This window comes from Sphingomonas sp. Leaf17, from assembly GCF_001421505.1.
Taxonomy (GTDB): domain Bacteria; phylum Pseudomonadota; class Alphaproteobacteria; order Sphingomonadales; family Sphingomonadaceae; genus Sphingomonas.
Map to the genome: position 1 here is coordinate 1 of NZ_LMKL01000009.1, position 55184 is coordinate 55184.

The 55184-nt window shown below is 64.1% G+C and carries 63 protein-coding genes, 1 tRNA gene and 1 pseudogene (1 of these 65 running past the window's edge); 37 read left to right on the plus strand and 28 right to left on the minus strand.

All coding sequences use genetic code 11. The features are described 5' to 3' along the window. The 10 genes and pseudogenes from ASE75_RS15615 to ASE75_RS13830 all read left to right on the plus strand — a co-directional run. A pseudogene (locus tag ASE75_RS15615) lies at positions 1-90 on the plus strand (IS5 family transposase); the annotation flags it as partial. Between the two features lie 714 nt (positions 91-804). After that, positions 805-2076, plus strand: coding sequence for a tyrosine-type recombinase/integrase (locus ASE75_RS13795; protein ID WP_055934606.1), 1272 nt, complete (start codon positions 805-807; stop codon positions 2074-2076). Beyond that, positions 2069-2752: a hypothetical protein gene (locus tag ASE75_RS13800; RefSeq protein WP_156340506.1), complete on the plus strand. Its 684-nt coding sequence runs from the start codon at positions 2069-2071 to the stop codon at positions 2750-2752. The genes ASE75_RS13795 and ASE75_RS13800 overlap by 8 nt, the downstream gene beginning before the upstream one ends. A gap of 106 nt (positions 2753-2858) precedes the next feature. Then, a complete protein-coding gene (locus ASE75_RS13805) occupies positions 2859-3044 on the plus strand; it encodes a hypothetical protein (protein WP_055934610.1) in 186 nt (61 codons plus the stop codon). Between the two features lie 867 nt (positions 3045-3911). Further along, entirely contained in the window at positions 3912-4898 is a 987-nt protein-coding gene (locus tag ASE75_RS13815) for a CHC2 zinc finger domain-containing protein (protein ID WP_082464000.1), read from the plus strand. Continuing rightward, positions 4895-6358 (plus strand): AAA family ATPase, encoded by a 1464-nt coding sequence (locus ASE75_RS13820; RefSeq protein WP_162233745.1) that lies wholly within the window; start codon positions 4895-4897, stop codon positions 6356-6358. The genes ASE75_RS13815 and ASE75_RS13820 overlap by 4 nt, the downstream gene beginning before the upstream one ends. Then, positions 6355-6780 (plus strand): hypothetical protein, encoded by a 426-nt coding sequence (locus ASE75_RS13825; RefSeq protein WP_055934616.1) that lies wholly within the window; start codon positions 6355-6357, stop codon positions 6778-6780. Before ASE75_RS13820 ends, ASE75_RS13825 begins: the two co-directional genes overlap by 4 nt. Next, the gene (locus ASE75_RS15620; protein ID WP_162233746.1) at positions 6780-7037 is read left to right on the plus strand and encodes a hypothetical protein; all 258 of its coding nucleotides are present in this window, start codon (positions 6780-6782) and stop codon (positions 7035-7037) included. The genes ASE75_RS13825 and ASE75_RS15620 overlap by 1 nt, the downstream gene beginning before the upstream one ends. Continuing rightward, on the plus strand, positions 7034-7264 hold the full coding sequence (locus tag ASE75_RS15625; protein ID WP_156340510.1) for a hypothetical protein: 231 nt from the start codon (positions 7034-7036) through the stop codon (positions 7262-7264). Before ASE75_RS15620 ends, ASE75_RS15625 begins: the two co-directional genes overlap by 4 nt. Continuing rightward, on the plus strand, positions 7261-7449 hold the full coding sequence (locus ASE75_RS13830; RefSeq protein ID WP_055934619.1) for a hypothetical protein: 189 nt from the start codon (positions 7261-7263) through the stop codon (positions 7447-7449). The genes ASE75_RS15625 and ASE75_RS13830 overlap by 4 nt, the downstream gene beginning before the upstream one ends. Positions 7450-7479: 30 nt before the next feature. On the opposite strand, the gene ASE75_RS15630 is transcribed toward ASE75_RS13830, so the two are convergent. Continuing rightward, positions 7480-7896, minus strand: a complete 417-nt coding sequence (locus ASE75_RS15630; RefSeq protein ID WP_156340512.1) for a hypothetical protein — start codon at positions 7894-7896, stop codon at positions 7480-7482. A gap of 286 nt (positions 7897-8182) precedes the next feature. On the opposite strand from ASE75_RS15630, the gene ASE75_RS13835 reads away from it, so the two are divergent. The 4 genes from ASE75_RS13835 to ASE75_RS13850 are packed head-to-tail and all read left to right on the plus strand — an operon-like array spanning position 8183 to position 14151. After that, a complete protein-coding gene (locus ASE75_RS13835; RefSeq protein ID WP_055934621.1) occupies positions 8183-8449 on the plus strand; it encodes a hypothetical protein in 267 nt (88 codons plus the stop codon). A 10-nt stretch (positions 8450-8459) separates the two neighbouring features. After that, positions 8460-9161 (plus strand): hypothetical protein, encoded by a 702-nt coding sequence (locus ASE75_RS13840; RefSeq protein ID WP_055934623.1) that lies wholly within the window; start codon positions 8460-8462, stop codon positions 9159-9161. Beyond that, positions 9161-11161 (plus strand): hypothetical protein, encoded by a 2001-nt coding sequence (locus tag ASE75_RS13845; RefSeq protein WP_055934625.1) that lies wholly within the window; start codon positions 9161-9163, stop codon positions 11159-11161. Before ASE75_RS13840 ends, ASE75_RS13845 begins: the two co-directional genes overlap by 1 nt. Next, positions 11158-14151, plus strand: a complete 2994-nt coding sequence (locus tag ASE75_RS13850; RefSeq protein WP_055934628.1) for a hypothetical protein — start codon at positions 11158-11160, stop codon at positions 14149-14151. The genes ASE75_RS13845 and ASE75_RS13850 overlap by 4 nt, the downstream gene beginning before the upstream one ends. 161 nt (positions 14152-14312) lie before the next feature. On the opposite strand, the gene ASE75_RS15240 is transcribed toward ASE75_RS13850, so the two are convergent. Then, positions 14313-14642 (minus strand): excalibur calcium-binding domain-containing protein, encoded by a 330-nt coding sequence (locus ASE75_RS15240; RefSeq protein WP_200922375.1) that lies wholly within the window; start codon positions 14640-14642, stop codon positions 14313-14315. 1065 nt (positions 14643-15707) lie between these two features. Between ASE75_RS15240 and ASE75_RS16155 the strand changes: the two genes are divergently transcribed. Beyond that, complete coding sequence (locus ASE75_RS16155; protein ID WP_055934632.1) at positions 15708-15893, plus strand: DUF6961 family protein; 186 nt, start codon at positions 15708-15710, stop codon at positions 15891-15893. Between the two features lie 45 nt (positions 15894-15938). On the opposite strand, the gene ASE75_RS15640 is transcribed toward ASE75_RS16155, so the two are convergent. From ASE75_RS15640 to ASE75_RS13875, 4 genes are all read right to left on the minus strand, one after another. After that, entirely contained in the window at positions 15939-16214 is a 276-nt protein-coding gene (locus tag ASE75_RS15640) for a hypothetical protein (protein WP_156340518.1), read from the minus strand. A gap of 62 nt (positions 16215-16276) precedes the next feature. Beyond that, entirely contained in the window at positions 16277-16777 is a 501-nt protein-coding gene (locus ASE75_RS13865) for a hypothetical protein (protein ID WP_055934634.1), read from the minus strand. A gap of 42 nt (positions 16778-16819) precedes the next feature. Next, entirely contained in the window at positions 16820-17137 is a 318-nt protein-coding gene (locus ASE75_RS13870) for a hypothetical protein (protein ID WP_055934636.1), read from the minus strand. A gap of 83 nt (positions 17138-17220) precedes the next feature. Then, positions 17221-17691, minus strand: a complete 471-nt coding sequence (locus ASE75_RS13875) for a helix-turn-helix domain-containing protein (RefSeq protein ID WP_055934638.1) — start codon at positions 17689-17691, stop codon at positions 17221-17223. A 196-nt stretch (positions 17692-17887) separates the two neighbouring features. Between ASE75_RS13875 and ASE75_RS16080 the strand changes: the two genes are divergently transcribed. Further along, the gene (locus ASE75_RS16080) at positions 17888-18019 is read left to right on the plus strand and encodes a hypothetical protein (RefSeq protein WP_268796052.1); all 132 of its coding nucleotides are present in this window, start codon (positions 17888-17890) and stop codon (positions 18017-18019) included. Between the two features lie 114 nt (positions 18020-18133). Next, positions 18134-18781 (plus strand): SOS response-associated peptidase family protein, encoded by a 648-nt coding sequence (locus tag ASE75_RS13880; protein WP_055934640.1) that lies wholly within the window; start codon positions 18134-18136, stop codon positions 18779-18781. 55 nt (positions 18782-18836) lie between these two features. On the opposite strand, the gene ASE75_RS13885 is transcribed toward ASE75_RS13880, so the two are convergent. Beyond that, positions 18837-19466 carry a hypothetical protein gene (locus ASE75_RS13885; RefSeq protein WP_055934642.1) on the minus strand — a complete coding sequence of 210 codons (630 nt, stop codon included), beginning with the start codon at positions 19464-19466 and terminating at the stop codon, positions 18837-18839. A 197-nt stretch (positions 19467-19663) separates the two neighbouring features. Between ASE75_RS13885 and ASE75_RS13890 the strand changes: the two genes are divergently transcribed. Next, positions 19664-19894: a hypothetical protein gene (locus tag ASE75_RS13890; RefSeq protein WP_055934864.1), complete on the plus strand. Its 231-nt coding sequence runs from the start codon at positions 19664-19666 to the stop codon at positions 19892-19894. Here ASE75_RS13890 and ASE75_RS13895 read toward each other — a convergent pair. Genes ASE75_RS13895 through ASE75_RS13905 form a run of 3 tightly spaced genes read right to left on the minus strand, consistent with a single transcriptional unit; the run spans position 19891 to position 21827 of the window. Then, on the minus strand, positions 19891-21159 hold the full coding sequence (locus ASE75_RS13895) for a Y-family DNA polymerase (RefSeq protein ID WP_055934644.1): 1269 nt from the start codon (positions 21157-21159) through the stop codon (positions 19891-19893). The genes ASE75_RS13890 and ASE75_RS13895 overlap by 4 nt on opposite strands. Then, positions 21156-21623 (minus strand): LexA family protein, encoded by a 468-nt coding sequence (locus ASE75_RS13900; protein ID WP_055934646.1) that lies wholly within the window; start codon positions 21621-21623, stop codon positions 21156-21158. Before ASE75_RS13900 ends, ASE75_RS13895 begins: the two co-directional genes overlap by 4 nt. Further along, entirely contained in the window at positions 21624-21827 is a 204-nt protein-coding gene (locus ASE75_RS13905; RefSeq protein ID WP_055934648.1) for a hypothetical protein, read from the minus strand. Between the two features lie 64 nt (positions 21828-21891). On the opposite strand from ASE75_RS13905, the gene ASE75_RS13910 reads away from it, so the two are divergent. Together ASE75_RS13910 and ASE75_RS15250 are read left to right on the plus strand one after the other, a co-directional pair. Further along, the gene (locus tag ASE75_RS13910) at positions 21892-22197 is read left to right on the plus strand and encodes a hypothetical protein (RefSeq protein WP_235512794.1); all 306 of its coding nucleotides are present in this window, start codon (positions 21892-21894) and stop codon (positions 22195-22197) included. A gap of 3 nt (positions 22198-22200) precedes the next feature. Further along, positions 22201-22611 carry a thermonuclease family protein gene (locus ASE75_RS15250; RefSeq protein WP_082464002.1) on the plus strand — a complete coding sequence of 137 codons (411 nt, stop codon included), beginning with the start codon at positions 22201-22203 and terminating at the stop codon, positions 22609-22611. A 10-nt stretch (positions 22612-22621) separates the two neighbouring features. On the opposite strand, the gene ASE75_RS13915 is transcribed toward ASE75_RS15250, so the two are convergent. Both ASE75_RS13915 and ASE75_RS13920 read right to left on the minus strand, forming a co-directional pair. Then, positions 22622-22876, minus strand: coding sequence for a hypothetical protein (locus ASE75_RS13915; protein ID WP_055934650.1), 255 nt, complete (start codon positions 22874-22876; stop codon positions 22622-22624). A 3-nt stretch (positions 22877-22879) separates the two neighbouring features. Continuing rightward, positions 22880-23755 carry a hypothetical protein gene (locus ASE75_RS13920; protein ID WP_055934652.1) on the minus strand — a complete coding sequence of 292 codons (876 nt, stop codon included), beginning with the start codon at positions 23753-23755 and terminating at the stop codon, positions 22880-22882. A gap of 473 nt (positions 23756-24228) precedes the next feature. On the opposite strand from ASE75_RS13920, the gene ASE75_RS13925 reads away from it, so the two are divergent. Next, complete coding sequence (locus tag ASE75_RS13925) at positions 24229-24498, plus strand: HNH endonuclease (protein WP_156340522.1); 270 nt, start codon at positions 24229-24231, stop codon at positions 24496-24498. Here ASE75_RS13925 and ASE75_RS15255 read toward each other — a convergent pair. Then, positions 24488-24733, minus strand: a complete 246-nt coding sequence (locus tag ASE75_RS15255) for a helix-turn-helix domain-containing protein (RefSeq protein WP_082464003.1) — start codon at positions 24731-24733, stop codon at positions 24488-24490. The two genes, ASE75_RS13925 and ASE75_RS15255, sit on opposite strands and share 11 nt — an antisense overlap. 134 nt (positions 24734-24867) lie before the next feature. Between ASE75_RS15255 and ASE75_RS13935 the strand changes: the two genes are divergently transcribed. The 6 genes from ASE75_RS13935 (at position 24868) to ASE75_RS13960 (ending at position 27145) form a co-directional block, all read left to right on the plus strand. Continuing rightward, positions 24868-25143 (plus strand): hypothetical protein, encoded by a 276-nt coding sequence (locus ASE75_RS13935; RefSeq protein WP_156340524.1) that lies wholly within the window; start codon positions 24868-24870, stop codon positions 25141-25143. A gap of 43 nt (positions 25144-25186) precedes the next feature. Next, positions 25187-25567, plus strand: coding sequence for a hypothetical protein (locus ASE75_RS13940; RefSeq protein ID WP_162233747.1), 381 nt, complete (start codon positions 25187-25189; stop codon positions 25565-25567). Next, positions 25564-25959: a hypothetical protein gene (locus tag ASE75_RS13945; protein ID WP_055934663.1), complete on the plus strand. Its 396-nt coding sequence runs from the start codon at positions 25564-25566 to the stop codon at positions 25957-25959. The genes ASE75_RS13940 and ASE75_RS13945 overlap by 4 nt, the downstream gene beginning before the upstream one ends. 1 nt (position 25960) lies before the next feature. Then, on the plus strand, positions 25961-26209 hold the full coding sequence (locus ASE75_RS13950; RefSeq protein WP_055934665.1) for a hypothetical protein: 249 nt from the start codon (positions 25961-25963) through the stop codon (positions 26207-26209). Positions 26210-26319: 110 nt separating this feature from the next. Further along, the gene (locus ASE75_RS13955; RefSeq protein WP_055934667.1) at positions 26320-26565 is read left to right on the plus strand and encodes a hypothetical protein; all 246 of its coding nucleotides are present in this window, start codon (positions 26320-26322) and stop codon (positions 26563-26565) included. Between the two features lie 76 nt (positions 26566-26641). Next, positions 26642-27145, plus strand: coding sequence for a hypothetical protein (locus tag ASE75_RS13960; RefSeq protein ID WP_235512798.1), 504 nt, complete (start codon positions 26642-26644; stop codon positions 27143-27145). On the opposite strand, the gene ASE75_RS15260 is transcribed toward ASE75_RS13960, so the two are convergent. Together ASE75_RS15260 and ASE75_RS13970 are read right to left on the minus strand one after the other, a co-directional pair. After that, positions 27142-28983 carry an ATP-binding protein gene (locus ASE75_RS15260; RefSeq protein WP_082464004.1) on the minus strand — a complete coding sequence of 614 codons (1842 nt, stop codon included), beginning with the start codon at positions 28981-28983 and terminating at the stop codon, positions 27142-27144. The genes ASE75_RS13960 and ASE75_RS15260 overlap by 4 nt on opposite strands. A 287-nt stretch (positions 28984-29270) precedes the next feature. Further along, on the minus strand, positions 29271-29774 hold the full coding sequence (locus ASE75_RS13970; protein ID WP_055934671.1) for a TIGR02594 family protein: 504 nt from the start codon (positions 29772-29774) through the stop codon (positions 29271-29273). 302 nt (positions 29775-30076) lie between these two features. Between ASE75_RS13970 and ASE75_RS13975 the strand changes: the two genes are divergently transcribed. Next, positions 30077-30295, plus strand: coding sequence for a hypothetical protein (locus ASE75_RS13975; protein ID WP_156340526.1), 219 nt, complete (start codon positions 30077-30079; stop codon positions 30293-30295). 25 nt (positions 30296-30320) lie between these two features. On the opposite strand, the gene ASE75_RS13980 is transcribed toward ASE75_RS13975, so the two are convergent. From ASE75_RS13980 to ASE75_RS13990, 3 genes are all read right to left on the minus strand, one after another. Beyond that, complete coding sequence (locus ASE75_RS13980) at positions 30321-30971, minus strand: helix-turn-helix domain-containing protein (RefSeq protein WP_055934675.1); 651 nt, start codon at positions 30969-30971, stop codon at positions 30321-30323. A 12-nt stretch (positions 30972-30983) separates the two neighbouring features. Beyond that, the gene (locus ASE75_RS13985) at positions 30984-31427 is read right to left on the minus strand and encodes a hypothetical protein (protein ID WP_055934678.1); all 444 of its coding nucleotides are present in this window, start codon (positions 31425-31427) and stop codon (positions 30984-30986) included. Between the two features lie 279 nt (positions 31428-31706). Beyond that, positions 31707-31793: transfer RNA gene (locus ASE75_RS13990), tRNA-Leu, on the minus strand. A 121-nt stretch (positions 31794-31914) separates the two neighbouring features. Here ASE75_RS13990 and ASE75_RS13995 point away from each other — a divergent pair. The 5 genes from ASE75_RS13995 to gltB all read left to right on the plus strand — a co-directional run bounded on the left by ASE75_RS13995 (position 31915) and on the right by gltB (position 40412). Next, positions 31915-32856: a complex I NDUFA9 subunit family protein gene (locus ASE75_RS13995; RefSeq protein ID WP_055934680.1), complete on the plus strand. Its 942-nt coding sequence runs from the start codon at positions 31915-31917 to the stop codon at positions 32854-32856. A 45-nt stretch (positions 32857-32901) separates the two neighbouring features. Further along, positions 32902-33705 carry an undecaprenyl-diphosphate phosphatase gene (locus ASE75_RS14000; RefSeq protein ID WP_055934682.1) on the plus strand — a complete coding sequence of 268 codons (804 nt, stop codon included), beginning with the start codon at positions 32902-32904 and terminating at the stop codon, positions 33703-33705. Positions 33706-33859: 154 nt separating this feature from the next. Then, positions 33860-35302 (plus strand): NAD(P)-dependent oxidoreductase, encoded by a 1443-nt coding sequence (locus ASE75_RS14005; protein ID WP_055934873.1) that lies wholly within the window; start codon positions 33860-33862, stop codon positions 35300-35302. Further along, positions 35299-35889 carry a DUF2059 domain-containing protein gene (locus tag ASE75_RS14010; RefSeq protein WP_156340527.1) on the plus strand — a complete coding sequence of 197 codons (591 nt, stop codon included), beginning with the start codon at positions 35299-35301 and terminating at the stop codon, positions 35887-35889. The genes ASE75_RS14005 and ASE75_RS14010 overlap by 4 nt, the downstream gene beginning before the upstream one ends. A 17-nt stretch (positions 35890-35906) precedes the next feature. Then, on the plus strand, positions 35907-40412 hold the full coding sequence (gene gltB, locus ASE75_RS14015; RefSeq protein ID WP_156340529.1) for a glutamate synthase large subunit: 4506 nt from the start codon (positions 35907-35909) through the stop codon (positions 40410-40412). 41 nt (positions 40413-40453) lie between these two features. On the opposite strand, the gene ASE75_RS14020 is transcribed toward gltB, so the two are convergent. From ASE75_RS14020 to ASE75_RS14050, 7 genes are all read right to left on the minus strand, one after another. Beyond that, positions 40454-42100 (minus strand): ATP-binding protein, encoded by a 1647-nt coding sequence (locus ASE75_RS14020; RefSeq protein ID WP_055934685.1) that lies wholly within the window; start codon positions 42098-42100, stop codon positions 40454-40456. 70 nt (positions 42101-42170) lie between these two features. Further along, on the minus strand, positions 42171-42890 hold the full coding sequence (locus tag ASE75_RS14025; protein WP_443025354.1) for a TIGR02186 family protein: 720 nt from the start codon (positions 42888-42890) through the stop codon (positions 42171-42173). 35 nt (positions 42891-42925) lie between these two features. Continuing rightward, entirely contained in the window at positions 42926-43840 is a 915-nt protein-coding gene (locus ASE75_RS14030; RefSeq protein WP_055934689.1) for a sulfite exporter TauE/SafE family protein, read from the minus strand. Between the two features lie 40 nt (positions 43841-43880). Continuing rightward, the gene (locus ASE75_RS14035; protein ID WP_055934691.1) at positions 43881-44876 is read right to left on the minus strand and encodes a hypothetical protein; all 996 of its coding nucleotides are present in this window, start codon (positions 44874-44876) and stop codon (positions 43881-43883) included. Then, the gene (locus ASE75_RS14040) at positions 44873-46258 is read right to left on the minus strand and encodes a glycosyl transferase family protein (protein WP_082464007.1); all 1386 of its coding nucleotides are present in this window, start codon (positions 46256-46258) and stop codon (positions 44873-44875) included. Before ASE75_RS14040 ends, ASE75_RS14035 begins: the two co-directional genes overlap by 4 nt. Positions 46259-46548: 290 nt before the next feature. Next, positions 46549-47055: an RcnB family protein gene (locus tag ASE75_RS14045; protein ID WP_055934693.1), complete on the minus strand. Its 507-nt coding sequence runs from the start codon at positions 47053-47055 to the stop codon at positions 46549-46551. A gap of 148 nt (positions 47056-47203) precedes the next feature. Beyond that, the gene (locus ASE75_RS14050; protein WP_055934695.1) at positions 47204-47716 is read right to left on the minus strand and encodes an outer membrane protein assembly factor BamE; all 513 of its coding nucleotides are present in this window, start codon (positions 47714-47716) and stop codon (positions 47204-47206) included. Positions 47717-47842: 126 nt separating this feature from the next. On the opposite strand from ASE75_RS14050, the gene ASE75_RS14055 reads away from it, so the two are divergent. Together ASE75_RS14055 and ASE75_RS14060 are read left to right on the plus strand one after the other, a co-directional pair. Further along, positions 47843-48388 carry a ubiquinol-cytochrome C chaperone family protein gene (locus tag ASE75_RS14055; protein ID WP_055934697.1) on the plus strand — a complete coding sequence of 182 codons (546 nt, stop codon included), beginning with the start codon at positions 47843-47845 and terminating at the stop codon, positions 48386-48388. Beyond that, on the plus strand, positions 48385-48900 hold the full coding sequence (locus tag ASE75_RS14060; RefSeq protein WP_055934698.1) for a DUF177 domain-containing protein: 516 nt from the start codon (positions 48385-48387) through the stop codon (positions 48898-48900). The genes ASE75_RS14055 and ASE75_RS14060 overlap by 4 nt, the downstream gene beginning before the upstream one ends. 47 nt (positions 48901-48947) lie before the next feature. Here the strand turns inward: ASE75_RS14060 and ASE75_RS14065 are convergent, their stop codons facing one another. The 3 genes from ASE75_RS14065 to ASE75_RS14075 form a co-directional block, all read right to left on the minus strand. Next, the gene (locus tag ASE75_RS14065; protein ID WP_055934699.1) at positions 48948-49490 is read right to left on the minus strand and encodes a SixA phosphatase family protein; all 543 of its coding nucleotides are present in this window, start codon (positions 49488-49490) and stop codon (positions 48948-48950) included. After that, positions 49487-52204 (minus strand): ATP-dependent DNA helicase, encoded by a 2718-nt coding sequence (locus tag ASE75_RS14070; RefSeq protein WP_055934700.1) that lies wholly within the window; start codon positions 52202-52204, stop codon positions 49487-49489. Before ASE75_RS14070 ends, ASE75_RS14065 begins: the two co-directional genes overlap by 4 nt. Positions 52205-52376: 172 nt before the next feature. Next, positions 52377-53438, minus strand: coding sequence for an acyltransferase family protein (locus ASE75_RS14075; protein WP_162233748.1), 1062 nt, complete (start codon positions 53436-53438; stop codon positions 52377-52379). Positions 53439-53547: 109 nt separating this feature from the next. Between ASE75_RS14075 and ASE75_RS14080 the strand changes: the two genes are divergently transcribed. Together ASE75_RS14080 and ASE75_RS14085 are read left to right on the plus strand one after the other, a co-directional pair. Next, positions 53548-55143 (plus strand): lysine--tRNA ligase, encoded by a 1596-nt coding sequence (locus ASE75_RS14080; protein ID WP_055934704.1) that lies wholly within the window; start codon positions 53548-53550, stop codon positions 55141-55143. Further along, positions 55144-55184: the 5' end (the start) of a histone deacetylase family protein gene (locus ASE75_RS14085; protein ID WP_055934706.1), read on the plus strand. 979 nt of this gene lie beyond the right edge of the window; 41 of the gene's 1020 nt are visible here — the first part of the coding sequence; it begins with the start codon at positions 55144-55146; the stop codon falls past the right edge of the window. It begins immediately after the preceding gene.

Here is a 55184-nt window from a genome sequence, read left to right on the forward strand (position 1 = left end):
TGGCGCCGCGTCGCTACCCGCTACGATCGATGCCCGACCGTCTTCTTTTCCGCTATCGCGCTCGCCGCCACCGTCATCTTCTGGCTCTGATCAATGAGTCGTGACCCTAGTAAATCCACCACCCGCCCATGTGCCTGGTCTGCGGGCGGACAATTTGGGAGCCGCCCCGCGGTCGCTTTGTGACGCAGTCCGCGTCGGCTCCCCAGAAGTGACGCGCCTTGCCGGGCTTTGTGATTTCGCTCGGGGTGGGCGCGCCGGCTGATCCCACGATCCGGTCGCGCCACCACCGCCCCCCTTAACGCCACCACCGCCGGAGAGCCCATCGCCGCCCCAATCACCATAATTGCGTCCAGCACCGACGAACGTGAAACGCCCGGTTTCAGGATCATGCCATGGATTGAACTTCAGTTCGATCCCATCAGGTCCTCTTACCGAGGGCAACCTGCCGGTCCGCAACCATATTGAAAAGGCGCGTCGTCGTTCGTTTTCTGATATGTCGATCATGCCGCCCCGCTGCTCTAAGCGGTGAGAACATCTGAGCAACATTTTCCAACATGTCAAGTCGAAGCTCGGCTGGCACCGTGCTCGACACCTCGCTGAGGTGCCCACCTTAGTCCTCGATGAAGTACATTCTCACGAGAATGGTGCCCGGAAGAGGCATCTAACTAGTTATTCGCCAATGTTCGTCATCGTTCGGCAAGCCCTTGGCGTTCCCGATTGATTCACGTTGGGCGTTCCGCAATTGTTCGTTGACGTTCGCCATTAGTCGCGCGATTAATGGTGAGCGGAATGGGGAGCGAATGAATGGCTGAGGCGAGGCATGAGGCGAAGGCGGACAGGCGTAAGCGCTTCGGCCCCTTCGTGCCTGCGACCGTGAAGACGGCCCCGCCCGGAACTCATCTCGACAACGACGGCCTCTACCTGCTTGTCAGCCCCACCGGCGCGCGGTCGTGGTTCCTTAGAGTGCAGGTAGAGGGCAAGCGTCGCGACATAGGCCTCGGTGCTGCCGACACCCGCAACTTGGCTGACAGGCCCGGCGAACCAATTCCTATCCCAATCATGCAGCGCAAGCAGCTGACCCTAAAGGAAGCGCGCGAGAAGGCGCGTCTGCTCCGGGAAGCAGCCAAAGCCGGCCTCGACCCTGTTGCCGAGCGGGACCGGGAGCGGATCAAACTCCCGACGTTCAGCGAAGCGGCAAAGGCGACCCATGCCGCACTCCAGTCCGGATGGAAGGGTCGTGGTGCGGATACGTTCATTAACTCGCTCGAAAACCACGTCATCCCATTGCTGGGCAACAAGCGGGTGAGCGACATCACCGCCGCCGATGTAACCGCCGCGCTCGAACCAATATGGACGACGAAGCCCGACATGGCCCGCAAAGTTCGCCAGCGGATCGGCAAGGTGCTGAACTTTGCACATGCTAAGGGCTGGCGCGCCACCGAAGCACCTGGACGATCAGTCTCGGTCGGCCTTGTCCGCCAGCCCGCAGGCGCGAACTACAGGGCCATGCCCTACGCCGACGTGCCGACCCTCGTGGCGGAATTGCAGGGCAAGCCGCCGACGATCGGGCGGCGGGCATTGCTGTTCCAGATTCTGACGGCGGCCCGCCCCGGGGAAGTTCGCAACGCGCGGTGGGGCCAGATGGACTTAGCGAAGCAAGATTGGAAGCGGCCGGCGGCGATGATGAAGATGGGTAAAGAGCACACCATCACCTTGAGCAGCGCAGCCGTGCGGCTGCTGGAGCAAGTTAAAGGCGGCGGCACGCCAAAAGCTGAAGACTTGGTGTTCACGGCTCAACGCGGTGGGACGATCTCCGACATGACGATGACGAAGGCGTTGCGGGCGGCGGGGCATCCCTATGACGTGCATGGCTTCCGCAGTTCGTTTCGAACTTGGGCTGCGGAGAAGATGCCGACCATACCCGAGCCGGTTGCGGAGAAGGCGCTCGCTCACTTCGTGCCGGACGCGGTTGAACGCGCGTACCAGCGGGCCGAGTTCGTCGAGATGCGGCGGACGCTGCTCGATGCGTGGGGTCGGTCATTGTTTTCTGAATTAGGTGCTGAGAGCAATGGCTGATGAAGCAATCACCGCTGCCGAGCTTATAGCCACGGCCGCTACGGCGATCGCTCGGCGGCAACAGGTTCGGCCAACTCCAACCGCCACCCTGGATGCCGACTTGCGTCGTCTCATATCAAAGTTTGGCCCCGACATAGTGAGGTCCACAGCAATCGCACTGACTCGTAAAAAGCCTGGGCGAAAGGAGGAACGAGATCTGCCGCTTCTTAGTCATGTGTTCAAACAGGACGCGCTTGATTGGTTGGATGGCAAACAGTTTGACAAGATCCGTTCGAACTACGCGATCGCAGTGGCATTTGCGGCAGCGCACCCTGGTCATAACGCTGCAGCCACCCAACGCCGCATAATGGACAAGCTGGCAAAAAAGCGGGCCTCGTTTCTTCCGTACTCGGCTTTCGAAGTTATTTCGCACGAACGGCCATTTGCTGAATACTTCAGCGCTATCGAACGAATAAGTTCGGTCTCGACTGCGAGGTTTAGCGCGATACTGGCGAACGATGCCGATCTGTGCCGTGGCAAACTGCAGCGTTACCGTGAAAAGATTGGAGAGCCGGCAACCAACCTCACGATCCATCAGATCGAGGAGCGGCTGGACAGCTATGTCTCACCTCAGCAGGATCCAGGATCGATCCTCGAAGGTCTGCGTATCCTTAGTGAGAAATATCCGTTCTATTGATTCATGCGAAAATCTCAAAATAATTGTTCATCTTCAACCTCTTGTTGAATTAGCTCAATCCGTTGTTTCCCGCTGGTGACCGCCCGCGCACTTTGGAGGCAACGACATGGACGAGCCGTTCTTTTCCATCACCCAGGCCCGCGCCGAACTCGGCAACATTGGCCGCACCCTCACCTACGATCTGGTAGCACGAGGCGATCTTGAGCTAGTCAAGCTGGGCCGAAAGAGTCTGATCACCGGCCGCTCGATCAACCGGCTCAAGAGCAAGTTGCTCGAGCAGATCGCGGCATAATCGGCGATGCTCAACACTATGGGCGACGCTGCCCCTAAAATGCGAAAAGGCCGCACCTGCACAGTGCGGCCCTCCACGAATTTCATCGGTCTTGACGATCAACCGAATACCACTGACGCCCTTCGCCTGCAACGACTTCGTTTGATCGGCATCGTCGGGGCAAGCGCGGAACTGCTTGCTCGTTTGGCGTGGGGGGAGGCTGCATGACTTCCCTTCACAGATTCCCCGGCGTTGTTGTCCGAGCAATCGTCATCGAGCAATTGAACCCCGACCAGTGGCACGCCACGGTCCAGGGTAACGACGTGCCGTACGGATCGTTGGAAGCCTTAGATACGGGCGTAGGTTCGTTTGCCTCCGCCGCATCGCGCGCCGTCGATATTGCAGATTTGACCGGGTTGCCGGTCATGGTCGCACGGCACAACTGTGCGACAGAGCCGCTAGCAAACTTTGAGCCTGCGCGCGCATTCTGGCATCAGCGGTTCTGCGGCCGATCGGACCTCGACCATATCCTGTATGGGTCGTACCGGGGAGACCCAGCATGACCGGGCGTGTGTACCCAGCCGCCGAATGGTTTCGCGCTCGCGCAGCAAGAGCACGCGCCGGCAAAGCACCACGCCTCGCTGTCATCCGCATCATCCTGTTGCGGCAGAGGGCGGACGGTCGCTGGGGAGTCATGCTCTACGAACGGCGATACGGGAAATGGAGCAAGCCGGAGTGGCTCTGCCCCATGACATCCTATGGCGAGGCTCGGGCCGCAACGATGGAGGCGTGGCACAAGTATCGACTGCCTATCGCCTGGGCCGACCGCAATGACGCACTGCTTCACCCTTTCCGCTTCGGCGATAGCGAACCCCGCGAGGCGATCGTATGACCAGCCACAACGACAGGGCGGCCTTTGCGGTTGTCACCCAGCAGATCCGCGACCGCTTCCCCATTTCCGGCGTAGCGACCAAGGCGGGCGTAAAGCTCGTGCGCGCCGGTCGGGAGTGGAAAGGCTGCTGCCCATTCCACCCAGACAAGTCGCCGTCGCTGACGATCTATGCCGACGACCGCCGGTTTCAGTGCTTCGGCTGTGGCGCGCAAGGTGACGTAATCGACTTCGTCATGCGCACCTACAACGTGAAGATGCGCGAAGCGATCGGCATGCTGGACGGTGGCGCGTTGCGTGAACTGGAACAGCAGCGCCCCCCAGCGAAGCCCAAAACTGATATGCGGCATGTTGCGCAACACATTGTGGGCGGGTCTGTGCCGATCGAGGGGACGCCGGCCGCGATCTACCTTAGGTCGCGCGGCATCACGATCGACTTGCCGCACACCCTGCGGTTCGCTCGCCTCGCGCCCCCCAAGATCGAGGGCAACGGGGTGCTGGCGGCGAACGGCCCCGGGCTGTTGCCCGCGCTGCTCGCGATCGTCACCAATCCAGCGGGTGAACTTGTGGGACTGCAGCGCACCTATCTGACGGAGGATGGGCGCAAGGCGGCGGTGAAGGCGACCGACACCGATCGCAAACCGAAAGTGAAGTATAGTCTCGGCAGTGTAATCGGCGGCGCGATCCAGATCGGACCCCCGTCCGCCAGCATGCTGGTAACCGAGGGACTTGAGGACGGTTTGACGCTCGCTCAGGCGTTGGGTCGATCGGTGTGGGTTGCAGCTGGCACATCGATGATGCCACAGATGACCTTCGCCCCCGTGACGCGTGCAATTGTGATCGGCGCGGACGGCGACGAGGCTGGGGGAGTAGCTGCGACCAAGGCGGCTGAAGCCTTCAGCAAGGCGGGCTTGGCCACGCGGATCATGCGTCCGGGGCCAGGGTATAAGGACTTTAACGCCGAATTGATGGAGATCCGGTCGTGAATGCGACTGCGCTCCAGACGCGCTATGACAATGCCCGGCCGATCGGCCCTAAGCCGCGGCGGCAGGTTGTAATTGAGGCATCCCCGTTTCGTTGGCCGGATAACAGGACACTGCCACGTCGTCCTTGGGTCTGGGGCCGCTGGCTCCTTCTAAATACCGTAACCGCGATCGTCGCCCCTGGTGGCGTCGGTAAATCGTCGTTCGTGGCGTCGATGCTGTTGTCTCTGGCCACCGGACGGCAAGACTTACTCGGCCAGATCGTTTGGGCCGGTGCTAAACGTGTTTGGTATTGGAACCTTGAGGACGATCTCGCCGAATTGGAAATGCAGCTCGTCGCCGCCGCAATGTATCACGGCGTAGGTCAGGAGGCTTGCGGAGATCGCCTGTTCCTAGACAGTGGACCCGAAGGCAACGGCCTCTGTATCGCCCTCGATACGCAGGAGGGGACCATCATCGAGCCAGTGGTCGAGGCGCTGGTCGCCGAGCTAATCCGACGCAAGATCGACGTCTTAGTTGTGGATCCATTCGTCAGCTCGCACGGCGTTTCCGAAAACGACAATGGTGCCATCGACAGGGTCGTGAAGGCATGGGGCCGTATCGCCAAGCGGGCTGGCTGCTCGGTCGTTCTGGTCCACCACACCAAGAAACTCGGCGGCGATAAGGTGACGGCAGAGGCTTCACGTGGCGCTAGCTCGCTGGTGTCGGCGGCTCGCGTCACGCTCGTTCTCAACCGCATGGACAAGGACGAGGCGAAGCACTTCGGCATCGCCAAAGACCGCGAGCGCAAGCGGCTGTTCACGGTGCAGGACGACAAGGCCAACCGTGCGCCAGCAGAGGACGCTGAGTGGTTCCGCTTGGCGTCGCAAGACGTCGAGAACTCGACTGGTCCAGACGATCCCTACGGTAACGAGGGTGACAGCGTCGGCGTTGTCACCCGCTGGATCCCACCTGACCCCTTCGAGGGCATCTCAACGGATCACTTGCTGCGCGTCCAGCGCCAGATTGCTGACGGCTCGTGGAAAGAGAGCGTGCTCGCCAAGGACTGGGCCGGGCTTGCTGTTGCCAACGCGCTGGGTCTCGACGCCGGCAAGGGTGCAGACAACGATCGCGCTCGCATCAGCCAGTTGCTGCGTACCTGGATCGCCAACGGGGCACTCGTTGTGGTGTCCCGGCGCGACCCGGTGAAGCGTGAAAACAAACCCTATGTCGAGGTTGGCCAATGGGCTGATCAGGCCGCCGCCCCAGTACGTAGAACTGGGGCGGGGCAAGCCGGGGCAAGCGGTGCATCAGAAGCGCCCCGCCCCAGTTGCCCCCCTATGGGGCAACGGGGTGGGGCGGGTAATGCAGACGAGGAAAGTGAACTGGGGCGCTACCCCGCAGGCAACCCTGCTTTGCGGCCCATCCTCGCGCCCGGTGAGACAGGCCGCGAACCAATCTCAGGATACGAGGACTACGAATGACCGAGCCGCGAAACGACCGCGAATATACGCGAGGCAAGCCTTTCGAGGCTGGCAACCCTGGCAAGCCGAAGGGAGCGCGCAGCCGGGCAACGGTCGCTGCCGAGGCGTTGTTGAATGGCGAGGCCGAAAAGCTAACCCGCACGGCCATCGACAAGGCGTTAGAGGGCGACAGTGTCGCACTTCGCCTTTGCCTCGAACGGCTGGTGCCGCCCCGCAAGGACTCGCCCATCACGATCGACCTGCCCCCAATTACAACGGCCGGCGACGTCGTGAGCGCATCCGCCGCAGTTCTGACCGCGGTGGGCGCAGGTGAGATCAGCCCGGACGAGGCAGGCCGCGTCATGGCATTGCTGACCGCGCACAAGAACATCGTCGAGACCGGCGATCTGGAACGCCGCATCGCGGCATTGGAGGTAAAATGATGACCCGTTCTTTGGACCCCCGCGTGCGACGCCTGGAAGAACGCAACGGCGACCATGACCAGCGACGCCAGCAGGCGGAAGACGATGCGGCAGTGTTCAGGAATCGTCTCGATACGATTGCCGCCGGCTATGTCGACGCCGACAGAACACCGGATCCGGCCGCACAGGCAAAGTGGTCGCCTGCAATGCACCTCGCCTGGGCGATGAGGTTTGCGCCTGAACGCGCTGGATCGATCCTCACGGAGTATCGTGCATGACGACGACCGCACTCGAACGACGGCTCGGCGTACTAGAGCAAGCGAAGGCGGCCGGTGCGCAGATACCCCTCCATATCCAGCGATGGCTTGGCGCGGACCTGACCAAGGATCAGAACCGGGAGGCAGACCGCCAAGCCGAAACGGCATGCTCAGGGCCGCCTTTCGACCAATCGACCTTCGCCCCTGAAATGCGAAACTGGCTCATCGAACGTGGAGCGGAAGTATGACGATCAACAACCTGATCCGGCGGACTGAGCGGCTCGAGATTGAAGCACCCGAACAGGGGGATAAGGTGCGCGTGCTGTTCAGGAACAGTGGCGATCCGGATCCGGTTGCCGATCCGCCCCTGCTTCCGAACGAGCGGGCGATCATCGTCACTTTCGTCCGGCCGTCGCCGGTGACGCGGCTGTAGCGGCGGGATTTTGGAAGCCAAGCAGGTTGCCTAGTCCTGCTCGAACGTGCTTTCGCCATCTGCATATCGCTGGCGCGCATCTTCGACCCTCTCGTCTGCTGCCTCTTCGAAAGCCCGGCAACCCGCATCGAATGATGCTGAATCTCCGGAACCACGGCTATTGCCGTCTTTCGCCCATTGCCAACCGGCGTCGTGGCCAGAGCAGTCATCAGTGCAATCACCAGAGCCCTGCGCGCCCTCGTAAGTCTCATCCGACAGATAGCTCTGAGCAGCTTGCTTTGCCCTGTCATCATCGAAGTCCGACCGTATGGGGTTCGCCTCCGCAACAATCGCATCGTAGGATGTTGGGGCGGGTGCATCGCCGGTAATTGTCGCCTGGGTTTCTGCGTCCTGCGCTTCAGGAGAGGGGCTGGAGCAAGAATATATTGCAGCCGCGATTACTGCCAAGGTGATAAATCCACCGCATCCGCCGCAACCTTCCGACATCGGTTGCTCCTGTTCGAAATACGTTGGCGACACCCCAATGCTTGGTAAAATCTTTATTTCCCCGCACTGGCGATCTTACATCAATAAGCGTTGCAGACATCTTCGTGCTAGAGTAGAATATCCGTTATCGGCAGTTTGTCGTCCTGCGCCGGGGACACCATCTCCTAATTGGAGGGTGTGCCGTGGCGTCTACTAGCATCATCGAGAATACGAAGTTTATGGCCCTCGAACGCTCGGAGCGTTTTTGATGGGCCTCTTCACCGAATTTACTGCCGCCCGTGCTGCCGCCAAGCAAGTCGAGGACCGCCGCGAAGCCTTGGCCGATCGTCTTACTGTCCGCTGGCTCGCCACTGCTATCGCAGCGCGCACCGACGTTCCCTGCGACGACATCATCCAAATGCTGATCGGCATCGCCTCAGAGGGCGGCCCGGATCTTCGCACAGCCAAAAGCATGGCGTGCGCATCCCTTATTCTTGGCGTTCCGGGCAACCCGATCACGCCCACGCACCATTAAGGAGAGCAAAATGGGCCTTTTTTCAGCAATCGCAGGCATCTTCTCAGGCGGCGCGCAGAAGAAGGCCAGCCAGCAGGCGATGCAGGCGCAGACGGCGGCCTACAATCGCGGCATCGACCTTCAGCAGCAGCAGTATGACACCACCCGCGCGGACTATATGCCGTACACGCAGGCGGGCGTCGGCGCGCTGGGGCAGTACGGCAATCTGCTGGGGGCGAATGGATCGCCGGCACAGCTCACCGCGATCGAGGGTCTGAAAGCCACGCCTTTTTATCAGCAGTCGCTGGACGACGCGAATGAGAACCTCCTCCAGACCGCATCGGCATCGGGCGGCGTCCGGGGCGGGAACACGGCGGGCGCGATCGGGCAGATCTCGCCAGCCATCCTCGCGCAATATTACCAGCAGGCGCTCTCCGGCTATGGCAATCTCGCGCAGCTTGGGCTTGGCGCGACCGGGTCCGTGGCTGGTGCCGGGTTGGCGAACGCGAACGCGCAGACGCAGCTTCAGGGGCAGATTGGCAACGCACAGGCGTCCAATTTTCTGACCAAGGGCGGGATCAACGCGGCGACGATCAACAACATCGGCGGGTTTCTGGATCAGGCCGCGTCGTCGTTCCTGCCGGCTGGCTTCGGAGGCATATCGGCGGGCGGTACGGCCAGAACGCAGGGTGCAGCACAGAGCCTGATCGGCTCGATGCCGGCCATTTTCTGATGGGCTTGGACGACTACGCACAGGCGCTGGCGGCAGCGCAGCGGCTGGTCCCGAATATGCGCGACCTTCGCCAGCAGGACGCGCAAACGGCGATCCTCGAAGCGCAACCCGCGCTGATTGCGGCCCAGGAGCAGCGCCAGCAGGGGTTGGCGCGGTCGCAAGCCCAAGAGGCCGCCTATCAGAGCCAGCGGCGGGCGGCGTTCCAAGGTGCTGTATCTTCGCTTGGGACCAAGCCGGACGCAGACAAGCTCTATCAGGTCGGAGTGCAATTTCCCGAATTTGCAGAGCATATCAACGAGGCGGCCAAGGCGGTTCGCTTCGATCAGCGATCGGCGATGGTTCGCCAGTGGGCACCCGTGCAGGCGCTTATCCAGAACGGCAATCTGAAAGGCGCGATCAGCCAGTTGGACCGCGCCACTACGGCAGCACAGGCCGCTGGTTTGCCCGACGACGAGCATACAGCGGAACTGCGCGAGATGCTGGCATCTGGCGACCCAACGCAGGCCAAAACGGCTAGCGCGATCCTGTACGGGCTTATTTCAGCGGTGAACCCGGACACGGCTGCGGCGAACATCGGCAAGCGTATGGATTCGAATACGCACGTCGTGTCGCAGGGCGGCGCGCTGGTCGATGACACAGGGAAAGAGCTTTACCGTGCGGCACCGGCTGAGGCGAACGCCTTGGAGGTTCCGGTCTATGATGACCAAGGCCGACGCCTGGGTACGCAACTGGTTCCGAACGGCGGGCGTGGTGGTGTCAGTTCGTCGGACGCTTCTGCGGCTGGTCCGCGCGGCGACGTCAGCCGTCTCATCAACTCGGACGCCGGCGGCGGTTACGTGCCGGACAGCGTTCAGAACCTTGGTCAATTCGTCGCGTTCAGCAGGAACCTAAATCGGCGTGGGGCTAAGTCGGGTTCTGCCGGCACGTACCAGATCAACGGCACGACAATGGCCGAGTTCGCGCCAACGGTTTTGGGTCGCGACTGGCAGCGTGCGCCTTTCAACGCGACTACGCAGGAGAAAGTCGGCGAGGCGATTTTCAACTGGGCCAAGCGCCAGTCTAATCCTGCGGCGGCTTTGCGCGGGCGATGGGTTTCGCTCAGCCCCCGGGAAGCGGCGCAAGCCGTCGCGGGAAACTGGCAGCAGGCGCGGGGCGTGATCGCGGCCGGTGAGACTGGCGGCGCACCCGGTGCGAGCGCGTCGGCCGGCGCGGGTGAATCCAGCTATATCGGACCGGTGACAAGCCCCGGAACGGGCGGCGATCCGATGCTGACCGGCGATGCCTATCTGGCGAGTGTGCCGGCGCATGAGCGCGCGAAGATCAAGGCGATTGCTGAAGGTCGGGTTGCCGCCCCGCGCCCAGGTACGCGGTTTGGTGAGGCGATACTGAGCAAGGTAGCGCAGTACGATCCGACGTTCGACGCCGCCAATGCGCAGTCCCGCCTGAAAACTCGTGTCGACTTCACATCGGGTCGCTCGGCCCAGGCCGTCAACGCGCTGAACACAGCTATGGGTCACCTTCTGCACCTCGACACGCAGGCGCAGGGACTTGGCAATTTTAGCACCCTGCCGGGCATCATCAACCCCGCATACAACGCGGCCCGCCAGGTAGGCGGCAACACCAAGTTGCCGGCATTCCAGCAGACGAAACAGGCCGCATCTTCTGAAATGCGTAAGGTGTTCGCGGGTTCGGCCGGCGGCAACCTCACGGAGCTTCAGGAGTGGCAGGAATCGCTGGATAGCTCGCAGTCTTATGAGCAGCTTCACGCGGCCATCAGGAACGGCGTGCAGTTGATGGGTTCGCGCCTGAACGCGCTTCAGGACCAATACCAGACGGGCATGGGGCGGAGCGATCAGCCAGTGCAGCTAATCAAGCCCGGTGTTCGCGCCGCAACACGCAAGCGATTTGGCGTCGATCTAGGCGGGGGTGGGCCTGCCCCCGGTCCGGCTCCAAGCCCTGCGTCGAACAGCTTCCGCATTCTGAAGGTGCGCCCGAAATGACCAGTCCGCAGACGATGGTTTATACGGTCGAATACAACGGCCAGATTTACGACATCGAGGGGCCGGCGGGAGCCAAGCCCGAGGAGCTTCAGGCGTTTCTCGGGCAGTCAGCCGGCCCACCGCCAGATCCCGCAGCAACCGATGGGCTTGATAAGGCCGAGCCAATCCCGGCCGGGGGCGATGGCGAAGTCCAGTTCAATGACGATCCCGGCAGGGTCCTCACCCGCATGTCGCCGCAGGACGAGGATGCCTTTGTCCGACTTCAGCAGACCGGCACCGCTGAACAGATGCTGGTATTTTTGCATCAGCGGGGCCTGGCGAGCGACGCAACCGAGCTGAGCCGGTTCGTCGCTGCTCGCGACAAGGGGGAACGCTTCAACTATGGTGTGTCGTACGGTCGCGATCGTGCTCCCGATCAGGGGGCAGGCGCTGCATTTCTGAACGGTGCCAGCCAGGGCGCTTTCCTCGGCACGAGTGACGAATTGCATGGCCTCGTAAACGGGGTTAGTTCAGCGCTTCGCGGTGAGGGCTTTTCCGACGCCTACAACCGGACGGTTGATATAGACCGGGCGCAGCTCGGGGCGGACGAGGAAAACCACTGGCTTGCGTCGCTTTCTGGTAATCTCGTTGGTGGTCTTGCTCTCCCCTTGGGTCTTGAGCGTGCTGGCTTCACTCAGTCGACGCGCGCTATCGGCATCGCGGCGCGAGATGCAGCTTTGGCGGACGGTCTTTCGGCTACAGCCGCAGATAAAATCGCGGCTAGAGCGGTCGCAAAGAGACTCGCGGCAGAAGGCGCAGCTTATGGCGGCGCTTACGGCGCGGGGACGTCGGAAGGTGGACCCGGCCAACGACTGCTAGGCACGGGGGTCGGCGCTGCGGGGGGCGCTGTTGCTGGCGGCATCGTATTTCCGGCGTTGACCCGCGCTGCTGGCGGTGTGCGTCGGGGAGTGAATGCTACGGCGGGTTGGCTGTCGCGCGCGGTTGGCAGCGTCACGGAAAACGGCGCAAAGAACCGGGCGGGCGATCTGTTGCGGACTGCGACACTTCGCCCGATCGACGATGTGCTGGCCGACATTGCGGCTCGCGATGCCCAGGTAAGCGGCGCTCAGCCTACATTGGCGGAAGTGGCCAACGACCCGGGCCTAGCTGGTTTTCAGCGTGGTTTTGCCAACACCGATCCCCGCGCGGGGGCTGTTGTCGGGGAACGCAATGCAAACAACGCTTTGGCCCGTACGCGCTACGCATCAGATGCGCTTGGCGACGGCTCGCCGCAGGCGGTACAGGATTATGCCGCCCGCCAAGTTGCCGTTGGCGAGGCTGAAACCGCAGCTCAGCAAACTGCTAGACAGACCGCAGCGAATACCCGACTTGCGGATGGCCGAACCCAGGCGCAAGCTTCCCGATCCGAGGCGGAACAGGCAGCAATTGGCGGACAGAATTCCATCGGCCCGCTTGTTGACCGAACTGCGACGGGGGCTGCGCAGCGCGAGGCGTTCGAGGGGGCGTATGATGCGGCCAAGCGGCGGTCGCGCACCGCGTACGCCGCGCCCGCTTTGCAAGACCCACAGCCGATCGAGATCCCTGCCAGCGTGTTCGCAGGGGACATGCGGGCTGCGATGGCCGACCACTATGGCGACGGCGGCGGTGAAATTCCGGAAATAGTCCGTTCAATCATAGACGATGCTGCCGCCCCCGGCGCTACGACACGGACGCTCACGAACATCGACCGCCGCCTCGCCGACTTTGCAGGCAAATCAACGATGGCGGGCAGTCGGTCGGATGCGGCATTTGCGACGCGGTTGCGTGGGATTCTGGCGAACTTCGCCGATCAGGCCGCCCCTCAGGAATATCGTGCTGCGCTCCGGAACGCAAAAGCGGTTCGCGCCGAGCAGGGTCGCGTTTTCGAGACGGGCGACGCACCAAGGACCTTCGCACGGGATCGATACGGCAATCCGACCGTAGGAGACACGACGGTTCCGACCCGTATCGTTCGGCCGGGTGCGCCTGGCGGCGACACAGTGGACGGGCTGATCGCTGCGATTGGACCAGACGCTGCGGAAACCGCTGTGCGGCAGGAATTGCGCCGCGCGGTCGAGGAGGCTGGCCTTCAGACTGAAGCGCAGGCCCGTTCGCTAGCGACCCGGTTCGGTGAAGTCGCGAAGCGGTTTCCCGGCGTGGAGTCCGATCTTGCGGCCGTACAATCGAATGCACGACGGCTCGATGCTGCAAAGGCGGCTGAGGCCCGCGCCGCGCGAGCGTCGTTCACGCCGGAGGAAAACGCTTCAATCAAAGAGCGATCGGCATTCCATGATGTTGTCCTGGATTCGCCCCTCGGCAATGTTGCCGACGCAGCGGTTGACCCCTCGTCGTTCGTTGCTGGCCTGCTCCGTCGTTCCGACGATGGACGGCGGCTTCGTTACCTTGCCCAACAGATCGGCGATAACCCCGACGCGCTCGGGGGGATGCGCCGCGCCCTTGGCGACTATATCGAGACGGCCGGCGCGGGACCTAGTTTCACGCAGGCGGGAGAGCGTGTGCCGTCGATCACCAAAACGCGGCAGGCTATAACGGCGGTTGTCAAACGTTCGGGCAACGCTCTTACGAATCAACAAAAGGCCGTGTTGAGCACTATTGCGCGCGAGCTGACCAGCGCGAACTTCGCCGTGACGGCCGGTCGCCCCAGCGGCTCCGATACTGCGATGAACCGATCGTTGGCGCGGATGATCAACGCGGTTCCTGCTGGCGTCCACGGGGCGCCGGTCAAGACGATCCTGTCGAAGGTGGTTTCAGCCATGTCGAACGAGGACCACGTAAAGCAGCTTCTGACGCAAGCGATCCTGGAGCCTGACTTTGCGGCTGTTCTTCTGAAGCGCCCGACCGCGCGCAACATGCTCGACGTTCAGCGTCGGTACGCGGGCCGCAAGGGGACGATATTTGCCGGGCAGGCCACCACCGCTAGTTCTGAGCAATATCGGACAGGTACGAGGTGACGTTCAGCATAGTGGCGCTGATTACAGCTTTGGAGGCGGACGGTACGTCCGGATAACGCCAAAGGGTCTTCGCGGAAATTTATGCTCGCCCGTTTTGCCACCAAGGCGCGGAGAGTTCCGGTGAACGTTATCTGCTCGAATCCAGTCATTTACTGCCATGCTTATTCACATGCTACCCCGTCCCCGTCGCGATCGAGGCGACGGGAATACCCCGCCTGCCCCTCCCGTATCGGGGCAGCACCCGCCGCTCGCACTGCGGAGCAGTTGGCATAGGAGCCGCCGCCGCCGGAACCGAATAGGCTGCGCACTGGTGCTGCTGACCTCGGTGCCGTCGATTGACCCGTGCCACCGTGGCAATGGTACCCACCGTTCTTTCGGTCGTTGTGGCAGCCTGCGGCGTTAAGACCTCCACCGTGGGCATAGAGTCGATCAGGTGGAGCGGCGGCGGTGCCGAGGGCGATGGCTATCCACACAGCACCAAATCTCATCATCCGCTCCAACTGCACATGAACTGCGCCCGATCCAACAGACCGGACCCACGGGGTTACTTGATCGGCATCGCGCCGGGCGTGCCGCACTTTGCGAATTTGCCGTTAGCGCTCTTGCACCGGACAGGCTTATCAGCCGCCTTGGGGGGGCATTTGGTGAACTTGCCCTTCGCGTCTTTGCACGGCGCAGCCAGGGCGGGCGGGCCCACGAACAGGGATAGCGACGCGACGGCGAATAGCATCTTACGCATTTGGCGGCCTCCAGCTCAGGAATTGAGCGCAAGACTTTTGCGCGCCGTATTGGCGAAGCACAACCTGCTTTGAAACGGCTCTTCGCGGGGCCGAACGAGGCTATCGCGCTACACTCCGTAGCGCTTATTCCCGCCGCTGGTGATGCAGTAGCGCCCTCCGCGCGGACCTATGCATACTTGGCCGCCTGAACAGGGGCAACCGCTGCTGTCGTAACTTCCACCACCCCGGTCATACGACCGCCGGGCACGTGTCGTTGAGTGTGATCGGCTCAACGCGCGCAGCCGCCGTTTTTTTGCGGAGTGCACTTGAGTGCCATACGCCGCGCCAACGCCTGCTGCGGTAACAGCGGTGCCGGTCAGGCCCATGGCGCGCGATCGAGGCGCATCAGCGGTTGTCAGCGCGGCGGACACCCAGCAGCTAGCGCCGGCCGCCTCTACCTTAGTCCAGCCATCGCGGCTCTCGATCTGAGTGACAGGCGTATTCGGGCTAAGAAGCTGCGCGACCGGTGCAGTAACGCGACCATCGTTTCTGCAATTAGCAGCCTTGCCACCGATCCAGATGGTTGGTGAAACAGATGAGAGCGAAGAAGGCGTAGGGGTTGGACTCGTCACCGTTTTATCCGTGCACATACCCACCGCCGCCAACAATCCGATGATGCCGATAAGACAGCCGGCATTATTACTTGCCCGATTAGCCATTGTGATTCCCCCTGGCCTTTATGGGCCACTGCTTGACTAAGCGTCGATGGTCGCATGCAAACGATGTCGATCGGTTCGCAATATTGCCAAATGCCAAAAGCTCGAAGTACGATCAGGAATGACAAGCGAACACGAGCGTTGGGCCGAAGCGCTGGCGATCAGTCGGCGATACGGGGGCGACGCGAAACAGCACATCGCAGAACGCATGACGAACCTTGTCAAAGCTGGTGACTTGGCCGGAATCGCTCGTTGGCGAGAGATCGCAGCCCGGTATGACCTTTTGTTTTCCGGCACTCTGCAATGACGCGATCAGCCAACAAGCTGGCTGCCAACTGACGAGCGCGCGTCGTTACCATGGCCAACCTGCCACCGTGGCTTCGCACCTATCTCGTGCTTCGGAAAGGCCCTTCAAGCACTCGATCATTCGCATGCGCGTCGGGTTAGCCAACGTCATGCACGACCGTCGTTTGTCGGCCGGATCAGCCGAACGGACGATATATCCCAGCGACTCTAGCTTACCGATCCATCGCATCGCCGTCGAAGTCGGCACCGCCGCCGCAATGCAAAGGCTCGATACCCCAACGGAGATTTGGTCGGCATCTGCCACGAACAGGTCGAGCAGCATGTCCCAACAGGGATCAGCGAATAGGCCCGGCGCGAAAAGCTGCTCTCTCCGACGCCGCTGCTTCAGGATGCCGCGGGCGAGGATGACGCATCGTCTATAGGCTTCGTCTTTGCGGGCGGTGCCGTCCGCCGGCCATGCGCACTCCACCGCGCCGCGTTCACCGTGCCAATCAATATCGCCGCCCACATCGGATACGCCCACATGCCCTGCGCGATCAGATACGCGCGCGGCACGATCTGCGGACTTAGGAAGCTCGCCAGATGCGTAGCGACCGCGATCGAATGAAATGCTGTAGCCCATAATGGCCAAAACCTGTCAGTCCGAAGCGCCAGCGCTGTGAACGCGACTAGTATCAGCACATCGATGCCGAAGATCGTCGATTGCACAGCGCTTAGCCGGCCGCTGACTGGAATGTTGACCACCGCTATTAGCGACGCGAGCGAGCCGAGCATCAACAGCACGGCTCCACGTTTTTCATCTCGACCGCCGCGCCAGAACGCGAAGGCCATGACGCCAAGGGCGACTATCCAGTACACGATCGGCAGGAGCTTCTGTAAAAACATGGGGATGATCGGAGCGGCACATGCCGCCCCGGTCAAGCGACTTTAAGCGGCCAAGTCCTGGTCCACGGTCGGCATTGCCCCCAACGGCTTTTCATAGCCGCCACCGACCGCGACGGTGCGCAGGCCCATCTCGGTCTTAACATGGTCCAGCTGCCGATGCGCATCGACAAGACACCCGCGAGCCTCAACGATCAGGCGAAACGCCTGCATCGTACTGGCTAGCGCATCCTGCCCGACCACCGCGGACATACGCGCGGTCAGGCGCGCGACCGGCAAAGCGGCACCCAATTGCGCTGCGGCCGCTACCGCTTCGTCGAAAGCCTTTTCGGCCGCATGCAAATGAGAAACGACGGTGTTCATCGCCCGGATACGGTCTGATCGCATAGTGTATTGCTCCACGACGCATGACGTCGCGGCCCCTGTCTCGGAATTGGCCCATGCGGTTAGATGAGCCGGCTTAGGGCCTCGAGACCACTCACGAGGATGCCGAACCCAATCGCCACACCGACGGTCAGAATGCCGATCCACATGAGACGCTGCGCTGGTGAGAGCGTATTCGTCGCAAAGCGATCGGTGGGAACTGGCATGCCGGACAATGGGGTCTGCGCCATCCTGCCGTCATACCGGCTTTCCGCCGTCAGGCCCCCTCCATCCTCGACGATCGGTGCATCGGGCATTGCCGGTGACGGGGGCACCAACGGCGGGGGTACTGGCCTGCCCTGCTCGCCGAACACAGATCGTGCCGCTTCCTTGCGGCTGGACAGGCCGAGCCGCTGCAGCGCGTTTTTGACGTGCATGTCGACCGTCTCAGGCGACAGGCCAAGCTCGCGCGCAATTTCCTTCGTTTCATACCCGCGATGCACCCAATGCAGGCACTCGCGCTGACGTTCAGTCAGCCTGATTGCGGTGTCCACGGATCAACGCGTCCTTCTGCCATTTTGGACGGACTATACCCGGAGCATTTGTCCACGCCAGACGGTCAGTATGATCAGATGACAGGACTGGGAATGATTCGCGCTAGCGCTGTTCGCCGCACTAACCCGGGTCAAACCCCGGATGGTTGTGGCCCGATGTCATATGTGCTGATCTATCAGCAGGAGGCGGCATTCGATGAACACCGAAGACGACGCGAAACGTATGACCGATGCCGAGTTGCTCCAAGCCTTCGAGCAAACGACGGGCAGGGGTTCGGACGCCGAAGTCCTGCTGGCGGAAATCCAACGCCGCAAGCTCGATATTTAATGGCGCGCGATTGGCCACACCCGCTTGATCCGCCACCTTCGCGAGCCTCCCGTAATTGGTTGCGTGTTGAGATACTGCTCATTGCCACCGCGATCTTCCTGACGGTGTTGGGCTTTGTGTAACCGTGCCCGCAATGCGGATGAGCCAGAAACCTTGCTCGAGCGATTTGGTAGCGATTGGCTGGCCGAGAAGCCGATGGACAATCGGTTTGACCCGAAAGAACTGCGCCCGTTCGGTCGGGCCTATGTCGTGCGGAACGAGGGTGATCGCCGCGGTCTGGACGTGATGGAGTGGGACGTCCTGGCAGGCCAAGCGAAGCAGGCCGGGCGCAAGGTGGCGCAAACCAACGTCCGTACGCTTCACCTGCCTCAATGGCGTTCGCTCGTCAGCGATCCGGCAAACCGGTGCCTGATCCCGCTGACCGAGTTCTGCGAATGGGCCCGTCAGCCGACCGACCTTGGCGACGGAAAGAAGCCGCTAAAGGGTGAAATGTGGTTCGCGGTCACCGACCAGCCTGTTTTTGCCGTCGCCGGGTTCTGGCGGACTGTCGGCGACCAACGTTATTTCGCGATGGTGACGTGCGACGCCAACGACTTGGTTGCGCCGATCCATCCCAAAGCGATGATCACTATTTTGTGCCCGGACGATCACGATCGCTGGCTTACGGGCGGGTATGACGACGTGCTCGCGTTACAGCGGCCCTACCCGTCGGACTTGATGACGGTGCGCGGTCCGGTCTTCCCAACGCGACGCGCCGGGTAGGCCGAATCCGCCTGAAACGAGGGAGCCATGCGTGAACGGCACGGCTCCTTGAGGATCATTTAGCGGGAGGCGTTGTCGGCGCGACAGGCACGGCCATCGGCGCAGCGCCGACGACAAAAGCCAGCGTCACATCCTCGTCGATAAACCCTGCGACCGGTGCCCCAACTGGAATCTGTGCGCTCGTGCCTGAGATGAAGAATCCGGCCACAGGCAAGACGGCGATAGCACCCACGACACCGGCCGTCCCGGTCGTGCCCTTGTCGTCGAGCTGACCGGACAAACGGATGCTGCGATCACCAACACGAACGTAAAGCAAACGCGCGCCGATCCGCCCCGACTTGCCCCACATCCCCTTGTTGCGCACGTCGGTTATTTCGCCGACCGCTGTCGAGCCGGCGGGAATAACAATCCGGCCATCAACGCTGACCGGTGCCGCCACCTCCAGATTGAAGCGCTGTCCGACGCGCAGCAATTTGCCCTTGGTCGTTAGGCCCTCTGCCATTTTCAGCGGTACGGACGTTCCACTGCGCAAGACAGCGACCGACGAAGATGTCATCGGGGAAGTAGGCAGAGCGCTTGTCGACAAAGGTGCCGTCTGTGTCGGTAGCAACGCGGTAGTCTGTCCATGAGCCTGGCTCGCGATCAGAACCAGCGCGGACGCAACTGCGCAAAGCATCGTTTTCATATTATCCCCCCTCTATCCAGCCGCCCCCGGCCGGTAGATGCAAAGAGGTGTCAAATGCCCCGAGCGGTCAATCCTAAATCCGAGCCAGCTTAAACGGTCGCCCGTCTTTTACGTACAATCATTCGCTCGATTCCCAGTTCGTCGATGCGACGTTTGTCGCCGATCGGCGTTTGGAACGGCGGATCAAGGAGACACCGATGTCTGACGAAATTGCCATCAATGCACGCCGACGCGAAATTGCGAGCGAACACCTGCTGTTCAAGATGATGGAATATACCGAGGCTAAGCACCCTGGGCTGCTGGATTTCATGGAACAGAGCCTGGATCACGTCGGCGATCCCGCCAATGACGAGACGAAGGACGACCAAGCCGTTCGCGACATCGCGTCACGCATGATCGCCGGTGCCCGCAAGCAAGGCATGAGCTAAGCCCGCACGGTCGGAACCTCCGCAATGCTGGTCGTCCACGCCGGCGACCGCATTTCCGACCGCATCTTCCACTCGCGCTTGAACCCCTGCGACGCCGTCACCGCCGTCCAGGTACCGAACCTTCCGTTGATCGCGTCGAGCGCGCTCATGAGTCGATCGCGCTTGCCCGTGTCATCCTCGAACAGCGTGAGCGGCCGCTTTTTCTCCGGCAGCAGATCGTCGAGCATAATGCCGGCCTTCGTGTAGGCATAGCCATCGCGCCAGGCCTTCTCCGCACCACGCCGCGCGGCCGCGATCAACTCAAGGCTGTCGCTTGTCATCGGGTGAAGCGTCACCATACGCGATGCGCTGTATTGGGGGCGATCGGGCTTGTGCTTGTTCGTATGGAAGAACGCAGTCAGCCGGGCTGCGACCAGCCCGTGCGATCGTAGCTTCTCCCCAGCCCGCAATGCGTATTGCGAAAGCGCGCCCATCATCTGCTCGAAGTCGCATACCGGCGTCCCAAACGACCGCGTGACCGCCATGCCCTTCCGCCGCGGTTCGACCGCCTCGACCGCATTGGACGGCACGCCGCGCAGCTCGGCAACCAATCGCTCCAATACGACGGTCCCGATACCCCGCGCCTGCTTCATCGGAATATCCCGCAAGGCGGCGGCGGTATGGATTCCCAGGTCGCCCAGCTTCCGTGCGGTCGCGCCACCGACACCCCACACGTCGCCAACCGCGAACGTGTGCATGACGTCCCGGCGTGTTGCCTCGTCGCGCAGGTCCGCGACCCCGCCGAACCGGACGTCCTTCTTCGCCGCGGCGTTTGCCAGCTTCGCAAGCGTCTTCGTTTCGGCAATGCCCACGCAGGTCGGGATAGTCGTCCACTGCTGAACCTGAGTACGCATCGCATGGGCGTGGGCGACAAGATCGCGCCCCTCAAAGCCCGCCAGGTCGAGGAACGTCTCATCGATCGAGTATATCTCAACGTCTCGGGCAAACGGTTCGCAGGCTGCCAGAACCCGGCGCTGCATGTCGCCATACAGGGCATAGTTCGACGACCGGACTTGGATGCCGTGCTGTCGAACCTTGTCGCGCAGGTGGTGGATTGGATCGCCCATTTTTATGCCAAGCGCCTTAGCCTCGGCGGATCTAGCGATCGCACAGCCGTCATTGTTGGACAGGACAATGACCGGCACACCGACGAGGCTGGCGTCGAACGCGCGCTCACACGATACGTAGTAATTGTTGCAGTCGATAAGGGCGATTGGCGTGCTCATGCCATCTTGCGGGCGACGCCAACGACCACGCCCCAGATTTCGACATGCTCGTCGACCAGAATGTCGGCGAAACCTTCGGCTTCCGGCACGAGCCAATGACGGCCATCGACAAAGCGCAGGCGCTTCAATGTCCGGTCGCCATGCACCAGCGCTACGACGATGGCCCCCGCCCGCGGCTTCTTGGCGCGGTTGACGACAATCAGATCGCCATCGTTGATCCCGGCCCCGGACATAGACTGCCCGTCGACACGCATGATGTAGCTTGCGGCGGGGTGCTCGACGAGCCACGCGCCCAGATCGATCGGCTCCTGCATGTCATCCTGCGCCGGCGACGGAAACCCGGCAGGCGTATCGCACAGGAAGAACGGCACCTCGTGGGAGGCCAGTTCGAACGGGACGTCGTGTAGAGTCAGCTCAGGCGTCACGGCCTTGGGTGTCGGCCGAAACAGCTTTAGCGTTCCCACCTACAGGATCGCGGCAAGCAGGAGCTGTTCGTTTCGGGCTGCCAGCACCGCTCGGGCGTCCTGAGCCGCACCAACCGCCTGCCTATAATGCACTGTGCCGAACCGTTCTGCCTGATCGAAGCTGACGGGTGCCCATTCTTCGGTTGGATACACGTTCTCGTAGATGGCGCGGGCAGCCGCGCGCAATTGCAGATCGTGATCCATCGCATCCTCCAACCGTGTCGAATCACCGCGAGGCGGCGTGGTCCATAGCTAGGCCCATCGTTCGATGATTCGCAAGAACATTGCAGGAACATCCGAACGATGCGATGCAGGCCAGGATGATTCGAAGGACCGCTACATGACCCAAGACGACGACGAGCAGATCCCGGCAATGCCGTTCGGCCGATGGTTGCTGACGCAGCGCGACAGAGGCGATTGGGTTGACGGGATCGCGGATGCGGCTCGTGCTGACCGGACTTTCCCCAAGGATGGCGACCCCGAGGCGGTGCGCGGCCACCTTCGCAAACAGCAGGCCGATGGCGATGCGTTCGCGGCGATCGACGATGCCGAGAGCGACTGGATGGCGGCCTGAAGAATGCTGATCGCCACGTTGATTGCTGCCGCCGCCCTGCCGTCCTTCACGTGCGACGTCGTCCGCGTCCATGACGGCGATGGACCGCTGTGGTGCCGATCGGGACAGCGAATCCGTGTCGCTGGGATCCAGGCTCCGGATTTCGAGAGCGCCGAACCGTGCCGCCGACCTGATGCCCGGCGCGCGAATTACACCTGCGATGACCGGGCCGCCGAGCGAGCGCGGCGCATTATGTCCGGCCTGACGCTCGGCAAGCGTTTGTCCTGCCAGCCGACCGGCAAGAGCTACAGCCGCATCGTTGCACGCTGCACGTTACCGGACGGGCGGTCGTTGTCCTGTGCCGCAATCGCGGCGGGTGCTGCGGTGCGCTGGGAACGGTACTGGCGGCAGTATGGAATGGGTGAATGCCGGTGAGCTTTGATTGCTATAGCAATCCTGCAACACGCGCCTTCTGCAAAGCCGCCTCCTCGCCATCGATGAGGCTCTTGGCCAGCCAAACCGTCTTCCTTTCACGACGCTCGGCAATGTACTCGACTGCTCGCCCCTCCTGAGTTGCCGCAAGAAATTCCGGCGTTGCCGACCATCCGCGCCCGCTGGCGATCTCACCCTCCAAGGCTGCGGCGAGAGATTGCTGGTTGTAATCGTCCACGGCGTGGCCACCTGGCCAATAGATCGCCATGAACTACGAATCGTGGTCCGCGATGTGCCTCGCCCATTCCGCCGCGCGTTCGCTGTCGATCTGCAAAGCAGACTTGGCGTCGTCTTCCTGTGCATCTTCTGCCGGTGAAGGCGGCGGAGCGACAGAAGCCTCCAACAAAATAGCGGACGCTTCAGCATCAACTATCACGGCCTCGCCCGGAGCGGTGTCATCCTGATCCGGCGCATCGTCGTTCGCCACGCTTGTAGCGGCGACGACTTCCAGGTCGAACCGGTAATAGACGGGATCGCTGTGCTTGACTGATGGCGGCGCTATTCCCGGCCGCGATCGTGTCACAGTGTGCCCGCCGCTCGGCATAATCAACTCGCGGCCCGCATAGAGGCCGAAGACCCCCGGAAGCGGTGAATTGACATCGCCTCCGTCGCGATCTGATGCATCCCACAGGATCAGGTCGGACAGGACGCCGATCGTCTCAGGTTTCAGCAGATCCAGCATCGCGGGTGTTACGCCGTGATCGTACAACTGTGCGAACAGGCGACGAACCTGGGGATGGTACTTCGTTGCGACCCGCTTCTGTTCCTCCTCGTCATGACGCTCCCATACGGACTTGGTTTCATCCCGGCGTTCACGCGCGATCATCAGCGACGCGGCCAGCGTGAGCATCTGCGGTCCCACCTCCTCCCACTCGGCGCGGAGCGAGGCGTATTCCTGCTGCGCCCGTTCCGCTGACTTGGGGAGCGGACTGGTGTGCCCCTCCGGATGCTTCAACGCCGTCCCGAGGTAAGACTGCGCGTATCGGTCGCTGCCCCGCTGGCGTTCCCACTCGGCGCGTTGCGCCCCGACCGCCGCGATAACTCCAGACACCTTGTTCATCACGGCATTCACATATTTGTCGAGCATAAGACCTCCTCGTTTACGAAGCTCGACAGGGCTTTTAGGAGGGCGAGTCCTCTGCGCGTCAATTCCTGTTGGCGTTGCTCGTCCCAGAACGAGACGAGCAGGGACAGGAGGCTTGCCGGCCATCAGCGTCACCGCTGAAACGGCGATGGCCTGGGCCGCACCTGCGCCCCGCAAAAAGAACTGAAAGAAGTAGGCGCAATACCGCTAATCCGGGCGGGGCCTCAGATTAGCTGCGCTGAACGAGATGGTGATCTCGTTCACAGTGAAGGGGTTCCGATGCGAAAGGCGCAGCGGTCGCGACCTGCCGGCCGCTCGGATCGGATTGCATAGACGCAATCCTCGGGCGCCGCTGTTCGCGGCTTTGAAGCAGATCAAGAATCAGTTCAGCGCTATGATGCACAGCGCCAAGTGCGGCACACCCTCCAGGGTTGCCAACTGCCCCGTTGAAACGGGTCCTTTTGCCCATGGTGGGCATGAGGAAAATGAAGATGAGTAATCCACGGAAATGGCGCGCCAAGGCCCGCACCGGCGCGCCCAACGCACGTCAGAAGAGAAACGGGTTGTATCTGGACGCCCATCCATTCTGCCACCACTGCCACTGGCGGCTATCTAAAGAAGCGCATCACCGGCTGCCGAAGAAGCACAAGCTGCGATACGATTGGAGATACATGGAAGCGCTCTGTCGCCGCTGCCACATCGTTGAGCACCAGCAGGCCAAGCTGACGATCGTGATCAACCGCTAGGACTCGAAAGGCGAACCCCTTCTCCGCCGTCAGGGGACGATCCCCCGGCGGCGATGAAGGCAACGCCGGCGTCTGAGAGCGCCGTTATCATACTTTCGACCGAAGATGCGGCAACAACGCTCCCGCTTTCGAACCGGCGGACCGTTGCCACGCCGATCCCGGCGCGATGCGCCAGATCCTGCGCCGACCAGTCAAGCAAAGCCCTGGCGGCCCGACATTGCTCAATTCGCATCATCTGATCGCATTTATATCAGTTCGCGCTTGTTCGCCACTGTTCGTGATGATATGAAAACGATCATCAGCCGGCTGGGTAAGGAGATTAGGCCCTCCAAACCCAGCCTAACCACCACGATCGTAAGGAGATCGAGAATGGCTAAGCACACCCTATCGCCCAACATGCGCCCGGCCAAGGTTGCCCGCGCGACTTCTTCCATCAGCGCGACAACGGCCTCGGCCGTCGACATGGCACGCCAGCATCTGCGGTCTGGCAACCCAAGCTCATATGCCCGCCTGTTGGCCGGTCAGCATCGCGCGTCCACGGCCCGGCAGCAGGGCGCAATCGAAGCGATCATTGCCGCCGACGCATGTCAGAGCCTGTTCACACGGCACGCCACCAACAGCTGCCTCATGGCGCGGGAGGGCTGATCCAATGACTGCAGAGACAACCCGCCGAGCCTTGCTCGGCGCAATGGCCACCGCCCCCGCGGGGTTGGTAGCGACACCGGCATTTGCAGCCGCATCGAGCGGCATCGAAGCTAGCTTCACGGAGTGGAAGGCTGCGCGCAAAGCCTGCGACACCGCTACCGAAGGTTGGGAGGACGACCACCCCGGCTGGAAGCGCATGTCAGATGCCGAGGACATAATCCTCGACACCCGGCTGACGGGCGCACGCGTCGCTGAAATGCGACTGTGGATCGGCCTCGCGTTCAATGCCGACACGACCCGTCAATGCGAAGCCATCTGGAGCGAGGATTTTGGCTGGATGCTCGCCAACGTCGATCAGTTCGACTCCTCCGAATATCGAATGATCCTGGCGATCAAAGCACTGCGTGGGGAGAAGGTCGCATGACGACACAGACCACCCGCCGCGGCCTGATCGGTGGCGCTGGCTTGGCCGGTGTCGCGCTGTTCGACCCATTTAGCGCGTCCGCTGCCAGCACCGGCCCCGACGCCGGCAGCATGGCATTTCGCGCGGCTCTTGACGCCAACGACGCGGCTAAACGTCGCTTCAATAGCCTGCCCGCCGACCTCGAAACGACTGACGAGGAGCAATTTAAGCGCGAAGAAGACAGCATGACTGCGGCCGTGACTCATGCCGACGCAGCCGTGCCCACGACATGGGGCGAATATACGCGGCTGATCGAGCATATGACGGACGGTGGCCATTTCGGCATCGATGGCGGCAATGCCAAACGCCTGACGGAATATGCCAAGCGGCTGCTAGCGCAGGGGAGCCGCTGAGATGGCGGCACAGATCCGCCAGGGGACAGCTTCTTCATCCCCCACATTCAGCCCCGCCGGTTGGCTCCACTCGCTCGTGCAGATCGGCGGCGGCTATGCTTTGGCCGCAGATCGCAAACTCTGGCTCGTCGTGAAAGACTGCCCGGGCGACGAACTCACGTCCGTCATGGCGCAGATCGTGGGCCGGCCCGACCGCCAGGAAGCCATCCGTATGATGATCGAACGCCGACAGAACGGCGAGGTGCATTGATGCCCCGGTTGATCGTCACATCGCCCCAGCGGCCGGCTGCCCCTCGGCCCTGGCATCGTCCCCGCCCTCGCCGCGTTTGGACGCGTCGTGACCCATTGGCAGCGGCCGTCATGCTGGCGGCGATCCCGTCATTGTCGCGGGCGGGGTTGGCGCAGCTCACCATGCGCATGATCGATCGCATGGACGAAATCGACGGCGATCCTGACTTCGAGCTTCACGGCGATGAGCGGGATGGATCAATGGGGGAAGACGATTTTCATATGCAGAACCAGAACTGGATGCTCCACCCCGGTTGTCCGCTGGCCGACCCCAGCGAGGACAGCCACGATTTCGAACAGGATGATACGTACGAATAGCACCGCACTCTCGCCGGCGGCATCGCCCCGGCAGCTACGGCACCAGCCCGTCGCCCGGAGAACCCGGTCGGCGGGTTTGGCGCGTGTTCATCGGTTCCAAGACAGCCACAACCTGTCGGAGCAATACGGACCTGACTGGTGGATCCCGCTTTACCGCCGTGCTTTTCCGACGCTGATGTCCGCAGTGGCTGTGTCAGAGGATGGCTGGGCGCAGCGTGGCGGGATCGATCGCCTGCTGACGCTGGCTTGCGGGCGCACGTTTACGGTCGATGAGAAGATCCGGACGCAGGACTGGCCCGACGTTCTGCTCGAGCGCTGGTCGGACGAGGCGCGGCGGTCACCGGGTTGGGTCCAGAAGCCGTTGGCCTGTGATTTCATCGCGTATGCCTATGCACCGGCTGCGACCTGCGTCCTGCTGCCCGTGCCGGCGCTACAGCGTGCCTGGCGTCAGCATGGGCGGCAGTGGATCGGGCTGTATGGGACTAGGCGGGCGGCGAACCAAGGCTATACGTCGGTCAGCGTGCCAGTGCCGCGTGGGGTCCTGATGCAAGCGATCGTGGAGGCGATGTTCGTGAGTTAATTGGCTTCACCGGCAATGTAGCGTTGGCCCGGATGCTTGACCATCTCCGGATACTTGTGTCGGAGTTGCCCTTCGCGAACCATACGATACAGATACTTATTTGAGATGTAGTGAGCCGTGCGGCCGAGCAGGTTCGCAATCTCTTCTGCCGAAAGGGCGCGCCAAGCGCACAGATCGATCAGTAGGCTCTCCATATCTGCCGGTTCGATGCGCTTGCCGGTAGCTTGGAAGCGTGCACGGAGGTGTGTGGGCATCTCCGCGCGGTTGGCATGACGTCCTTTTGGAGCCAGTCCACTAGGCCTAGCATGCATGTCAGCATCGTGGCTAAGAACGCGTTCCCGCATCACCTGACCCGGGACATAGTACGTTCGGGAACCACCGCCGCGATCTTCTAATATATCTTGCTCACGGAGCTTGCGGAGGCTCTTACTTGCAGAGAGGGTGTCGGCTTGGGTTAGGCTGCGGTATGCTGAATTATCGATAGCCCCGACTTCGCGGACGAAAATTATTGCTCGCATCTGGTCTTCGGTAAGTTGGAAAGCCGTGAAGCCGGCCAACCATTCCCAATCCCGCTCACTCAGGAAATGATGAAAAAGAAATATGCCAGTGAACTCATCGTTATCTCTGTTCGAACTAAAGGTTGGTGCCGATAATCCGTGGCTCGACATGATGTCTCGCATGACACGTAAGCCACTTCCCTTCGTCTCGGCAAACCGGGTTTCGTGTAGGATCTCTGCAATGTGCGGGTTGCGCAGCGCGGAGCCTGGCTCCCCAAAGCGTTCCTGAGATTTTAACGAGTAACCGGGGTTTCTTATCTCCACCCTGTTAGAGTAGCGAATAACCTGAACAGGTTGCGCCGTTTGATAACTTCTATGCATAATCGAGTTTACAACCGCTTCACGTATTACTCGTGCAGGTACGATTGGAACGTCGGTTCTTTGTCCAGAAGCGTCATCTACGCGGAAGGTTTTTGGCAGATCATCAAGGATGGCTGCCATGATTCGCGGAAGAAGCGAAAACATCGGCCCCCGCATGTCGAGAGATTCGAACCGATGGTCGTTACCAGACACCCAGTCCTTGCCTGGTACTCGGATGTAGTCGACGCGGTGCGCGGGGACCACTCGCCTTAAAGCTGATGCTTTGCCAAAAACAAGTAATCCAGTTGCGGTTACAACATAATCACCGGCGCGCCTGCTTACTGCGCCTAAAGCGTGTAGCACTTCCTCATTCGACCAATTGAGTTCCTCGGCATCCGGATTTGCTTCTCCACGCGCCCGTCGGTAAGCCTCGACCGCTTCTAAATCGATGTCGTCCCATGTCACTCCCTCGATCACCAGCGAGTCATAGGCCTCCTGCGCTTTAGACTGAAAGAAACCAGTTAGGTCGTCATCAGTGCAGTGCTGATCTGTCGAACCTATACGGCGCAATGCCCCGCGGGGTAAACCCATACCCTTAAAGTAAAGGGGTCTTTGGCTTGAGCTTAGCTCCGGAACGTCAACTCGCACAACCACTTTACCGCCTATCAGCTCCCGGCTGACATCAACACGCACAGGCGAGTTAAACTTCGAAGCGCAGCCGCTAGCAATGTCAGAGCTCACCTTATCGGGATCGTCGACTCCAACAGCCACATATTGGGGAAAGAGGTTGAGCTGCTCTTTCTCAACGCCGAGTAGGATTGTGCCACCTTCAAGACCTGGTTCGTTGCTCATTGCGCATATCGTCTCGAAGACAGACTTACCTACGTCTCCGGCACTAGCGCTTTTTGCTTCGAGATGCTCAGTCTCGTCGGCCTCATTCAATTCCTGAATGAGCTCGGCTGTCGTTTTGGCGCTGATCATGACTCTCCATAACCAATAAGCTAGCATGCATGCTAGCTGAAATTGACGACCTGACTTAGCATAGTGGCCATGACCATCGTGATCCACGCACCAGCTTACCGACGCTCACGCCGCATATAATATCCTGCGGATCCGTCGAAGCTGGCTGGCTCAATCAAAACCGTATGACATTGGCCCATACGCAATGGGCCGGGGGAATGTTGCCGACCCTACAAGTGTCGAAACGGTAGCTCGTGGGAAAGATCTCCGGGCGGCAACCGACGATCGTTAGAATGCTGTCGCTTCAGCTATGCCTCGTCGTTGGAGATTGGCTTGTTCGACGCCATGCGCACCGGCTTTCCTATAACAGCGCGGCCGGGTGGCCATCGCCGGGCAATGCAGCGATCCTTTGCCACCCTCGCGACCGTGACCGCGTTCCCCTGATTACCCCCGAGAACATGATATGCCCGGGCGTCTTCCCCAACGTAAAAGCCGACATGCCCGCCGCCCGGTCGTTTGAAGACGAGGATTGCGCCAGGTGCCAAGCGTTCGGGGCGGAGCGCCTGCCCCCAGGTCGACCAAGACATTGCCCGCACGGCGATAGCCGCAGGATCAATGCCGTCCTCATCCAAGCAGAGGGCAACGAACACGCCGCACCAAGGGACGCTGTCGGCGTTGTAGATCATCCCAAGGACCTTTGTGCCAAGACGCTTCGCCCAGCCCAGAATGGTCGAGCTGTTCGCCGATCCCGCCGCTTCCTTGGTTCCCAGCTTTGCCCGTGCCGCTTTCAGCCACTTCGGCTCGTTCGCCACTATGATCTCGCTTCAGTTCTGCACGGGTAGAGTGGCAGCCATCGCGCCACATGGACTGTGAGGCGATGGCTAACCGGCCGTTCCACCCTACTGATAACCGCCGTTTTCCTCGCGCTCTTTGGCAGCGTCCTCCTGTACCTTTTCCATTTCCTCTGCCTCTTCGGCGGAGCTTGCGTCGTCGGTTTTTGGATCGTCGATCATGGTCATCTCCTCGCCTGTCTAACGCGCGGCGCAGCTTTCGGGGGCAACCGTTCGTTACCACCGCCGTGTCCATGATGCCGGGCGCAATGCGGGAGACGACCATGCGATTCGTTCAGATCGAGACGCTGCCCTCGGGCAAGGCGCTGGTGGACATCGACAAGCTGACCCATGCGGTGCCCGAAGGTGAGGGATCGCGCCTGTTCCTCGGGGCACAGCACATCGACGTGCCGCATTCACTGGCTGAACTTGAAAACGTCCTAGCTGGCCGCGAACGCACCGACGATGGCGAGAACAGCAGGGCGGGGTTCGGTGTGCGCTAGACGCGGACGGATCAGTGCGCGACGCCTAGTCGATTAACCCCGCATACCGCCGCACGCTCTCTGCCGTGATGCGGGTTTCGCCCGCCGGGCGCTCCAGCTTGCCGGCGTTGATCAGCTTGTAGACCGTGGTGTGGCTGATCGCGAGCGCGGCCTCGGTCTGCTTGACCGTCAGCAACAACGCGCCGGAGTGCAGCGCGCTCAGGTCTAGTGCTCCGCGCTGTCGAGTTGGCCTAGGGGACGGTACGTCGGCTGGATCCTCGTCGGCAACACGTGTTTGTTCGACGGCGACGCGCTTTGGGGCTGCCTTTACACGTGACGCTGGTCGCTGCTGATTAGACAGGCGTTCAATATCGTCCGCATGGAAGGCGATACCCGTGACGTGTAAGGCAGGCGTACCACCAACCAGATCGGACCCGGCTAGGCGAACAGTGCCGCCGCCCCAGACATCCGAGTCCACTCCGCCGCAGATCATGCGCTCCCAAGCCGCAGAAGCAACAGCGCCACCGCGAACGCAGGTGCGCTCACCCCGCGTGTTGATCGTAACCTGCACCTGAGCGTACGATCTCACCAGCCCCGCGGCTGCGTGATCCCTTATCAGCTTGGCCGCATCATCGACGCCCGCCGCCTTGATCACCTCGATCGCCTGCTTAGGCGTCAGCGCGTATTGGTCGGTCACTGCCCCCTCGACTTATGATTGCTCGATCGGAATGATCGTATCAGGTCCAGTCGCTACGGCGTTTGTCTCGCCGGAGAGCCCGCGAAACTTCACGATCTCGTCACAACGAACGTCGTTCAGGAGAAACTCACGGTTGACCGAGCGTCCTGGCAATATGTTGGTGATGCCCGTCTTGCCCGTGGATAGAACCTGCCCCTCTGCGTTCAGCGCTTCCGTGTCGATCTGAATGAAAGGGGTGCGCTCACCGGTATCGGCGGTGTTCTTGGCCGTGATGTAGACCTTGCAACCGTAACGGTCGAGCTGGTCTAACTGCGTAACCGCTATCTGAATTGATCCAGCAGGCAGGCTGTCGAGCGACGTGGACGATGAGCGCGCACTACCTCCCGACGTGGACGTCGTCGTTGGCTGCGAGCAGGCGGACACAAGTGCAATCAGGCCAAACAGATAAAGTCGCATTCAATCCTCCCTCAATGCCAGCGCTGTACTCAATGAGCGTCAGGCTGACGGATCATCGATCAACAAACGAACCGTCTGCACACGCAAGATCCACACGCGCTGCGATCCACACAGCCGGAAATAGCGAGAAGAGGTTGCCAGCTGGTAAGCGCCGGGCGACCGCGCCTGTTCATCATTGTTCGCGGTGATACGCCGCCATAATGGGGAGCGAAGTGGTGGTGAGCATCACGCTGACCAACCACTTTAGCCATTAATCTCAACCGCTTAGCGCGGGAGAAATGGTGCCCGGAAGAGGACTCGAACCTCCACGACCTTGCGATCGCCAGCACCTGAAGCTGGTGCGTCTACCAATTCCGCCATCCGGGCACTGGGTAGGCCGCGCCCTCTATGGGGCTTCGGAATCCTTGTCAACACACCATCTGCTTGTCGTCTGCGATCGGGTCGGGCAAGGGAGCGCGCAGACGAGACGAAGTAAGGACGGGTTGGCATGACGGACAGACTGGTGACGCTGATCGGGGGCGGCGGGTTCCTCGGCCGCTATGTCGCGCAAAGCCTGTTGCAGGCGGGCGTCCGCGTCCGGGTGGCGCAGCGCGATCCGCGCGCGGCGTTCTTCCTGAAACCGCTGGGTGGTCTTGGCCAGACCCAGTTCGTCGCCGCCGACATCAGCCGGCCGGACACGATCGCGCAGGCCATCGCCGGGGCCGATGCGGTGGTGAACCTGGTCGGCGTGCTGGCCGGCGATTTCCAGCGCTATCATGTCGATGGCGCACAGGCCGTCGCCAGGGCCTGCGCACAGGCCGGTACGCGCGCGCTGGTGCATGTGTCGGCAATCGGTGCCGATAGCGCCTCAGCGTCCGCCTATGGCCGCTCCAAGGGCGATGGCGAAGCCGCGGTGCGCGCCGCCTTCCCCGCCGCGACCATCCTGCGCCCCTCGATCGTGTTCGGGCGCGAGGACCAGTTCGTCAATCGCTTCGCCGGCATGATCCAGTCGTCGCCGGTCGTGCCCGTGCTGCGCGCGCCCGTGAAGTTCCAGCCGGTGTTCGTCGGTGACGTCGCCGCCGCGATCACGCGCGCGGTGTCGGAGCCGGATGCGTTCGCCGGCCGGACCTATGACGTGGGCGGTCCCGACATCATCACGATGGGTGCGCTGATCCGCTGGATCGCCGCCGCGATCGGCCGCAGCCCCACGATCCTCGAACTGCCCGACATGGCCGGCGCGATCATCGCCAAGCTGGGCTTCCTGCCCGGCGCGCCGATCAGCCAGGATCAGTGGCAGATGCTGCAGACCGACAATGTGGTCGCGCCCGGCGCACAGGGACTGGCCGCATTCGGCATCACCCCGACGCCGATGGCGGCGATCGCGCCCGACTGGCTGGTCCGCTATCGCAAGGCCGGCCGCTTCGGCCGTCGTGCCGCCAGCATCGCCTGATAACCCCGCCCGGCACCGCCGGGATCGTCACGCGCCGGCCGGAGCCTGTCCATGTCGCATATCCTGATCGTCATCCTCCTCGGCATCGTCGAGGGGGTGACCGAATTCCTGCCGGTATCGTCGACCGGCCACCTGATCCTGGCCGGGGCGATCCTTGGCTTTCACGGCGAATCGGCCGGCACGTTCGACATCGTGATCCAGCTGGGCGCGATCCTGGCGGTGCTGGCCCTGTACTGGCGGCGGTTCTGGGACGTGGCGGTCGGCCTGTTCGGGCTTCAGGCCGGGGCGCTGGCCTTTACCCGCAACCTGGCGCTGGCCTTCCTGCCCTCGGCCGTCATCGGCATCCTGGTGTACAAGTCGGTCAAGGCGCTGCTGGAAAGCCCGACCGTGGTCGCGGTCGCGCTGATCGTCGGCGGCGTCGCCATTCTGGTGATCGAGCGACTGGTCAAGGCACCGCGCGTCCGGTCGGTGGAAACGATGCCATGGACCACCGCGCTCGGCATCGGCATCGCCCAGTGCCTGTCAATGATTCCGGGGGTCAGCCGGTCGGGCGCGACGATCATGGGGGCGCTTGGGATGGGCGTCGAACGCAAGACGGCGGCCGAGTTCAGCTTCTTTCTCGCGGTGCCGACCATGCTCGCGGCGTCAGGATACGACCTGTACAAGAATGGTGCGGCACTGGGTCAGGGCGAATGGACCTCGATCGCCATCGGCTTCGTCGTATCGTTCGTGGTGGCGCTGGTCGTGATCCGCTGGTTTGTCGGCATCGTCGGCCGCTACGGCTTTGCGCCCTTTGCCTGGTACCGGATCATCGCCGGCACGATCGCGCTGATCGCATTGCAATTTTAAATGGCCGTTTCGGTCATAGTTTTTGGCAGACACGATTGACTGCGAGCCGCTCGCAACTTGCCAATGGTTTATTGGGACAGCATAGCTTTCCTATACGTCGATTCTCTCGTGACAGAGCCTCCTGCGCGCAATAAGAGGCGTGCAGGAGGCCGATATGGCGACGGAATCGATGCTGAAGTTCGTGGACCGCACGCAGGCCTATCCGGCCAAGCGATCGGCTGACCTGCGCGCGGAGGATTTTCGCGAAATCGCGGATCGCTACGCTGTCCAGTCGGCGGAGGATCAGGCCGGGCGCTGCTCGCAGTGCGGCGTGCCCTATTGCTCGGTCCACTGTCCGCTGCACAACCACATCCCCGACTGGCTCCGCCTGACCGCCGAGGGGCGGCTGCGCGAGGCGTATGAGTTGTCGAACGCCACCTCGACCATGCCCGAGATCTGTGGCCGCATCTGCCCGCAGGACCGGCTGTGCGAGGGTAATTGCGTCATCGAGTTTTCCGGGCACGGCGCGGTCACGATCGGCTCGGTCGAAAAGTTCATCACCGATACCGCCTGGGAAAATGGCTGGGTCGAACCGCTGGTGCCGGGCCGCCCACGCGGCCAGTCGGTGGGCGTGATCGGCGCAGGGCCGGCGGGTCTGGCGGCGGCAGAATATATGCGCGGCTACGGCTATGACGTGCACGTCTATGACCGCCACGACCGCGCCGGCGGGCTGCTGACCTATGGCATCCCCGGGTTCAAGCTGGAAAAGCCCGTCGTGATGCGCCGGGTAGAACGGCTGAAAGCGGCGGGTATCGTGTTTCATGAGGGCTTCACGGTCGGCGACGACGCGACGCTCGACGAATTGCGTCAGCGCCACGACGCGCTGCTGATCGCGACCGGCGTGTACAAGGCGCGGGCGATCGACGTCGACGGCGCGCAGGCGCACGGCGTGGTCGAGGCGCTGGATTACCTGACCGCGTCGAACCGCAAGAGCTTTGGCGACCATGTCCCCGCCTTCGAGGACGGCCGTCTGAACGCCGAAGGGCGCAACGTCGTGGTCGTCGGTGGCGGCGACACCGCGATGGACTGCGTCCGCACCGCGATTCGCCAGGGCGCGACGTCGGTAAAGTGTCTGTACCGACGCGACCGCGCCAATATGCCGGGGTCGCAACGCGAAGTCGCCAACGCGGAAGAAGAGGGCGTCGAGTTCGTCTGGCTCTCCGCCCCGCAGTCGTTCGACGGTGGCGACACCGTATCCGGCGTATCGGTGCGGAAAATGCGGCTGGGTGCTCCCGACGCCAGCGGCCGCCGCGCGCCCGAGGTCGATCCCGGCGGCGATTATGCGGTCGAGGCCGATCTGGTCATCAAGGCGCTCGGCTACGATGCCGAGGATCTGCCGACGCTGTTCGGCGCGCCCGAACTGGGCGTCAGCCGCTGGGGCACCGTGCTGGTCGACGGCAAGACGCTGATGACCAGCCTCGACGGCGTATTCGCGGCGGGCGACATCGTCCGCGGTGCCTCGCTGGTCGTCTGGGCGATCCGCGACGGCCGCGACGTGTCGGCGACGATGCACAAGTGGCTGAAGGCCAAGGCGGTTCGCGAGAAGGTGGCGGCGTGACGATCGGAAAACTTCGGCAAATTGCCATGATGGCGGTCGGTGCGGCATTGGCCACCGTACCGCTCGCAGCGGCCGGACAAGCATCGCCTGAGCCATCGTCGGGAACGGTATCGTCCGCTGCAACGCTTGTTCAGCTTCTGAAGCTGGACGGCGTTCTGGACACCATGTTCCGGCAACTGACCCCCATGATGACCGCGCAGATCATGGCGGCGCTGACACAGGCCCCGAACGCACCCGCGGCAACCAAGACAATCGTCGCTAACCCGGCGATGCGGGCAAAGGCCGCCGCCATCATGAGCGAAGAGATCATGAAGTCGCTGCGCAAGCGCTATCCCGAAATCGCGGCCGCAACCGCGCGACAATATGCCGCAACACTGAGCGAAGCGGATTTGCAGGCCGCAATCGCTTTTTACCAGACGCCGACCGGCCAGCGGATGATTGCGGCACAGCCCAGGCTCCAGGCCGCGCTGAGCGAGCAGGGTAAAATCATCGGAGCAGCGGCCGGTGCCGAGGCGGTCCCTGCTGCTATTCTCCGCATTGATGCCCTGCCCACGACAGCGGCACCAACCACTCCTGCCAAGCAATGATGTCGAGCGAGGCCAATATGACCGACCAGCGCACCTATCTCGCCAAGCATGGCATGTACCGGCCCGAGTACGAGGGCGATGCCTGTGGCGTCGGCCTGGTCGCGGCAACCGACGGCAGCGCGTCGCGCCGCGTCGTGCAGTCGGCGATCGACGCGCTGAAGGCGGTGTGGCACCGCGGCGCGGTCGATGCCGACGGCAAGACCGGTGACGGCGCCGGCCTGCACATCGACCTGCCGATCCGCTTCTTCGACGATTGCGTCGCGGCCAGCGGGCACAAGGTCGCGCCGAACCGGCTGGCGGTCGGCATGATCTTCCTGCCGCGCACCGATCTTGGCGCGCAGGAGCATTGCCGCACGATCGTCGAATCCGCGATCATCGAGGCGGGCTACACCATCTATGGCTGGCGTCAGGTGCCCGTCGACGTGTCGGTCATCGGCCAGAAGGCGCAGGCGACCCGGCCCGAGATCGAGCAGATCATGATCGCCGGGCCGATGCCCGAGGAGGTCAGTGCCGCGGAGTTCGAGAAGAACCTCTACCTCGTCCGCCGCCGGATCGAGAAGCGCGTCATCGCCGCGCAGATCCAGGGTTTCTACATCTGTTCGCTGTCGTGCCGGTCGATCATCTACAAGGGGCTGTTCCTCGCCGAATCGCTGTCGGTGTTCTATCCCGACCTGACCGACCAGCGGTTCGAATCGCGCGTCGCGATCTTCCATCAGCGCTATTCGACCAACACCTTCCCGCAATGGTGGCTGGCGCAGCCGTTCCGCTGCCTGGCGCATAACGGCGAGATCAACACGATCCGCGGCAACAAGAACTGGATGCTCAGCCACGAGATCCGGATGGCAAGCCTCGCCTTTGGCGACAATTCCGAGGACATCAAGCCAGTGATCCCGGCCGGCGCATCCGATACCGCCGCGCTGGACGCGGTGTTCGAGGCGATCTGCCGCTCTGGTCGCGACGCCCCCACCGCCAAGCTGATGCTGGTGCCCGAGGCCTATATCGGTAATCCCGAGGTGCCGGAAAACCACGCGTCGATGTATCAGTATCTCGCCTCCGTCATGGAGCCGTGGGACGGACCGGCCGCGCTCGCCATGACCGATGGCCGCTGGGCCGTCGCGGGCATGGATCGCAACGCGCTGCGCCCCTTGCGCTACACCCGCACGTCGGACGGACTGCTGATCGTCGGATCGGAAAGCGGGATGGTCGTGGTGCCGGAAAGCACGATCATCGCCAAGGGCCGGCTGGGGCCGGGCCAGATGATCGCGGTCGACCTGGACGAGGGGATCGTGCTGGAGGATCGCGCGGTCAAGGACCGGATCGCCGGCGAGGCCGACTATGCCAGCATGATCGGCGAGTTCCTGACGGTCGACGACCTGTCGGGCGACACCGACGTCATGCGCTACGACCGCGCCGAACTGGCGCGCCGCCAGGTCGCGGCCGGCCAGACGCTGGAGGACATGGAGCTGATCCTGTCGCCGATGGTCGAGGGCGGCAAGGAAGCCATCGGTTCGATGGGCGACGACACGCCGCTGGCGGTCATTTCCGACAAGCCGCGCCTCATCAGCCAGTTCTTCCGCCAGAACTTCAGTCAGGTCACCAATCCGCCGATCGACCCGCTGCGCGAACGCTACGTCATGTCGCTCAAGACGCGGTTCGGCAATCTGGCCAACATCCTCGACACCGAGGATCGCCAGACCCGTGTGCTGGTGCTCGATTCGCCGGTGCTGACCTGCGCCGACTGGACCCGGCTGAAGACGCATTTCGGATCGTCGGTCGCCGAGATCGACTGCACGTTTGAGGCCGATGGCGGCCCCGAACGCCTGCGCGCGGCGATCCAGCGGATCCGCAACGAGGCCGAACAAGCGGTGCGGCAGGGCAAGAGCGAGTTGTTCCTGACCGACGAGGCGGTGTCCGAAGGGCGCGTCGCGATCGCCGGGGTGCTGGCGGCGGCGGCGGTGCATACGCATCTCGTCCGCCGGGGTCTGCGCTCCTATGCCTCGGTCAACGTCCGCACCGCCGAGTGCCTCGACACGCATTATTACGCGGTGCTGATCGGCGTCGGCGCGACGACGGTGAACGCCTATCTGGCCGAAGCGGCGATCGCCGACCGCCATGCGCGCGGCCTGTTCGGCGACCTGAGCATCGACACCTGTCTGGAGCGGCACCGGACCGCGATCAACGAGGGCCTGCTGAAGATCATGTCCAAGATGGGCATCGCGGTCATCAGCTCCTATCGCGGCGGCTATAATTTCGAGGCGGTCGGCCTCAGCCGCAGTCTCGTCAACGACCTGTTCCCCGGCATGCCGGCCAAGATCAGCGGCGAGGGGTATGCCTCGCTGCACTACAGCGCGATCGTCCGGCACGAGGCGGCGTTCGACGCCGGCGTCGTCACCCTGCCGATCGGCGGCTTCTATCGCCAGCGCAACGGCGGCGAGACTCATGCCTATTCGGCACAGCTGATGCACCTGTTGCAGACCGCCGTCGCGACCGACAGCTATTCGAGCTACATGCAGTTCTCGCGCGGCGTCGCCGACCTGCCGCCGGTATACCTGCGCGACCTGTTGCAGTTCAATTTCCCCGCAGAGGGCGTCGCGGTCGACCAGGTCGAGGCGATCACCGAAATCCGCAAGCGGTTCGTCACGCCGGGCATGTCGTTGGGCGCGCTCAGCCCGGAGGCGCACGAGACGCTGGCGATCGCGATGAACCGGATCGGCGCAAAGGCCGTGTCCGGCGAGGGCGGTGAGGACGTCCTGCGCTACAAGCCGTACGAGAATGGCGACAACGCCAATTCGGGGATCAAGCAGATCGCGTCCGGCCGCTTCGGCGTCACGGCGGAATATCTGAACGCCTGCGAAGAAATCGAGATCAAGGTCGCGCAAGGGGCCAAGCCCGGTGAGGGCGGGCAGCTGCCCGGCTTCAAGGTGACCGAGTTCATCGCCAAGCTGCGCCACGCGACGCCGGGCGTGACGCTCATCAGCCCGCCGCCGCATCACGACATCTATTCGATCGAGGATCTCGCGCAGCTCATCTACGACTGCAAGCAGATCAACCCGCGTGCGCGCGTCTGCGTGAAGCTGGTGTCGTCGGCTGGCATCGGCACGGTGGCGGCGGGCGTGGCGAAGGCGCATGCCGACGTCATCCTGGTGTCCGGCCATGTCGGCGGCACCGGGGCCTCACCCCAGACCAGCATCAAATATGCCGGCACGCCGTGGGAAATGGGCCTGTCGGAAGTCAACCAGACGCTCACCCTGAACGGCCTGCGCGGTCGCATCAAGCTGCGCGCCGATGGCGGCCTCAAGACCGGACGCGATATCGTCATCGCCGCGATCCTGGGGGCCGAGGAGTTCGGCATCGGTACGCTCAGCCTCGTCGCGATGGGCTGCATCATGGTGCGTCAGTGCCACAGCAATACCTGCCCGGTCGGGGTGTGCGTGCAGGACGAACGCCTGCGTGCCAAGTTCACCGGCACGCCGGAAAAGGTCATCAACCTGATGACCTTCATCGCCGAGGAAGTCCGCGACATCCTAGCGCGGCTGGGCGTCCGTAGCCTCGACGAAGTGATCGGCCGGACCGAATTCCTGCGGCAGGTCAGCCGCGGGGCCGAGCATCTCGACGATCTCGACCTCAACCCGATCCTCGCCAAGGTCGACGCCCCCGACGACCAGCGCCGGTTCAGCCTGACGACGTGGCGCAACGAGGTGCCCGACAGCCTGGATGCACAGATCATCAAGGATGCGGCCGCCGTCTTCAGCCGTGGCGAAAAGATGCAGCTGACCTATTCGGTGCGCAACACCCACCGTGCGGTCGGTACTCGCCTGTCGAGCGAGATCACCCGCAAATTCGGGATGAGCAAGCTGGCCGACGGGCACGTCACCATCCGTCTGCGTGGAAGCGCGGGGCAGAGCCTGGGCGCATTCCTGTGCAAGGGCGTGACGCTGGAGGTATTCGGCGATGCCAACGACTATGTCGGCAAGGGCCTGTCGGGTGGCACGATCATCGTCCGGCCGGCGGTGTCGTCGCCGCTGGCCAGCCAGGAGAATACGATCGTCGGCAATACCGTGCTGTACGGCGCGACCTCGGGCAAGCTGCTCGCGGCAGGTCAGGCGGGCGAACGGTTCGCGGTGCGCAATTCGGGCGCGACCGTGGTGGTCGAGGGCTGCGGCGCGAATGGCTGCGAATACATGACCAATGGCATCGCGGTGGTGCTGGGCGAGGTCGGGGCCAATTTTGGCGCCGGCATGACCGGCGGCATGGCCTTCATCTACGATCCGAACGACCGGTTCGCAGGCCGCGCCAACCCCGAGAACATCGTGTGGCAGCGCCTCGCCTCGCTCCACTGGGCGAGTGTCCTGCACGACCTCGTGCGCGACCATGCCGCCAAGACCGACAGCAAATGGTCCAAGGGGCTGCTCGACGACTGGGACCGGGTGGCGGGCCAGTTCTGGCAGGTCGTGCCCAAGGAAATGCTGACGCGCCTGTCGCACCCGCTGGACGACACGCCCGAGGTGGAAGCGGCGGAGTAACGTCGCGGATGGAATGGGGGGCGACGGTACACGGTCGCCCCCTACCGTCCCTGCGCGCGCCAGCGGCGGATGGTGCGGTCGATGATCTGGTCCTCGTCGCCGACATCGCGCCACAGTTGGGAGAACAGTGGGTCGCCGGACGCCGGGCGCTTGTCGGCGTCCAGCGCATCGAACGCCACGCGGATCGGCACCGCGACGCCCTCGCCGCACATGATGCACTCGCGGTTGCGCAGCGCGGGGATCGAATCGAGGAAACCGCGCGCGCCCTCGGGCATCGCCGCGCGGACGAACTGCTGATCGCGATCGTTGTTCAGGCGCATGGCGATGATCGTGCCGCACTGTGACAGCACGCCTTCGGCCAGATCCGACGGACGCTGGGTGATGAGGCCCAGGCTGACGCCGTATTTGCGCCCTTCCTTGGCGATGCGCCCCAGGATCCGGCCGACCGAGGAGGTCGCATCACGGTCGCTCGGGATGTAGCGATGCGCCTCCTCGCAGACGAGCAGGATCGGGCGCTGCGGTTCGTTGCGCGACCAGATCGCGAAATCGAACGTCATCCGCGCCAGCACCGCGACCACGACCGAGGTGATCTCGGACGGCACGCCCGACACGTCGATGATCGAGATCGGCCGGCCGTCGCCGGGCATGCGGAAAATCCGCGCGAGGAACGCGGCCATCGTATCGGCGACCAGCATGCCGGAGAACATGAAGCCGTAGCGCGGATCCGCCTTCACCTCGTCGATCTTGGTCTTCAGCCGCTGATAGGGGGTGCTGTCGCCGGCGCGGTCGATCTTGCCCATTTCCTGCGAAATCAGATTGGTCAGATCGCTGAGCAGATAGGGGATCGGCGCATCGACCGTCAGTTTCGGGATCTCCTGCCCGATCCGGCTCTTGCCCTTGGCGGCAAGCAGGCATTTGGCGAGGATATCCGTTTCCAGCTGCCGCTGCGTGCCGGAGGAGGTGACGAACACCTCGCAATGCTCCTCGAAGTTCATCAGCCAATACGGCATCGCCAGATTGTTGACGTCGAACAGCGCGCCATTGCCCTTGAACGCGGCCGAATATTCGCCGTGCGGGTCGATCATCACGACATGGCCCTGCGGCGCGAGGTCGCAGATGCGGTGCAGGATCAGCGCGGCGGCGGTCGACTTGCCCGTGCCGGTCGACCCGACCAGTGCGAAATGCTTGCCGAGCATCGCATCGACATACAGCGCAGCGCGAATGTCGTCGGTCGGATAGACATGGCCGACCTCGATATGCGCGCGGTCGTCGGCGGCATAGATCTGCTGCATGTCGGCGGTCGTCACCGGAAACATCTCGCAGCCCGGTGTCGGATAGCGGGTGACACCCCGCCGGAACCGGTGCAGCCGGCCGGTCAGCCGCTCCTCGTCGCCTTCACCCAGAAAATCAATATCCGCCGTGATGCGGTCGCCCCCGGCCGCCAGATCGAGAGACACCGCGCGGACATTAGCCAGCAGCCAGCAATTGCCGACCCGCATCTTGACCTGCGTGCCGACCTGCCCGGCCGCTGCGACCGATGGATCGGGATCGGTAGAGGCCGCCACCATCGCCGCCCGGTCAAACAGCGCGCGACTGCTCGATCCCGCGATCGCGAGGACGATGCCGACCGGCGTCGTCGCCGCGCTGGCGGGCGAATCGAACACGCTATGTCCGGACATGTCGTTCATACAGCGGGTCACCGGCCTTTCGTGGGCCAGTCTATGCGCATGAATGGTAAAGAATATGGTCGGTTTCGGATCAGACCCGCCGCGCGATCGCGCCGGCCGCCCAGCCAAGGCCGACCGACAGCGCGACGGCAACAAGCCCGTACCAGACCGACGACCGGTCGGCGGCGCGCGCGACGAACCGTTCGAATCCCGATTTGCGGATGTCGATGTCGCGCACCGCCGCCGCCAGCACGCGGCCATCGCGGATCAGGAACGTCTCCGCGGTAAAGCGGCCGACCGGCACGCGCGCCGGGATCGACACACGCGCACGGTACAGCACGCCGTCGGTGATCTCGACCGCGCAGGGAGCCTCGTAATACAGGCCGGCGCGTTTCTTCAGGTCGACCAGCCCGCGCTGGAACCGTTGCTGCACGTCAGGCGCGATGCTGCTGGCCGGCGACAATTGCAGGCTGTCGAGGCCCAGTTCGTAGATCGCCCGCGTCCGGTCATCGACCAGTTGGGTGATCGGCCGCGACGTGGCGATGGCGTAGAAGGACGGGGCGGAGCGATAGCGCGCACGCGCGGCGTTGACCCAGATGCCGGCGACCTTTTCCTTCTCGCGCACCAGGATCGACTGGGTCGGCCCCTTCACCACCACCACAATATCGGTCGGCTTGTCGTCATCCGGCAAACGACCGCCGGGGTAGAGGATCGCGCCGAACAGCAGCAGCTCGGCCCCGGTAAAACTGTAGACAATCTCGATATCACGCTGTGACACGTCGGGGACCAGCACCGGCTTGGCCTGTGCCATCACCAGCGGGGCAAGGGCCAGCAGCCAGATCCGCTTCACGACAACGCCACCGAATAGATGTCCTCTGGCCGCCAGACGAGGCCCAGCAACACCCGCAACCCGACCAGCAGAACCATGACCGCCAGCGCAAGGCGCAGATATTCCGGCCGCACCGTGTTCGCGAACCGTGCGCCCACCTGTGCCCCCGCGACCGACCCGATCAGCAGCAGCGCCGCCAGCACGATATCGACCGCCTTGGTCGTGGTCGCGTGGACCATCGTGGCGACCGCGGTTACGAACAGCGTCTGGAACAGCGACGTGCCGACGACGACGCTGGTTGCCATGCCCAGCAGATAGATCATCGCCGGCACCAGGATGAACCCGCCGCCGATCCCCAGCAGGATCGTCAGGATGCCGACAAAGAACCCGAGGATCAGCGGGGCCAGCGGGGAGATGTACAGGCCCGACGCATAGAAGCGCGTGCGGAACGGCAGGGCGGCGACCAGCGGATGGTGATGCCGCTTCTTCGGGCGCGTCGGCCGGCCGGTCTTGCGGACCCAGATCGCCTGCACCGATTCGCGCGCCATCATGCCGCCGATCGACCCCAGCATCAGGACGTAGACGATGGCGATGACGGTATCGATCTGCCCCGATTTCTGAAGCCAGTTGAACAGCCACGCGCCCGCGAACGACCCGACGATACCGCCGGCGACCAGCACCCCGCCCATCTTCACGTCGACGCCCTTGCGGCGGAAATGCGCGAACACGCCGGAAACGCTCGCCCCCGTCACCTGGCTGGCGGACGACGCGGCGGCGACCGTCGGCGGGATGCCATAGACGATCAGCAACGGCGTGGTCAGGAACCCGCCGCCGACGCCGAACATGCCCGACAGCAGGCCGACGCCACCGCCCAGCAGGACAATGACCAGCGCGTTGACCGACAGGTTGGCGATGGGAAGGTACAGATCCATGGACCGCCGGGTTACCCGCTTGCGTGTGTTTGCGAAAGCATCAGAAATCGGTGCCGATCGAAAGCGCCGGGCCGGACCCCGGCCGCGCGTCACCGGCCACGCGTTCGCGCCAGTCTAGCGTCAGCCGCAGGCTGCGACGCGCCACCGGCACGACGATCCCCAGCGACGGACCGACGTCGAGCCGTGCGGCCCCGCGCTGCGCCCCACCCCAGCTGCCCATCCCCAGGTCGAAACGGATATCGCCCGCCTCGGCGATCGGATGGGCGATCCGCACGGCCCCGTCGGCAAACGCTTCCACCCCGCCGCGCGCGATCGCGCCGGCCTGACCATAGGCCTCCAGCCGCAGGCGACCGGCGATCGGTGTCGGGTTGATGCCACCGACCAGCCCAACCATCGGCCCGCCGCGCCCGCCATCCAGCGCGAAGCGATGTTCGGCGACGATCCGCACCGGCAGGCGGGTCGGTCGCCAGTCGATGCCGATCGCCGCCTCCCGCCCCGCACCTTCCAGCGGGGTCGTCAGGCGCATGGCCAGCGCCAGCCGCCGCGCGGTTCCCAGGGCATAGGCGATGCGCACCCCGGCCTGTGCGCCGCCCAGCCGGCTGCCGATTACCGACGGAGCCATGCCGCCGCCACGCAGGATCGCCCAGCCGCTGCCGCTCCACCGCGACTCGGGGCGTCGTCGTCCGTCGGGACGGCTGACCGGATCGGACGGTGCGACGGGCCCAAAGGGATGCGGCACCAGCACCGGGCCATCGGCACGATCCGCTGGCGCTGGCGGCATTGCCCGTGCCCCCTGGGCGAACAGTCTGCGGGGTGCCGGCTCCCCGACCCGGTGTGGTCGCTGCGGCAGGGACTGCGGCGATGGCATCCGCACCGACATGGAAGCGGACGGCCCCTTCCTCGCCTTTGCGATCGGCACGATATCGCGAATCAGGTCGGTCATCGTCGCGGCATTGGGCCACAGCAGGACGACGCGCGCGACCGCCCAGCCGCCCACCGTCAGCCCCAGAAACCGCAAAGGTCGGCTGATGCTCACGATCCGGCGATCGCCTGCACATCGTCGGGAAAGGCGTGGGCGGTCTTGTCCCAGACCGGCGGCGCCCCGCGCAACATGGCGATGTAGCGGATCACCGCCCGGCGCGCGGCGAACAGCGCGATATAGTTGCCGACCAGCAGCCGCGGAATCGCCCACAACCCCTCGCGCGGGCCGTACACCCGGGTCGTGAACGCCATCCGCATCGCCAGTCGCCAGCCGAGCAGCGCTGCATTGGTGCCAGCCAGCCATCCCAGCCACGGCCCCGGTGACGGCACCGCCGATCCGGTCGCCAGATGCAGCAGCAGCGACACCGCCCACAACACCATCGACAGATACGCGGTCGCCATCACCAATATGGCCAGCGGTGCGCGCCGGTCCCGCATCCGCATCCAGTGATCGCCGATCGCCCGCGCCCGCGCCCAGCCCGTCCGGTCCCAGCCGGCCAGCGCGATGCCGATCATCCAGCGCGCCTTCTGGCGGACGGCCGCCCCGACCGAATCGGGAAAATAGGCGCGCGTGGCCACCACCGGCCCGCCGGGTGATTCCTCAACCCGTGCGAAGATGCCGCGACCGCCCAGTTCGGCAATCCGCAGGCCAAGTTCATAATCCTCGGTCAGACTCTCCGAATCGAACGGCTTGCCCCCGCGCATGGCGGCGATCCGTGCCAGCATCGGCGTGGCGATGGCACAGCCCACCCCGGCCAGCGGCAATCCCGCGCCAAGCGCCCCGCGCACGACCAGCTGCTTACCGTGCGACTCGGCGAACTCGTCCGCATAAGTGCCGGACACCAGCCGACCATGCCGGCTGATGAGCGGCAGCACCGGGATCTGGACGACGGCATGGCGATCAATCAGCCGATCGACCACCTGCAATTCGAGGGGATGGACCAGATCCTCGGCATCGTGCAGCACGACCGCCCGGGTCGGGCCATCCCGGGCATCATCGGCGACCATCGCGGCCCAGACGACGTTCAGGCAATCGGCCTTGGTGGTCGGGCCGCCATGCGGCAGGATGACGTGCCGCAACCGGGGTTCGGTCCGGGCGATCCGGGCGACGGCCTCCACCGTTCCGGGATCATTCGGATAGGTGCCGACATACAGCCGGTAATCGGGATGGTCGTAGCGGGCGAATGCGCTGGTCAGCATGTCGCCGATCACCGCCACCTCGTCCCATGCGGCGACGAACACCGCCAGCCGGCCGGCATGGGGGGATGCCGGCAGATCCTGCATCGCCAGACGGGATGGCGCAGCCCGCCCAACCCGGACGACGGCATAGATGGCGTCGACCAGCAGATCGTCGATACCGCCAATCAGAAACCCGAACGCCGCGAACAGCATCACTTCATGCAGCACCACATCGAAACCGTCGACGAACCCCGTCATTCGCGCCAGCCCCCCGACGTTTGCCTATGGTATCAAGGCAATAGGAGGACAGCGCAATGCACATTGCAGTGCGCGCGGCGGCATCGACCTGTACTTTTCTTGCAACGTGCCGATTTTGCCGCGAACCAAAGGCCCGACCGCGCGTTGCGGCTTGTGATCCCTTTCCCTTTCCGGGGATCTGTGCCGGTCCAAGCACGGCACGGTCGCGCCGATGCGTAGCACGCGGCGCGACCAACACCGGGCGGTCGATACGGCGGCCGCCCGGAGCTATTGGTGACAGCGCAAGCGGCTTAGCGGTAGAAACCGCGGATCACGTCGACCACGATGCCGCGCCGCGTGTCGACCAGCATCACGTCACCATAATGCCGGACCCACCGCTGATACCCGCGCGCCGGCGGCAGGCGATACCGCCAAGGATCGGCGATCCAGTAGCTGCGCGCATAATAGGGCTGGCCAATCCGCAGGCCGGGGCGGAAGGTCTGATAGCGGAACGGCGCGCGCCAGTTGCCACGGGCGTACAGCGCCTGGTTCCGGTCCCGCCATCCGCGCCAGTCATTGCGGCCGAACCGGCGGTTACGGTCGTTCAGGTCCTCGCGATATTCCTGCCGCGCCTCCCGCACATCGCGGCGCTCGTCGCGGATGTCGCCGCGATCGCCGAAACGGCGGGCCTGGTTCAGTTCGCGCTGTTCCTGGCGGATGTCGCGCCGGTCGCGACGCAGCTCGGCGTTGGACTGAGCCGATGCCACGGCCGGGAACGCGGCGGCGGCCATCAGGATGGTCGTGATCAGTGTACGCATGATCGTCTCCCTTGAGCATGACGGCGGCGGACCGGAGTCCATGCCGCCTTGCCAGGGGATATGCCTGCCCTCGCCTGAACGATCCGCGAACGTCGCGGTCAGCAAAGCGACAGGAGGGCAGACGACCGTGCCGGTCGGGTCCGGGCGATTATGGGCGGGTGCGTCCCGAACCGCCGCCGCCCTGCTGGCCGCCGCCGGCGGCACCCGGCGCACCGACCGAACCGATGTTGCCGAACAGATCCTGGAAGAACCCGCGGCCGCGTCCGGCGGTCGCCGTCTTGTCGCCGCTCGGGCTGATGCTCACGACCTGATCGACGCCGCCACGACGGACGCCAGTAACGGTCCCGGCCTTGTCGAAGCTGATCTGCAACGTGATCTGGGACACCGGGCGCGGATTGCGGAACGCGAAGTTGCGGCTGTCGCGCGCGATATAATACCAGTCGCCCTGATCGAACTGACCGGCGAAGCTGGGCTTGCCCAGGGTCTGGAGAACCGACTGGCGATTATCGACGCCCGGCTGGACCGAGTTGACGAGGTCGACATCGACGACATAGCCCTGATGCGACCGAAGCGGAGTGCAGCCGGCCGCCGCGACGAGGCCGAGCATGGCGACCAGCACGATACGTGCGCGGGGCGCTACGCGAAAACGGGACAGGCTCATGATAGTCTCCAGGCGGGCACGCGACCGGACAGTACGGACGCGTTGCGCGATTGCATCCGGTGTCGAACGCCTCGATATGCGAGGACGGGCGGACAGACAAGGCCGCCGGACGAGAGGGTATCGGCTTTGGGCGTATTGAGCGGGCTATTCGGACGACGGCAGGCGGAGGTCGCGCTGCCGCTATACAACGCGGTCGTGCTGCGCGCGCGGGCCGAACACTGGTATCTGGCGGGCGCGGTGCCCGATACCGTCGATGGCCGCTTCGACATGATCGCCGCCGTCCTGTCGGTAGTGCTGATCCGGCTGGAGGGTGACGCCGAGGGCGCGCCGGTCGCCGCCCGGCTGACCGAACACTTTATCGACGACATGGACGGCCAGTTGCGCGAACTGGGTGTCGGCGACGTCGTGGTCGGCAAGCATATCGGCAAGATGATGGGGATGCTCGGCGGCCGCCTCGGCGCGTACCGCGACACCATCGACGGTCGGCATGACGGATCGGCCGCCGCCGGTTTCGACGCGGCACTGGTCCGCAACCTGTATCGCGGCGATGCGCCGGGTGACGCCGCGCTCGCCCATGTTCGCGATACGCTTCTCGCGCTGCACGCCGCGCTGGCCACCACGCCGGTCGCATCGCTCGTGCAGGGCCATCTGCCCGAAGGACCACAGGCATGACCCCCGAATTCAGCCGGACCGAACGCGTCGACACGATCGGCGAGCGGGAGCGCACCGTCACCATCACCGCCGACGCGACCGAGCGCGCGGCGCTGGCCACCCGCTTCGGCCTGCTCTCGGTCGACCGGCTCGATGCCGATTTTGCCGTCCGGCGCGAATCGTCGGGCATCTCCGCGCGCGGACGAGTGACGGCGGCGGTGGTGCAGGCGTGTTCGGTGACGGGCGAACCGCTGCCGGTGCGGATCGACGAGACGGCGGCGCTGCGCTTCGTCGCCGAATCGCCCGATGCCGAGGAAGTCGAGCTGGACAGCGAATCGCTCGACACCATTCCCTATGAAGGCGGGGCGATCGACCTTGGCGAGGCCGCGGCCGAGACGATGGCGCTGGCGCTCGATCCATTCCCGCGTGGCCCCAATGCCGCCGCAACGCTGAAGGCGGCGGGCGTCGTCAGCGAGGATGAGGTGGCGACCGGGCCGCTCGCCGGGCTGAAGGCGTTGCTGGCGAAGAAGTAACAGGGCTGGCGAAGACGTAACGGGGTTGGAGAAGACGTAAGGCGGGGTCAGTCGCTATCCGGCCCCAGCGACGGGTCCAGGTCGCGGGGGCGGGTAAAGCCGACGAAGCGGCCACCGCCGGCGGCGACATCGGCCCAGGACGCGACGTCGAACGTCATCTGCGCCACGGTCGCGGTCGGGTATTTGCCCTCGACCGCGATCCGGTACGGATCATCGTCGGACCGGGGGACCAGCATCAGCACCAGATCCTCCAGCCCCGGATTATGCCCGACCAGCAACGCCGATCCGGCCGTGTCCGGCAGGGCGTGAACTACATCGAGCAGCGTCGCGGCCGAGGCGAGATAGACGCGCCGGTCCCATTCGGGCGTGATCGTCGCGCCGTATCCGCCGGACACATCGACCAGCGTCTCGGTCACGCGCACCGCAGGCGAGGCGACGACATGGTCGAACGCGAACCCTTCATCGCGCAGCCAGCGTCCGATCAGCGCGGCGGCGCGCTTGCCCTTGGCATTCAGCGGTCGGTCGAAATCACGGGTCACCGGGTCGTTCCAGCCGGACTTGGCGTGGCGCAGCAGCGTCAGCGTCTTCATGGGGCGACGAATCCTCCAGCGGTTTCGCGGGTGCCATGCCCGATCGGCGCGGTCGTGGAAAGCCGCTCCGCAACACGCGCCACCGCCTCGTCCAGCGTGCAGCGCCGCACCGATACGCCCGGCGGGAAGGCGGTGAGCAGGCGCGAGGGCATGGCGGCGGACAGCATCACGAACGCGCCGCGATCGTCGGCGCGGCGGATCAGCCGCCCGAACGCTTGCGCCATCCGCGCGCGGACCAGCCGGTCGTCATAGGCCGAACCGCCGCCGGCCAGCCGCCGCGCGCCGTGCAGCACGGTCGGCTTTGGCCACGGCACCCCCTCCATCACCACCAGTCGCAGCGATTCGCCCGGCACGTCGACCCCGTCACGCAGCGCGTCGGTGCCCAGCAGCGACGCGTTGGAATCATCACGGAAGATATCGACCAGCGTGCCCGTGTCGATTGGGTCGACATGCTGCGCGATCAGCGGCAGTCCTTCGCGCGCCAGCCGGTCGGCGATCCGGCCATGCACCCCGCGTAACCGCCGGATCGCGGTGAACAGCCCCAGCGTACCGCCCCGCGACGCGACGATCAGCCGGGCATAGGCATTGGCGAGCGCCGCGACATCGCCACGCTTCACGTCGGTGACGATCAGCACCTCCGACTGGTCGGCATAGGCGAACGGGCTTTCCGCCTGGAACCGTGACGGCGCACGCGGCAGGTGCGGCGCGCCCGCCCGCGCCTCCGCCACCGCCCATTCGCCGCCGCCGGTCAGCGTCGCCGACGTCACCAGCGCACCATGCGCGGGCTTCAGCACCGTTTCCACGAACGGCCGGGTGGGATCGAGCCAGTGACGGTGCAGGCCGATGTCGAACTCGCGCCCCTCGATCCGGTCGACGGCCAGCCAGTCGACGAAATCGGGATCGACCGGGCCGCCGATCCGCGCCAGCAGCGCCAGCCACGCCGCCACCGTCTCCGCCCGCCAGCCGATCGACGCGACCGCGCCCTCGATCCGCGCGCGCGCCGGCCCGTCCATCCAGTCCGGTCCCTCGTCCAGCACCGCCTCCAGCCGCCGCCCCAGCGTCACCAGCGGCCGCACCAGTGCATCGAGCGCCTGTGCGGCCGGTCCCGCCGCCTCGATCAGCTCCGCCGACGGCTCGGCCAGTTCGGTTTCCAGCCCGTATCCGGCGTCCCCCGCCTGTTCGGCGCGCGCATAGGCAAGGCCGCGCACCGCGCCCAGCAACGTCTCGATCGGGCCGAACGGCGCGCCCTCGCCCACCCGCTGCAACCAGCCGTCGGCAGCCAGATCACGCGCGGCCGCCACCGCATCGGCGATCGCCCGGCCGCCGCCCTCGTCATAGCTGGCCACGTCGGACAGACGCGCGGCCAGCCCCCGCCGCCGCCCGCGCCCGCCCGATTCGGGGCCAAGGATCCAGCGGCGCAGCTCGATCGTCTCCTGCCCCGTCAGCGCGGTCGCGAACATCGCGTCGGCGGCGTCGAACAGGTGATGCCCCTCGTCGAACACATAGCGGGTTGGGCGGGTATTCGTCTCGCGCCCCCGCGCCGCGTTGACCATCACCAGCGCGTGATTGGCGATGACGATATCGGCTTCCGCCCCGGCCCGCGCGGCGCGTTCGATGAAGCATTTGCGGTAATGCGGGCACCCGGCATAGACGCACTCGCCGCGCCGGTCGGTCAGCGCGGTCGACCCGTTGCGCCGGAACAGCGTCGGCAGCCAGCCGGGCAGGTCGCCGCCGACCATGTCGCCATCCGCCGTATACGCCGCCCAGCGCGCGACCAGATGCGCGAGGATGGCGGCGCGGCCCGCGAACCCGCCCTGCAACGCATCCTCCAGATTCAGCAGGCAGACGTAATTCTCGCGCCCCTTGCGCGTCACGACCTTTGCCTTGCGGATCGCGGGGTCGGGGAAGATCCGCGCGGTTTCACCCGACAACTGGCGTTGCAGCGCCTTGGTATAGGTCGACACCCACACAGCGCCGCCCGCGCGCTCGGCCCACAGCGAGGCGGGCGCGAGATAGCCCAACGTCTTGCCGATCCCCGTGCCCGCCTCCGCCAGCACCAAATTGGGCGAATCGCGCACGACGCGTGGGCCGAAGACGTCGGCGACCGCCTGCGCATAGGCGCGCTGCCCCGACCGCACCTCTGCCCCCTGCCCGACCAGCGTTGCCAGCCGCTCGGCGGTATCCTCCGCCGGCAATAGGATCGTGCGCGGGGCGGGGCGCGGCGCGGTTTCCGACCATTCGGGCAGTTTTGAAAACAGCCAGCGTTCGTTCTCGCTTGGCTTGGCCAGCCGCTCGCCGATGATCGGCCCCCACGCCCATCCGCCGCGGATCAGCGACTGACAGGCGGTCCACGCCCCCTCCCGCTCCGGCCAGTCGGTCTTGGGGGTGTCGAGCAGCCTTTCGGTCGCGGCGCGCAGGAAGGCGGCGACCTGCGCGTCATTCTCCGGCACGTCGAGACCGGTGACCCGCGCGACGCCCTTGGGGGTCGGCACCATGAACCGCGCGGGGTGCAGGAACGCGAACAGCTCCAGCACGTCCAGACCGGCCAGATCGGCATAGCCCAGCCGCTGCCCGATCAGCGGCGCGTTCAGCAGCAGCACCTTCGTATCCGCCGCCAGCCGGATCGCCTCGCCGCGTGACACACCGCGCGTGCCGTCTTCGGTCGCGAGCCAGATACCGCCATGGCTGGCGTGGAGGGCGGGATATGGCAGCATCGCCCCCTACATAGCGCGCCAAGCATGGAACGAAAGGGCAACGGCTGCAATAGGCGCTATCGCCTGGCCGTTACCGTCGCCCGTTATTGCGAATGTAGGCGGGGTAACCCAGCGCGGCCCGCTACGCGCTGGATTGCTTCGCTTGCGCTCGCCATGACGGGATGTGTGATGTCTACCGCGCCTTACCCCGGAACCGCGCCAGCACCGGTTTTTCGACCGCGAACCAACTCACCGCGCCCATCGCCAGCGCGCCCACCAGCGTCGCCAGCATCAACGCGCCCAACGAGATCCCCGCCCAGTAGCGGATCAGCAGCATCGCCACCGGCCAGGCGTAAAGATACAGTCCGTAGGACACGTCGTCCTTGTCGTTGATCCGGTTCAGCCAGCGCCAGCGTGTCTGGAACGCGATGGCAAAGATCAGATAGCCGCCGAAGATCGCCACCGCCGGCTCGGCGGTCGGCTTGAAGGACAGACCGACGCACAGGCCGACCAGCGCCAAGCCCACCGTCAGCATCGTCGGCCGTGGTCCGCGCCCGAACAGGAAGAAGCACGCACCGGCGAGGAATTGTCCCGCCAGCCGCGCGGCCACCAGGGGGTTGACCAGCACGGTCTTGGCGACCGGATCGTCCCGCAGATAGGCGAAGGTCGACACCGGCATCAGGATCGGCACCAGCAGGCAACAGGCGGCCAGCCCGACGACGATCCATGGACGTTTCAACGCTCGCGTTACGCCAAGGATCAGCACCAGCAGGTAGCAGCGAAATTCATAGGCGATGGTCCACATCGCGCTGTTCAGCGACGCATAGGGCTGGCCCGCGAACACGCCCCGGATATTGACCGGCTCCAGCGTCAGCGCCCGGATCGCCAACTGCTTCCACCCGGCTTGGCTGATGCGGGTGATGTCGACTCCGCCCAGCGGCGCGACCACCAGGATGCAGACGAGCGTGGCCGCGATAAACGCCGGATAGATGCGGACAATCCGCCGCCAGAGATAGGACAGGATCTTCGGCCGCCGCACGAAGCTGGCCGTGACCAGAGAGCCGCTGACGATGAAGAACCCGTCGACCGCGAACTCCCCGAACGAGATCGTCCCGAACATCCGCGTCAGCAGTTCGCGCGACCGGTTGCCGTCGAGCATCTCCGCGCTGTGCGACACGATCACCAGCGCGGCCAGCACCAGCCGCAGCACGCCGAACGCGTTGCCATGCGCCTTGCCGGGCACCGGTGCTGGCACCGCCCGTTTCAAAACATCCCCCACATCGCCAGCGCCTTACACACAGCCACCCCTGTCCGTCGACCACCTGGGGTGACGAGGCCGATCCAAGCCGTTAGACGCTCAGCCCATGCAAGACCCGATCGCGACCGAATTGCGCACCGCCGCACTGGATTCCAAGGCCTGGCCCTATGAGGAGGCGCGCAAGCTCCTGAAGCGCTGGCCGAATGGGAAACCGGACGGTTCGCCGATCCTGTTTGAAACCGGCTATGGTCCGTCGGGCCTGCCGCATATCGGCACGTTCAACGAAGTGCTGCGCACCACGATGGTGCGCAACGCCTTCCACACGCTGAGCGACATTCCCACCCGGCTGATCGCGTTCAGCGACGACATGGACGGCCTGCGGAAAGTGCCGGACAATGTGCCGAACGGCGCGATGCTCAACCGTCATCTGGGCAAGCCGCTGACGCAGGTGCCCGACCCGTTCGAAACGCATGACAGTTTCGCCGCGCACAACAACGCGCGGCTGCGCCACTTTCTCGACCAGTACGGCTTCGATTACGAGTTCGTGTCGTCGACCGACTATTACCGCTCCGGCCGGTTCGACGAGGCGCTGAAGGGTGTGCTGCGGCATTTCCAGGGTATCCAGAACGTGATGCTGCCGACTCTGCGCGCCGAGCGCCGGGCAACCTATTCGCCGGTCCTGCCGATCAGCCCGACCAGCGGCATCGTGCTGCAGGTGCCGGTCGAGGTGGTCGATGCCGACGCGGGGATCATCGCCTTCGACGATGAGGGGCAGCGCGTCGAGCAATCCGTTCTGGGCGGCAAGGCCAAGCTGCAATGGAAGGTCGACTGGGCGATGCGCTGGGTCGCGCTGGGCGTCGACTACGAGATGGCGGGCAAGGATCTGATCGATTCGGTCACCCAGTCGTCGAAGATCGCCCGCGTGCTCGGCGGCCGCCCGCCCGAGGGTTTCAACTACGAGATGTTCCTCGACGAGAATGGCGAGAAGATCTCCAAGTCCAAGGGCAACGGCCTCAGCCTCGAACAGTGGCTGACCTATGGCCCGCAGGAAAGCCTTGCGTTCTACGCCTATCGCGAACCGAAAAAGGCCAAGTCGCTGCACATGGGTGTCATCCCGCGCGCGGTGGACGAATATTGGCAGTTCCGCGGGAATTACGCCGGGCAGGACGCCAGGCAGAAGCTGGGCAATCCGGTCCATCACATTCATGACGGGCAGTTGCCGCAGGGCGAGCTGCCGGTGACGTTCGGCCTGTTGCTCAATCTGGTCGGGGTGATGGGCGATGCGACCAAGCCGCAGGTCTGGGGCTATCTCGCCAACTACGTCGCCGATGCCACGCCCGAACGCTATCCCGAACTCGACCGGCTGATCGACCATGCGCTGGCGTACGGCCGCGATTTCGTCGCGCCGACCCTCAGGAAGCGTGCGCCGGTGGGGGTCGAGATCGCCGCGCTCGAACGGCTCGACGCGGATCTGGCCGCGTTGCCGGCCGGCACCAGCGCGGAGGATATCCAGACCATCGTCTACGAAATCGGCAAGGCGCAGTTTGGGGAACTGGGCGGATTCGACACCTTACGCGACTGGTTCAGGGCGCTGTACGAAACGCTGCTGGGGTCCGAACAAGGCCCGCGCATGGGCAGCTTCATCGCGCTGTACGGCATCGACAATTCGCGCCGCCTGATCGCCGAGGCGCTGGCGCGGTAGATGCGCCGCTTCTTCGATCCCCGCCAGCGTGACCACGCACC

Coding starts and splice junctions, on each gene's coding strand:
- ASE75_RS13795 (WP_055934606.1), top strand. CDS start 805: ATGGCTGAGGCGAGGCATGAGGCGAAGGCGGACAGGCGTAAGCGCTTC.
- ASE75_RS13800 (WP_156340506.1), top strand. CDS start 2,069: ATGGCTGATGAAGCAATCACCGCTGCCGAGCTTATAGCCACGGCCGCT.
- ASE75_RS13805 (WP_055934610.1), top strand. CDS start 2,859: ATGGACGAGCCGTTCTTTTCCATCACCCAGGCCCGCGCCGAACTCGGC.
- ASE75_RS13815 (WP_082464000.1), top strand. CDS start 3,912: ATGACCAGCCACAACGACAGGGCGGCCTTTGCGGTTGTCACCCAGCAG.
- ASE75_RS13825 (WP_055934616.1), top strand. CDS start 6,355: ATGACCGAGCCGCGAAACGACCGCGAATATACGCGAGGCAAGCCTTTC.
- ASE75_RS15620 (WP_162233746.1), top strand. CDS start 6,780: ATGACCCGTTCTTTGGACCCCCGCGTGCGACGCCTGGAAGAACGCAAC.
- ASE75_RS15625 (WP_156340510.1), top strand. CDS start 7,034: ATGACGACGACCGCACTCGAACGACGGCTCGGCGTACTAGAGCAAGCG.
- ASE75_RS13830 (WP_055934619.1), top strand. CDS start 7,261: ATGACGATCAACAACCTGATCCGGCGGACTGAGCGGCTCGAGATTGAA.
- ASE75_RS13835 (WP_055934621.1), top strand. CDS start 8,183: ATGGGCCTCTTCACCGAATTTACTGCCGCCCGTGCTGCCGCCAAGCAA.
- ASE75_RS13840 (WP_055934623.1), top strand. CDS start 8,460: ATGGGCCTTTTTTCAGCAATCGCAGGCATCTTCTCAGGCGGCGCGCAG.
- ASE75_RS13845 (WP_055934625.1), top strand. CDS start 9,161: ATGGGCTTGGACGACTACGCACAGGCGCTGGCGGCAGCGCAGCGGCTG.
- ASE75_RS13850 (WP_055934628.1), top strand. CDS start 11,158: ATGACCAGTCCGCAGACGATGGTTTATACGGTCGAATACAACGGCCAG.
- ASE75_RS15240 (WP_200922375.1), bottom strand. CDS start 14,642: ATGATGAGATTTGGTGCTGTGTGGATAGCCATCGCCCTCGGCACCGCC.
- ASE75_RS16155 (WP_055934632.1), top strand. CDS start 15,708: ATGACAAGCGAACACGAGCGTTGGGCCGAAGCGCTGGCGATCAGTCGG.
- ASE75_RS15640 (WP_156340518.1), bottom strand. CDS start 16,214: ATGCTGCTCGACCTGTTCGTGGCAGATGCCGACCAAATCTCCGTTGGG.
- ASE75_RS13865 (WP_055934634.1), bottom strand. CDS start 16,777: ATGTTTTTACAGAAGCTCCTGCCGATCGTGTACTGGATAGTCGCCCTT.
- ASE75_RS13870 (WP_055934636.1), bottom strand. CDS start 17,137: ATGAACACCGTCGTTTCTCATTTGCATGCGGCCGAAAAGGCTTTCGAC.
- ASE75_RS16080 (WP_268796052.1), top strand. CDS start 17,888: ATGAACACCGAAGACGACGCGAAACGTATGACCGATGCCGAGTTGCTC.
- ASE75_RS13885 (WP_055934642.1), bottom strand. CDS start 19,466: ATGAAAACGATGCTTTGCGCAGTTGCGTCCGCGCTGGTTCTGATCGCG.
- ASE75_RS13890 (WP_055934864.1), top strand. CDS start 19,664: ATGTCTGACGAAATTGCCATCAATGCACGCCGACGCGAAATTGCGAGC.
- ASE75_RS13895 (WP_055934644.1), bottom strand. CDS start 21,159: ATGAGCACGCCAATCGCCCTTATCGACTGCAACAATTACTACGTATCG.
- ASE75_RS13905 (WP_055934648.1), bottom strand. CDS start 21,827: ATGGATCACGATCTGCAATTGCGCGCGGCTGCCCGCGCCATCTACGAG.
- ASE75_RS13910 (WP_235512794.1), top strand. CDS start 21,892: ATGATTCGCAAGAACATTGCAGGAACATCCGAACGATGCGATGCAGGC.
- ASE75_RS15250 (WP_082464002.1), top strand. CDS start 22,201: ATGCTGATCGCCACGTTGATTGCTGCCGCCGCCCTGCCGTCCTTCACG.
- ASE75_RS13915 (WP_055934650.1), bottom strand. CDS start 22,876: ATGGCGATCTATTGGCCAGGTGGCCACGCCGTGGACGATTACAACCAG.
- ASE75_RS13920 (WP_055934652.1), bottom strand. CDS start 23,755: ATGCTCGACAAATATGTGAATGCCGTGATGAACAAGGTGTCTGGAGTT.
- ASE75_RS13925 (WP_156340522.1), top strand. CDS start 24,229: ATGAGGAAAATGAAGATGAGTAATCCACGGAAATGGCGCGCCAAGGCC.
- ASE75_RS15255 (WP_082464003.1), bottom strand. CDS start 24,733: ATGATGCGAATTGAGCAATGTCGGGCCGCCAGGGCTTTGCTTGACTGG.
- ASE75_RS13935 (WP_156340524.1), top strand. CDS start 24,868: ATGGCTAAGCACACCCTATCGCCCAACATGCGCCCGGCCAAGGTTGCC.
- ASE75_RS13940 (WP_162233747.1), top strand. CDS start 25,187: ATGGCCACCGCCCCCGCGGGGTTGGTAGCGACACCGGCATTTGCAGCC.
- ASE75_RS13945 (WP_055934663.1), top strand. CDS start 25,564: ATGACGACACAGACCACCCGCCGCGGCCTGATCGGTGGCGCTGGCTTG.
- ASE75_RS13950 (WP_055934665.1), top strand. CDS start 25,961: ATGGCGGCACAGATCCGCCAGGGGACAGCTTCTTCATCCCCCACATTC.
- ASE75_RS13955 (WP_055934667.1), top strand. CDS start 26,320: ATGCTGGCGGCGATCCCGTCATTGTCGCGGGCGGGGTTGGCGCAGCTC.
- ASE75_RS15260 (WP_082464004.1), bottom strand. CDS start 28,983: ATGATCAGCGCCAAAACGACAGCCGAGCTCATTCAGGAATTGAATGAG.
- ASE75_RS13975 (WP_156340526.1), top strand. CDS start 30,077: ATGCGATTCGTTCAGATCGAGACGCTGCCCTCGGGCAAGGCGCTGGTG.
- ASE75_RS13985 (WP_055934678.1), bottom strand. CDS start 31,427: ATGCGACTTTATCTGTTTGGCCTGATTGCACTTGTGTCCGCCTGCTCG.
- ASE75_RS13995 (WP_055934680.1), top strand. CDS start 31,915: ATGACGGACAGACTGGTGACGCTGATCGGGGGCGGCGGGTTCCTCGGC.
- ASE75_RS14005 (WP_055934873.1), top strand. CDS start 33,860: ATGGCGACGGAATCGATGCTGAAGTTCGTGGACCGCACGCAGGCCTAT.
- gltB (WP_156340529.1), top strand. CDS start 35,907: ATGACCGACCAGCGCACCTATCTCGCCAAGCATGGCATGTACCGGCCC.
- ASE75_RS14020 (WP_055934685.1), bottom strand. CDS start 42,100: ATGAACGACATGTCCGGACATAGCGTGTTCGATTCGCCCGCCAGCGCG.
- ASE75_RS14025 (WP_443025354.1), bottom strand. CDS start 42,890: ATGGCACAGGCCAAGCCGGTGCTGGTCCCCGACGTGTCACAGCGTGAT.
- ASE75_RS14030 (WP_055934689.1), bottom strand. CDS start 43,840: ATGGATCTGTACCTTCCCATCGCCAACCTGTCGGTCAACGCGCTGGTC.
- ASE75_RS14040 (WP_082464007.1), bottom strand. CDS start 46,258: ATGACGGGGTTCGTCGACGGTTTCGATGTGGTGCTGCATGAAGTGATG.
- ASE75_RS14045 (WP_055934693.1), bottom strand. CDS start 47,055: ATGCGTACACTGATCACGACCATCCTGATGGCCGCCGCCGCGTTCCCG.
- ASE75_RS14050 (WP_055934695.1), bottom strand. CDS start 47,716: ATGAGCCTGTCCCGTTTTCGCGTAGCGCCCCGCGCACGTATCGTGCTG.
- ASE75_RS14060 (WP_055934698.1), top strand. CDS start 48,385: ATGACCCCCGAATTCAGCCGGACCGAACGCGTCGACACGATCGGCGAG.
- ASE75_RS14065 (WP_055934699.1), bottom strand. CDS start 49,490: ATGAAGACGCTGACGCTGCTGCGCCACGCCAAGTCCGGCTGGAACGAC.
- ASE75_RS14070 (WP_055934700.1), bottom strand. CDS start 52,204: ATGCTGCCATATCCCGCCCTCCACGCCAGCCATGGCGGTATCTGGCTC.
- ASE75_RS14080 (WP_055934704.1), top strand. CDS start 53,548: ATGCAAGACCCGATCGCGACCGAATTGCGCACCGCCGCACTGGATTCC.